Origin of the sequence: Roseateles albus, assembly GCF_028595345.1 — a bacterium.
In the GTDB taxonomy this organism is placed as follows: domain Bacteria; phylum Pseudomonadota; class Gammaproteobacteria; order Burkholderiales; family Burkholderiaceae_C; genus Paucibacter_A; species Paucibacter_A albus.
The window spans coordinates 689938-737839 of the sequence record NZ_JAQQXT010000001.1 but is presented as its reverse complement, the minus strand read 5'-3'; the positions used below and the strand labels follow the sequence as shown (position 1 = coordinate 737839).

Genomic DNA, 47902 nt, shown 5'->3' with positions numbered 1-47902 from the left:
TCGAGGACATCAACTGGCGAGGCTCGCGCGGACTGGATCGCAGCCTCATCACCCAACTCGCGGGTTGTGACTGGCTGCGCCATGGCCACAACGTGCTGCTCACCGGGGCCACAGGTTGCGGCAAGACCTGGCTCGCGTGTGCATTGGCGCAGCAGGCGGCACGCCAGGGATTCGCGGTACTTTACACACGGGCGCCGAGGCTGCTGGAGGAACTGCGGGTGGCCCACGGCGACGGCTCCTTCAGCCGGCGCCTGGCGCAACTGGCGCGTATCGACTTGCTGGTGATCGATGACTTTGCGATTGCACCGATTACGGCGGCAGACCGTAACGACCTGCTGGAGTTGCTCGACGACCGGGTCGGCAGTCGCTCGACGCTCATCACCAGTCAGCTACCGGTCTCCAACTGGCACCAATGGTTGGATGACCCGACATTGGCCGACGCCATCCTGGACCGGATCGTCCATTCGGCACACAAGATCGCGCTCAAGGGCGAGTCGCTGCGCAAGAAACAGGACCTGGCATGAGCACCAAATCGAACAACGCAAGGCCGTCTGGGCCAGCCCAATTCAGGCTGATCGCGGACACCTGAGCTACCATCAACCCAGGCACTTGCGCGCGCCCAAACTGTCCGCGATCAGTTTGAAACGCTGTCCACCATCACGCTGAAATGACTGTCCGGGATCGCTGAAATCCGCACCTGGGCGTCGCAGGTCATCAAGACTTGGCTGAACAGAGGTTTGATCTGATTGCTCAACGATGCCACGAACTTGGCGATGTGGGCGTGACTGGGCTGGCTGTCGCCGCTGATGGCGATGAACTGGACGTTACGCGCACAGGCGGCTGCGATGCTGCGGCTGGAGATCAGGCCCTGGCTGTAGGCCAGCAAGACGATCTTGAGCATCACGCGGGGGTCGAAGGCGGAGGCGCCTATGGTGTCGTTCTTGAAGCGCGCGTCCAGCGGCGTCAAATCAAGTTCGTGCTCCACCAGGTAGTTCAGTGCAAAGGCAAAGCTGCCCGGCACGATCTGCTCCGACAGCACCACCGGCAACATCAGCGCGTGGCAATCACTGGGTTTGTAGCGCGGCACAAGCAGACTCCTGAATTGAGTCTGCACATTTTAAAAGTTATGCAGCTAAATTTGAATCGGGGGTGACCCGACTGGGGAGTTTTTTTACAGCCTCAACGTTCGAGCTGAGGGGCCGCAGCCGGCTGGCCGCGCGCAGCTGAAAATATACAGGCAGCGTAGCGCGGCCAGCTGGCGGAGGTCCACTCGAGCGATGGGTTAGGCGTCGTGCAGCATCGTGCCATTGTTTGCTGTGTTCTAGCTTCAATCACCGTACTGGTGCCAGACGGGCTTGCCATTCCTAAAATAGATGAGCGCACTTGCAGAACTGTCTTTAGCCACCATCAATCCATCGACTTTTAGCGTTACGCTCTGCCCAAGGTAGTTGCCGTGACCAGTTCCTCTGTCTTCGACGTGCCATACGTCAATCCATGAGAAGTTGTCGCCTCCGTTTCCGAAGTCTTGGCCTGCGCCGACAGTCACTGGTTTTTTGCCTTGAAGCAAGAAGGCAATGCCTTCCTTCTTCGTCTTGGTGTTCAGGATCAACATTGCCAGATCTTGGCGACCATCGCCGTTAAAGTCCCCTCGCCATACGAACGGGTTGAGCCGGGTCGAGATCTGAAGCGATTTCTCTGCCGCAAGCTTCGTCCAAACTTGCTCGGCCCAGAAGGGGAACTGCGCAGGCTCCAGAGTACCCTGTGCAGAAGCCGTATTCAGTGCCAATGCCACAAGCAGAATGATGACTCGTTTCATGACGCCTAACGTCAAAGTTGAGCCGCGAGCGGCGGCTGGGCACGAAAGGCCCAGAATGAAATGGGGGCCTGTAGTGACCAGCCGTTGCGAGACGGCTCGAACGCAGGGTTGGGCATCATTGCACGGGACGCTATCTAGCACCCAATGAGCGAGGGATTGATCCCTGCAACAAGATCTGGGCGCAGCGGTTTGATCGAGGCAACCTCCGCTGTGTAACCTCTGTGATCACATTCGACCCAGGACGTAAATGACTTGATGGTAATTTCAGCCGGAAGCTCGTACCTGGCCATGCTTCCGTTCAGAAGTCCATCGGTCTTGCCTCGGCCGAGCAGGGGAAGAAGCAACGCCCGGGGTTTCTTGTCCAGCGAAATGAAATTGATGGGCCGTGGATAGAACGTTCCAATCGCGGCCGGTAGCTCAAGGCGGGACGATTCATCAGGAAGGAAAAAGGCTTCGCCTTCTGTGTCTCGGTTTTCGGTCATGTCGGGAAGACGATCAAACTCGACCACTAAGGTTCCGGTGAGGCGGACTGTTCCAACAAACCTTGCGAAGTACCCCTCTTCTCCGCCGTCAGAGCGATTAACGAGCTTGAGGGGTGAATTCCCCACCGAGTATTCCGACCGATCTGCTTTAACCGCCGTCGGCAAGACCAACGCAATTGACGAGAGAAGGACGAGCGAGACGCGGATGTTCTTCATGATGCCCAACGTTCGAGCTGAGCGGCCGCAGCCAGCTGGCCGCGCGGAGCTGAAAATATACAGGCAGCGTAGCGCGGCCAGCTGGCGGAGGTCCACTCGAGCGAAGTGTTAGGCATCGCCTTTGGCCGACCACATGAGTGCAACTTCCGCAGAGACGCCAGAGCAGGCGAAGGCCACCTTGGACGGTGTAGGCGAGAGGGCAAGGATTGGCTCCTCGTGGGCGGCAAGTGCCTGCGCCAAGATGAGAAAGAACTCTTCCGACTGCTCGACTCCGGGCGATTCGACGCGTGCGATATTGACACGCGAGAAGTCTCCGAGGGAGAGGCTGCGACCTGCATTCGCCTGCCAAAGCTTGGCCATCCCTAGGTCACCGGCGGCCAAGTATTGGTGAAAGTACTTTGCGTTGTAGCTGTTTACGGAGGCCACTGTGCGGTTCGAGTTGTCCTCGGTGTCGGCGCACACGGCTAGGGCTTCTGACTCATGGTCGAAATACAGGGCGAAGGTAAACAGCGGGAAAGCGCTGGTTCTCAGCTCGGAGATGGCTGCGTTTATCACCTGTGAGGCCAAAGTGGCAGGATGCATGCTTGCGATGCCTAACGTTCGAGCTGAGGGGCCGCAGCCAGCTGGCCGCGCGGAGCTGAAAATATACAGGCAGCATAGCGCGGCCAGCTGGCGGAGGTCCACTCGAGCGACAGGTTAGGCCGCATTGGGTTTCGGCGCGACGGGCCGCGATGTAGACATCAAACCCTGCGCGTCCATCTCAGAGCATTCGGTCCAAGTTCGAGGGCCAGTCGGAACCACGATCGCACTATCGAAAGGGATGTTTTTCCGGATAGGCGTACCTAGTATCTCGCTCATCGTGGTCGTTACGGTGGTCGGCACGGAAACGTAGAAAAATCTCCTCTGTCCGGCCTGCAGCTCCAATGGAAAGATTCTTCCGGTGTCGCTCGCACCCATGGTTTTTGTAGCTACCTCATGAACCCCAGGCGACAAGGTAACTACTGTGTAGGTTGCTTCGGGAAGTACAGCCATCGACTTTGAGTTGATGCGGACATCAACAGTAGCCGGATCATTCGGAATGCGAAGCAAATATACGATTGCGTGATCTGGAAGCGGATCCTGCAAAGCAACGGGTGGCGGAAACTCCAGCGGCTTGGTCGCGCATCCTGTTCCGCAAAGCAGCGCAAACAAAAGTGATAGAAACACAGCGGTGATCTTCATTTTGCGGCCTAACGTCGAAGTTGAGTCGCGAGCGACGGCTGGGCGCGGAAGGCCCAAAATGCAATGGGGGCCTGTAGAGGCCAGCCGTTGCGAGTCGGCTCGAACGACCGGTTATGCATCAAGAGCACTCACCTGGCAGAGCGGGAATTGCAAGCACGTCATCTGCCGTTAGACCGGATCGGAATGCAATGCAATCACCTGGCTTGAGCATGTAGTTCAACTCGCGAACCCACTCTTCTCCCGTCTTCAGCTGCACTTTGGTCCTAAAAATGGCGTCGGCAGTTCGAACAGAGTTGATCGCCGCAGCAATTGCAATGCCTGGTCCAACACCCATTCCTCCGGCAATTCCAGCTTGCTGCTCCTTAGACAGTCCGCGGTGTTCGTTGGTGAAATCGACACGTTCAACCGAGACAACTCTTCCCACCGGCAAACGCCCGCGTTCCTCTGGTCGTTGACCCCACGATTCGACTATTTCAGTGGCGACCGGCGTAGTCGAACAGCCGGCAACCCCTGCGGCGATGGCTATGAATAGTGAAACTCTGAACATAGGTTTTGATGCATAACGTCGAAGTTGAGCCGCGAGCAGCGGCTGGGCGCGGAAGGCCCAGAATGAAATGGGGGCCTGAAGAGACCAGCCGTTGCGAGTCGGCTCGAACGCAGGGTTGGGCGTCATTTCTTGTGCGGTGCTTATCGCAATACTGAATGAGTTGCGGTACTAAACGCGTACGCAAGAACGAGTAGCGAGGGACTTACCAGAAGCAATCCGATAGGAAGCGTCAATTTCCCATGCTTCAAACGAACAAAGCCTAAGGCGACGATAGGCAGCAGAATAAACCAGTACCAGCTATATCGCATGGACGCGCTGAGCAACTGGCCTGCCCCAAGTGAACCCGGGTGCTGCGACATTACCTTTTCGAATCTGCTCCATTGTTCGGGGGAGACTGGAATTCCGGGCTTCTCGTTCAAGATTTCCTTCGCTTGTGGTGGCAATGCGTTGAAATCTATGCGGTGCCCATGCTGTGGCCCAGAAAAAAGCTCTGCCAAAACAATAGCAACCGCGAGTACGGCAATCCCTGTGAAGAAAGCAGCTTTGAGCGAGAAGTACTTCTGCATGAAAGGCCAATGTCTATGACGCCCAACGTTGAAGCTGAGGGGCCGGAGCCAGCTGGCCGCGCGGAGCTGAAAATATACAGGCAGCGCAGCGCGGCCAGCTGGCGGAGGTCCACTCGAGCGACCAGTTAGAGCGCATTGTTACTCGCATACGGCAGGCGCTCCTGAACCGAAGAATGCCAGCAACAGATTTCCGATGACCGGCGAGAAGATGAGTAAAACCGAGAATCCAGTGCCGGCAAAAAACAGAATTCGCCGCAGCAAATGCGGGTTCTTGGGATCAATCAGCTTCTCTGAAAGCGGCCCTAGAAAATAGAAAACATTGGCGATACAGAGCCCGATTGTGAAGCCGATCGCGCCGCCAACTATTGTGAATGCGGTGACTTCCAAGCAAGGTAAACGTTCACCGAGAAGTCCGACGACGGCGAGAAGGCAAACAAAGGAAATGGCAGCCGCGCCAACAAGGAATGCATTGAAATTCAGCCGCTGGCTCGACCACCATTCGAAGGGCGACGCGACGGACTCTGGAATGACCGTATTCATGCGCTCTAACGTTCGAGCTGAGGGGCCGCAGCCAGCTGGCCGCGCGGAGCTGAAAATATACAGGCAGCGTAGCGCGGCCTGCTGGCGGAGGTCCACTCGAGCGACCGGTTAGCCAGCATTTTCAGCCTCCCGTTGAGCCAACATTCTGGGCATACCATAGCCCCAGGTCGGCATAGAAAGAGCTTCCGCTTCCGGTGGTGCGTGCTCGAGTTGAAGTTCAGCCTCGCCAAGAATTGAACCACCCGATTCTGTGATTGCCTTGAGATGTGCGAACGCGAAGCTGATCACTGGTTGGCCTTGCAGATTAGCCGCCTTAGGGGGGTGGATGCCGACCCAGCGAACTACACCGGCAATGAAAATCCGTGAGCTTTGTTTGCCTTCCTTGAGGTGAGTACCAATGACACATCCTGCGCCGAAGCGACCATCAGAGAGGGGTATCGACCAAAACTGACCACGCGCCAAGGAGCGAGTGGACTTTGGAACGAACGGGAACTCCAGATCCACCATATGCTGGCTAACGTTCGAGCTGAGGGGCCGCAGCCAGCTGGCCGCGCGGAGCTGAAAATATACAGGCAGCGCAGCGCGGCCAGCTGGCGGAGGTCCACTCGAGCGACCGGTTATGGCGCATTCGATCTACGCCTCTGTCCGCAGAATTGCTGCTATTCGCCATGAATTTTTAGAGCTCCAAAAACGACAAGCCACAACCAGCAGGGAACTGCAACTAGAAAGAGAACATGAATTCTCTTGGACCCTGGATAGCAAGCAAGTGAGTACGCAGCTAGGGCCAGTGGCACCAGTTGAACCCAGAAGAAGTACGACACATGTTTTGCGAAACGAAAGTCATCTGGAACGAAAAGGACCACAGCCAGGAAAAGCAAGGCAATGGATGGCCCGTACGCTGAGCTCAGGGTGCGTTGCGCCAGCGAAGCGGTCTTGTCTGCATGGGTGAAATACATCCACCCGACTGCGGTACAGGCAACTGGAGCCGCAGCGAAGAACAGCAACCCGGCAAGTACGGATTCGATATTCATGCGCCATAACGTTGAAGCTGAGGGGCCGGAGCCAGCTGGCCGCGCGGAGCTGAAAATAGACAGGCAGCACAGCGCGGCCAGCTGGCGGAGGTCCGCTCGAGTGACCGGTTAGCCATCATTGGTGCCACCTGACGGAAAAATGCTCAGCTGCGGCATTTTGCAGATAGTAGGTGCGGCACCGATCCGAAGGGACGCATAGGGTAGCTGCCGTGAATGGGCCAGGTGAGTTTTTTGCCAACGAGGCACGCACATCCCGCAGCAACGAAATGGGATGCTTTTCCAGTTGCCGCCATTGAGCCTTGGAAGGTGATGCATAGGTGAGTGCAAATGCCGCCACCTCTGAGTGGTCGTCTGACACCAGAACGAACACGCCCCCTACCAGGCCGCTCCCATTCAGGTCCGCAGGAATGCAGCACGCTTGTCCGCCAGGAAGAACTGCATCGGTCGATCCATTCCATCCGTCTGGCGCCACTGGGCCGCTGGCGTGCACAGCCATCGGTACAAGCAGGGCGAACAACACGGCGCGGAGCTTCATGATGGCTAACGTCTGAGCTGAGGGGCCGCAGCCAGCTGGCCGCGCGGAGCTGAAAATATACAGGCAGCATAGCGCGGCCAGCTGGCGGAGGTCCACTCGAGCGACCGGTTAGCCCGCTGCCCACCGCCCCAACTACGGATGAGACTCACGCGCGATACCTTCGACCGAGAATGCCGGCAGCCACGGCACCGATAACGCTGGCGATTGCAAGCAACCCAGCGATGGAAGGCTGCCTACAACGCGGGTTCTCAGCAAGCAAGCTCCACGCACCAACGCACTCTGTGAATGCCATGCTCGAAGACGAGACGATCCAGAGCAGACACCAAATCGAGAACAACACCAGTAGCGTGGAGGACAGGTAGCAAACGTAGCGGATGGCAGTGCGTTTTTGCATTTTGCTGCGGGCTAACGTCCGAGCTGAGGGGCCGCAGCCAGCTGGCCGCGCGCAGCTGAAAATATACAGGCAGCGTAGCGCGGCCAGCTGGCGGAGGTCCACTCGAGCGACCAGTTAGAGCGCATTGTTACTCGCATACGGCAGGCGCTCCAGAACCGAAGAATGCCAGCAACAGATTTCCGATGACCGGCGAGAAGATGAGGAAAACCGAGAATCCAGTGCCGGTAGAAAACAGAATTCGCCGCAGCAAATGCGGGTTCTTGGGGTCAATCAGCCTCTCTGAAAGCGGCCCTAGAAAATAGAAAACATTGGCGATACAGAGCCCGATTGTGAAGCCGATCGCGCCGCCAACTATTGTGAATGCGGTGACTTCCAAGCAAGGTAAACGTTCACCGAAAAGTCCGACGACGGCGAGAAGGCAAACAAAGGAAATGGCAGCCGCGCCAACAAGGAATGCATTGAAATTCAGCCGCTGGCTCGACCACCATTCGAAGGGCGACGCGACGGACTCTGGAATGACCGTATTCATGCGCTCTAACGTGTTGTCGGGAGACAGTTTTGTCGGTTGTCGCCCGCAAACTGTCTCCCTAAATCTGCGGCAAGAAAACGGGCGAAAGCCCCTTGAACATTGACTTGGCTGGTCATAGACTGTATTTTCATACAGCAATAACAGGTCGACAAAAGCAGCTCTTCGATTGAGCGACAAAGCTCAAGTGAAAACCCGCATTTGCTTGCCTTGGAGCCGTCAATGTTGAATTCATTTGCTACCAGCCTCCCTGCGAACGTTCGTGCTGTCGGCGGCGAGCTTTCTTCACCGCAGTATTCGCGGGTGACTATAGCGCCAAGCCAGGGACCTCGGCTGCTGGATCAGTTGCGGGAACGCATTAGGTTTTTGCACTACAGCTTGCGTACCGAAGAAGCCTATGTGTATTGGTGCAAGGCCTTCATCTGCTTTCACGACAAGCGCCACCCCAAGGACTTGGGTGGGGCAGAGGTCGAGGCGTTTCTAAGCTGGTTGGCGAACGAGCGGAAGGTCTCGGCATCGACTCATCGTCAGGCCTTGTCGGCCCTGCTTTTCCTCTACGGCAAGGTGCTGGATTTGAACTTGCCGTGGCTGCAAGCCATAGGCCGGCCACAAGTTCAGCGTCGCCTGCCCGTGGTGCTCAGTCGCGAAGAGCTGGCGGCCTTGTTCCGCCACTTGTCTGGCGAGCATCTTCTGTTCGCGCGGTTGCTGTACGGCACCGGCTTGCGGCTGAGCGAAGGGCTCCAACTGCGTGTCAAGGACATCGACTTTTCGCACCAGGCCATCGTCGTGCGTGAGGGCAAGGGCGGCAAAGACCGGATCGTGATGCTGCCGCAGGCGCTGGTGGCCGGGCTTCGTGCGCAGCTGGCGCGCGCACGTGATATCTGGCTTGCTGACCAAGCTGCTGGCCTTGGCGGCGTGGAGCTGCCCCATGCGCTGGAACGAAAATATCCGCGCGCAGGAGCCTCCTGGGCCTGGTTCTGGCTCTTCCCGCAGGCCACGCACTCGGTGGACCCGCGCAGCGGCGTGGTGAGGCGGCACCATATCTACGACCAGACCTTCCAGCGCGCATTTAAAAAGGCATCGCTGCAGGCAGGCATTATCAAACCAGCCACCCCGCACACGCTGCGCCACTGCTTCGCCACCCATTTGCTGCAAGGCGGCAGCGACATCCGTACCGTGCAAGAGCTGCTGGGCCATGCGGATGTGTCCACCACCATGATTTACACCCATGTCTTGCGCATGGGCGGCTGGGCGGTGCGCAGCCCCTTGGACCAACTCTGAATGAATGATTGAATGATTGAAAGATTGATTGATTGAATGGCTGAATGACGGGAGGGCGGGCAAGCCTTGCCGGCCCTCCCGCTAACTCACTTCCCGCCCGGCATCTTGCTGTCCACGCCCTTGACGTAGAAATTGACGCCGGAGAGGAATTTGTCGTCAGCCTGCTCGCCCTTCTTGAGCAGCTCTTTGCCGTCTTGGCCGACGATGGGGCCTTTCCAGATCGCAAACGTGCCGTCTTTGAGCCCGGCCTTGATCTTGTCGATCTGCGCGCGGGTGTCGGCCGGCACGGCCTCGGCGATGGACACCATATCGATCGCGCCTTCCTTGACGCCCCACCAAGCATGCTTGCCCGGCCCGGCCGTCCAGGTGCCGTCCAAGGCCTCGCGCACGGTGGCGATGTAGTACGGCGCCCAGTTGATCACGGCCGACCCCAGATGAGCCTTGGGACCGTAGGCGGTCATGTCGGAGTCCCAGCCGAAGGCGTACTTGCCGTTCTTCTCGGCCGTTTGCAAGACCGCGCTGGAGTCGGTGTTTTGCATCAGAACATCGGCGCCGCCGTCGATCAAGGTCTGCGCGGCTTCGGTTTCTTGTGGCGGATCGAACCACTTGTTCACCCACACCACTTTCACCACGGTCTTAGGGTTGACGCTTTGCGCGCCGAGCGTGAAGCTGTTGATATTGCGGATCACCTCGGGGATGGGGATGGAGCCCACCACGCCCAGCGTGCCAGTCTTGCTCATCTTGCCGGCGATAACGCCAGCCATGTACGCACCCTCATAGGTGCGCGAGTCATAACTGCGCAGATTGGCGGCTTGCTTGTAGCCGGTGGCATGCTCAAACTTGACGTCGGCACTGTCGGCCGCCACCTTGAGCATGGGCTCCATATAGCCGAAGGTGGTGCCGAAAATCAGCTTATTGCCCTGGCCGACCATATCGCGGAAGACCCGCTCGGCATCGGCCGCCTCGGGCACTTTCTCGACAAAGCTGGTTTGCACCTTGTCGCCAAACTCCTTCTCGACCGCCTTGCGCGCGTTGTCATGCGCAAAGGTCCAGCCGCCGTCGCCGACCGGGCCGACATAGGCAAAGGCGATCTTCAAGGGCTCGGCCTTTGGTGGCGCAGAAGCTGCGGCAGAAGCGGCCGAGGCGGCAGGCTGCCCGGCCGCCACCGATGCGTCATCGGCCTTCTTGCCGCAGCCGGCCAGCAAAGTGGCCGCAGCAGCCGCACCTGCCAGCACACTCAGAGCACCGAATCTCAACAAAGATCTACGCTTGTTCATCGTCGTCATCTCCAAAAAAAAGACCACACCAAGAAGAAAAGAAAATTCAAGACCCAGGAAAGAAAGGCTTGCCCAGCGAGGCCGGCATGTTTGCCCGTATAAAAGCGGCGTTACTCGAAATCAGCACCAGCACCACAATGGTGGACAGATAGGGCAGCATGCTCAGGAACTGACTTGCTACTTGCACGCCCTGCCCCTGCAGATAAAACTGCAGCATGGTGACAAAACCGAACAAGTAAGCACCAAGCAGGATGCGTGCCGGGCGCCAGGTGGCAAAGGTCGTCAGCGCCAGCGCGATCCAGCCCTTGCCGGCGATCATGCCCTCGACCCAGAGTGGCGTGTAGACGGTGGACACATAGGCGCCGGCCAGCCCGCACAAGCTGCCGCCAGCCATCACCGCCGCGAGGCGAATGGCGCGCACCGGATAGCCCAGCGCATGGGCCGACTCCGGCGATTCACCCACCGCCCGCAATACCAAGCCGGCGCGCGAGCGGTACAAAAACCAAGCCAGGGCAGCGGTCAGGACCATAGCGCCGTAAACCAGCGGATGCTGCTTGAACAGCGCCGGGCCGATGAAAGGGATGTCGGCCAAGAACGGCAGCTCGTAGGAGCTGCGCGGCGATAACTTTTCCGAGGTGTAGCGTATGCCCACAAAGGCCGAAAAGCCGGTTCCAAACAGGCTCAGGGCCAGGCCGGCCGCATATTGATTGGTATTGAGCCAAATCACCAGCACGCCAAACAAGCCGGCCAGCAGCGCGCCCGCGCCCATGCCGGCGGCAAAAGCCAGCCAGCTGCTGCCGGTGTGCACGGCGGTGGCAAAGCCGGCGATCGCCGCAACCAGCATCAAGCCCTCGGCGCCGAGGTTGACGATGCCGGCACGTTCGTTGATCAGCAGCCCCAAGGCAGCCAGCGCCAGCAAGGTGCCGGCGTTCAAAGAGGAGGCGATCAACAGCGCAATAGCGTCCATGTGTTGAGCTCCTCAGGCCGCTGCGCGCACCGTGCGGCGCAGGCGGTAATTGATCAAGCTGTCGCAGGCCAGGAGCGAGAACAGCAACAGGCCCTGGAACACGCCGGTGATGGACTTGGGCAGGCCCAGGCGCGTTTGCGCCAGCTCGCCGCCGATGTAAAACATGCTCATCAAGACGGCAGAGAACACGATGCCCACCGGATGCAAGCGGCCGACAAAGGCCACGATGATGGCGGCGAAACCATAGCCGGCCGGCACATAAGGCGTCAGCTGCCCCAGCGGCCCGGCGACCTCCAAGGCTCCGGCCAGGCCGGCCATGGCGCCCGACAGCAGCAGCGCCGTCCACAGCGCGCGGCTTGATGAGAAGCCGGCATAACGCGCAGCCGCAGGGGCTAGCCCGCCGACCTGCAAGGCGAAACCCGCATAGGAGCGAAACAAGAGCACCCAAAAAGCCAGCACCGAGCCCGCCGCAATAGCGGAGCCGATGTTCAGGCGCGAGCCCTCAAAGAGTCGCGGGATTTTTGTGACGGCCAAAAAGCTGATGCTCTGTGGGAAGTTATAGCCCTGCGGGTCTTTCCAGGGGCCGTAAACCAGATAACTCAAGAGCAGATCGGCCACATAGACCAGCATCAGGCTGACCAGAATCTCATTGGCATTGAAGCGCGCGCGCAGCAGCGCCGTGATGCCCGCCCAGGCCATGCCGCCCAGCATGCCGGCCAGCAAAATCCACAGCACGATGATGCGGCCCGTGTTGGCGTCGGCCTGCATCGCGACCCAGCCGCCGGCCAAGGCGCCAATGATGAACTGCCCTTCGGCGCCGATATTCCAGACATTGGCGCGAAAGCACACTGCCAAGCCAAGCGCAATCAGCACCAGCGGCGTCGCCTTCAGACCCAGCTCGCTCCAGGCGCTGACCGAGCGGATCGGCTCCCAGAAAAACATCTGCAGGCCGCGCAGCGGGTCTTTGCCCAGCAGCAGGAACAGGCTCACACCCAAGGCGACCGTGATCAACAGCGCCAGCAAAGGCGAGGCCAATGCCATCAGCTTGGAGGGTTGCGGGCGAGGCTCAAGCCTGAGCATTGCCCGCTCCAAGGTTCCAGAGCCCGCTCATCCACTCGCCAATCATCGCGCGGCTGGCCTGCGCCACCGGCACGGCCGGCGACATGCGGCCCTGCGCCATCACGACCAGGCGGTCACTGATTTCAAACAATTCGTCCAACTCTTCGCTGAGCACCAAAACGGCGCAACCTGCATCGCGCAGTTTGAGTAGCTCCGCCCGAATCTGCGCGGCAGCACCGACATCAACGCCCCAGGTGGGCTGCGCAATGATCAAGACCTTAGGCGCGGCATCGATCTCGCGGCCGACGATGAACTTCTGCAAATTGCCGCCCGACAGGCTGCGCGCCGCCGCACCCGCACCGCCGGCGCGGACCGAAAAGCGTGCAATCAAATGCTCGGCCAAACGCTGAACCCGCGCGGTACGCAGCCAGCCCCAGGCTGTCACGCTGCCTCGGTCGGTGCGGGTCAGCAAGGTGTTTTGCGCCAATGACATCCCTGGCACAGCGCCGCGCCCCAGCCGCTCCTCCGGCACGAAATGCAGGCCCAGATGGCGCCGTTTGCGCGGGCTGCTGCGGGCAATATCCTGACCGAACATCTGCACGCTGCCGGGCTGGCCGCGCGGATCTTCGCCGGACAGCGCGGCCAGCAACTCCTGCTGGCCATTGCCGGACACCCCGGCCACGCCGACGATCTCGCCGGCATGCAAGTTCAAGTCAATATCCACCAAGGTGGTGCCAAAAGGCTGGGCCTTGGCAAGACTCAAGCGACGCAGGCCCAGCGCCAAGGCGCCCGCCTTGGTCGGCAGGCGCCGCAGCGGCGGCGGCTCGGCGCCAATCATCAGGCGCGACAGCTCGCTATTGCTTTGCGTGCGCGGGTCGACCTCGCCCGTGACGCGGCCGGCGCGCAGCACCGTGCAATGCTCACACAGCGCCCGGATCTCATCGAGCTTGTGGCTGATGTACAAAATACTGCAGCCCTGTGCGGCGAGTTGGCGCAAGGTGACAAAGAGCTTGTCCACAGCGCGCGGCGTCAGCACCGAGGTCGGCTCGTCGAGGATCAGCAACTTCGGCTCGGTCAGCAAGGCGCGCACGATCTCGACCCGCTGGCGCTCACCGACCGACAAGCTGTGCACCGGGCGCTGCGGGTCTACTTCCAGGCCATAACTCTGCGCCACGGCGGCGATGCGCGCGCTCAACTCGGCCAGGCTTGGGCCTTTATCGAGGCCCAGCCAGATGTTCTCGGCCGCGCTCAGCGTGTCAAACAGCGAGAAATGCTGATACACCATGCTGATGCCCAAAGCCCGGGCCTGCGCCGGGCTTTTGAGCGCAATCGGCTGGCCATTCCAGAGCACCTGGCCGGCGTCGGGCTGCACCGCGCCGTAAATGATCTTCATCAGCGTCGACTTGCCGGCGCCGTTCTCCCCCAAGACCGCATGGATCTGCCCCGGCGCCACCGACAAGCACACCCCGTCGTTCGCTTTGACGGCGGGGTATTGCTTGCTGATGCCGGTGAGTTGCAGTCGGGCGATGCTCATGGACAGGCCGAAGTTTGATGCTCAGATCATAGGGGGCTGTTGCCGAGATGCTGTCGGGGTTAAGCAGTAGAAAGCTCTCGGCCGCTCAGCAATCGATGATGACCAGCGTGCCACGACTGCCCGGCGCAACCGCATGCGCCTGACCCGCAGGCACCAGATAGACCGAGCCGGCCGGCACAGCGACCACCTGGTCGGCAAAGGCTAGATTCATCTGACCGTCCAGCACCAGCAGCGCCTCGTCGAAGTCATGGATTTCGTCCGGGTAAGCGCTGCCGTCCATGCGCAAGACCTTGAAGTTAGCGCCACCAACACGGCCAAGAATCTGCGAACGCCAAGGCTGCGGCAAGTCCGCCGCCGCAGCGGCAAGATCAATCATCGACATTTCAACTTCCCTTACTACCCGTTTGTGCTGGCGTGTGCCAAGCTATCTTGGCTGAATACATTGACCCATTTTTCGTCCTCTTGGCGGCGCCACAAGGACGAGACATACATCACCTTGGCTTGAGCGTCAGCGACTCGCTGGAACACTGCCCGGTAGGACAGCATCACCAGGCCGGGCGCCAGATCCATGATGCGCGCTTCGCTGAGCGCATAGCTTGGGGCAAAGCCGGGGGCCTGCTCGAAGGTGCTGAGGTTTTTGGCCAAGCTGGCAAAGCCACTCGGATAGACGCCCAGGAACTCCGGCGCCAACAGCGCCAAGTAGGCCTGCTTGTCGCCGAGGGTCAAGGCTTGCCAGACGCGGGTCTCGAGAGCAACAAAGAAGGCGATCTTGTCTGCGGTCATGCGGTTGAGCTCCGAGAATATTTAGGCACGCCGGCCACATAAGCGCTGTGCAGATTGCGCTCATCCGACAAGCCCATCCACGCGAACACCCGCTCATGCAGGCCGCGCGCCACTTCGGCGCGGGCCGTCGCCACCGGGCCGACGGCCCAGTCCCAGACGCAAACATCGGCCAGCGTGCCGGCTCCGAAGTGGCCGATCTCATCCACCAGCCCCAGTGCCTCGGCCGCTCCGCGCGTGGCGGCATGCAGACCCGCCCAGGCGCTCATACGCTGACCCGCCAGCGCCTGCACCTTGTAGCCGTCGAGCAAATTACGCTGCATGGACAGGCTGCTACCGCCGCCCACATCGCTGGCCACACTGACCGCGACGCCGGCTTGGGCCGCAGCCGCCCAGTCAAACAAACCGCTGCCCAGAAACAGATTCGACGAGGGGCTGAAGGCGATCTGCGCGCCGCTGGCTTTGAGCACGGCGCGGTCGGCATCGTCCAGCCAGACGCCGTGCGCCAGTACAGCGCGCGGGTGCAAGAGGCCTTCGCGGGCGTAGACGTCCAGATAGCTGCGCGCATCGGGGAACAACTCGCTCACCCAGGCTACTTCGGCGCGGTTCTCGGCCACATGGGTCTGCATATAGAGCGACGCATCGGCGCGGCACAGCGCACCGGCCATCGCCAATTGGGCGGGCGTGCTGGTCGGTGCAAAGCGCGGCGTGACGGCATAAGCCAGGCGGCCCACACCATGCCAGCGCGAGATCAGATCGACGCAGTCGCGCTCCGCACTGGCCACATCGGCATCCAAGAGCGCGGCCGGGGCGTTGCGGTCCATCAAGACCTTGCCGGTGATCAGACGCATGCCGCGTTGCGCTGCCGCCTCGAACAGCGCCTCGGCCGAAACCTTGTGCACGGTGGCGAAGACCACCGCCGCCGTCGTACCGTGAGCCAGCAGCGCGTCCAAAAAGCGCTCGGCACCGGCGCGCGCGACAGCCGGGTCGGCATAGCGGCATTCGGCCGGGAAGGTGTAGGTGTTGAGCCAGTCCAGCAACTCGGCACCGTAGGAGGCGATCACGTCGAGCTGGGGCGCATGCACATGGGTGTCGATGAAGCCGGGCAGGATCAGGCGACCGCTGTGGTCGATCTGCCGCCAGCTCGCATCGGGCGCCTCGGCCTGCGTGCCCTGGATGCGGCCGCGCTCGTCGACCAGAAGCCAATGGTCAGGCTGAAAGCGCAGCGCGCTGCCAGGGTCGATCTCGCCCCAAGCCGGTGCGGCCGTGAAGTCGAGCAGATCGCCGCGCAGGGCAAATTTTTCAGGGGGAGTGGCGAGTGGCAATGCAAGGTTCCAGGCGAAGGTCTGAGCGGGATCGTATATCGTCGGGCCATTGCCTCAGATGCACATTCACCACATGAGCCTGCCCGCGCGCCCGATTCGCTTTTTCCACCGAGGACAGATCCAGTCCGTGCAAGGCTTGCCGGTCACGACCACCGTGCTGCAATACCTGCGCGAACACGCTTGCCTGGGCAGCAAGGAAGGCTGCGCCGAGGGCGACTGCGGTGCTTGCACGGTGCTGGTGGGCGAGATGCGGCAGGGCCGGCTAGAGCTGCGCAACGTCAACGCCTGCACCCAATTTTTGCCCACACTGGACGGCCAGGCGCTGCTGACGGTGGAAGACCTGGGCTCGCCCTCCACCTCGCTGAACCCGGTGCAGCAAGCCTTGGTCGACTGCCATGGCTCGCAATGTGGCTTTTGCACCCCCGGCTTTGCGATGACGCTGCAAGCCTGCTATGAAAAACACAGCGAGGCCGGCAGCCGCCCAACGCGCCAGCAACTGGCCGACGATCTGGCCGGCAATTTGTGCCGCTGCACCGGCTATCGGCCGATTCTGGATGCGGGAGAAAAGATGTTTGAGCTGCCGGGCCAGCGCCTCGATCTGAAGTCGGCCGAGGCCGCCCTGCAGCTGCTACAGGTCAACGCCGAGGCTCTGCACTATGAAGCGCCCCACCCCGCCTTCGGGCAGCGCATCGACAGTTTTGATGCGCCGCGCAGCGTGGCCGCGCTGGCCGCCTTGGTCGAAAGCAAGCCGGCGGCCCGCCTGCTGGCCGGCTCCACCGACATCGGCCTGTGGGTCAACAAGCAGTTCCGCGATCTGGGCGACCTGATCTACCTCGGCGCGGTAGATGAGTTACGCCAGATTCGCGCGCAGCCCTTTCAAGGCCAAGCCGGGCTGTGGATAGGCGCCGGCGCTTCGCTGGAAGACGCCTGGGCCGCCTTGACTTCCGCCGCGCCCAACTTGCGCGAGCTATGGCTGCGCTTTGCATCGCCGCCGGTGCGCCACGCCGGCACGCTGGGCGGCAATATCGCCAACGGCTCGCCGATAGGCGACGGCGCGCCGGCCTTGATCGCACTCGGCGCCGACTTGCTGCTGCGCCGTGGCTCACAGCAGCGGCGCCTCAAGCTAGAAGACTTTTACCTCGGCTATATGCAAAAAGATTTGCAGCCCGGTGAGTTCATCGAGGCCATGCACCTGCCGCTGCCCAGCGCCGACTGGCGACTGCGGGCCTACAAGATCGCCAAGCGCTATGACAGCGATATCTCGGCCGTCTGCGCGGTGCTGGCCATCCGGCTGGACGGTGACTTGATCACGGAGGCGCGGCTGGTGTTCGGCGGCATGGCGGCCGTGGTCAAACGGGCGGCGCAGGCCGAGGCTGCATTGCTGGGGCGCCCCTGGACAGAAGCGAGCATGCAGGCCGCCCAAAGCACCCTGACGCAAGACTTCACGCCCATGAGCGATGCCCGCGCCAGCAGCGCTTACCGGATGCAGGTCGCGCAAAACCTCTTGCGCCGCTGCTGGCTGGAAACACGAAGCGAGGCGCCCTTGACAGCCGCCGAGCTGAGCGTCTGGCAGGCTGTGAGCTTCAACAAGGCCACCGGGAGCGCTGCATGAGCACCCATGATCAAGTGGGTGTCAGCCGCCCCCACGAATCGGCGGCGCTGCATGTGTCGGGCGAGGCGATCTACACCGACGACATCGCCGAGCTGGCGGGCACGCTGCACGCGGCACTCGGCTTGTCGCCGGTCGCGCATGGCAGGCTCTTGTCGATTGACTTGGATCTGCTGCGCGCCCAGCCCGGCGTGGTCGCGGTGCTGACGGCCGCCGACATTCCCGGCAGCAATAACTGCGGCCCGCTGCTGCATGACGACCCCATCCTCGCCGCGGACGTACTCAGTTACCTGGGCCAGCCGGTGTTTGCCGTCATCGCCAGCAGCCGCGAGCTGGCGCGCCGCGCCGCCGCGCTGGCCAAGGCGGCGATTCGCTATGAGGCGCTGCCCGCCGTGCTGAGCGCGAAGGCCGCGCATGAGTTGGGCCAGTATGTGTTGCCGCCCATGCACCTGAGCCGGGGCGATGCGGCCACGGCGCTGGCCACGGCGCCGCAGCGGCTCAGCGGCTCCTGGTCGGTCGGCGGCCAGGAGCAGTTCTATCTGGAAGGCCAGATCAGCTATGCCTTGCCGCAGGAGCAGCAAGCGATGCTGTTGTGCTGCTCGACCCAGCATCCCAGCGAGATGCAGCAATTGGTCGCCCATGCCTTGGGCTATGCGGCGCATCAGGTGCAGGTGCAATGCCGGCGCATGGGCGGGGGGTTTGGCGGCAAGGAGTCGCAGTCGGCGCTGTTCGCCTGCGTGGCGGCCATTGCTGCAGCGAAGCTGCGCCGGCCGGTCAAGCTGCGCCTGGACCGGGATGACGACTTCATGATCACCGGGCGCCGCCATGGTTTTGATTACCGCTGGGATGTGGGGTTTGACGAGACCGGCATGATCTTCGGTGCCGAGGTCGACTTGATCTCCAACTGCGGCCATTCGGCCGATCTGTCGGCGCCGGTGATGGCGCGCGCGCTCTGCCATTTCGACAACGCTTACTTCCTGCCGCATGTCGCCCTGCACGGCTTTTGCGCCCGCACCAACACGCAGAGCAACACCGCATTTCGCGGTTTTGGCGGGCCGCAGGGCGCGCTGGCCATCGAGATGATTCTGGATTCGGTCGCCCGCCGCTTGGGGCTGGACCCGCTGCTGGTGCGCCAACGCAACCTGTACAGCGACGCAGATGGGCGCAACATCACGCCCTACGGTCAGCAGGTCGAGGACAACATCCTCGCCGCACTGATCAACCGGCTGGTCGACAGCAGCGACTACCAAAACCGCCGCGAGGCCATCGCCGTTTACAACAGGCACAGCCCGGTGCTGAAGAAAGGCCTGGCGCTGACGCCGCTGAAGTTCGGCATCAGCTTCAACGTCGTGCATCTGAACCAGGCCGGCGCCTTGGTGCATGTCTATACCGATGGCTCGGTCTTGGTCAACCATGGCGGCACCGAGATGGGCCAAGGCCTGAACACCAAGGTCGCGCAGGTGGTGGCGCATGAGTTGGGGCTGCCACTGTGCAGCGTACGCTGCAGCGCCACCGATACGCAAAAGATCGCCAACACCTCGGCCACGGCCGCTTCCACCGGCAGCGATCTGAATGGCAAGGCGGCGCAGGATGCGGCGCGCAAGATCAAGCAAAGACTGGGCTTGTTGGCGGCGCAGCTGTTCGGCTGCACGCCGGAAGAAGTGCTGTTCGGCGGTGGGCGGGTCAGCGCGGGCGAACAGTCCCTGAGTTTCGCGGAGCTGGTGCACAAAGCCTATATGCAGCGCGTCCAGCTTTGGGCCGATGGTTTTTACACCACGCCGGGTCTGCATTGGGATCGCAGCAAGCTGCAGGGCAAGCCTTTCTACTATTTTGCTTTCGGCGCGGCGGTGGCCGAGGTTCTGGTCGACACGCTGACGGGCGAGAGCCGCGTCACCCGCGCCGATGTGTTGCACGATGTCGGCAAGTCCTTGAACCCGGCCTTGGACATAGGCCAAATCGAGGGCGCTTTTGTGCAGGGCATGGGTTGGCTGACGACCGAAGAACTGCGCTGGCACCCGCAAACCGGCGCCCTGCTGACCCACGCGCCCAGCACCTACAAGATCCCGACCGCCAACGACAGCCCGCCCGATTTTCGCGTCAGCCTTTTCGATCAAGCCAATGCGGCCGACAGCATTCACCGATCCAAAGCAGTCGGCGAGCCGCCGCTGCTTTTGCCCTTCTCGGTACTGCTGGCGATCAAGGATGCTGTCGCCTCGGCCGGACCGGTCGGCTGCGACCCGCACTTGATGGCGCCGGCTACGGCCGAGGCGGTGTTGTCGGCCTTGCAGGCTGTGCGGACTGTTGGGACTGTGTAGAGAGTTGCGCCAATTGGCTCAGAATCACATGCGCCGCCGTGATGCGCGCCGGGATCTCCACGTTCTTGTTCGCCAGCATCACGATGCCAATTTTCAGCTCGGGCACAAACAAGACATAGCTGCCGAATCCCCCAGTTGAGCCGGTCTTGTTGAACAAGGTCGACCCGGCCTTTAGGGTCTGCATTTCCAATGACGAGAGGCGTTTGGCTGGATTTGATTCGAAAATCATGTCCTCGGAGTTGCCAGCCAGCAAACGATCCAGCGTGATGGGGAAAGGGTACTGCTCCCAGCCCAGCCCTTGCACCATCTCACCGACCTTGAAGTGGCCCAGTTGCGTGCCGGCTATCGCACGCTGCATGGTCACGCTCAAATGCTGCGGATCGATTTGGGCTTGCACATAACGAATCATGTCGGCGGCTGTCGACTTGACGCCATACGCTTGTTCGGCAAGAACGCCTGGGCTCACGCGGATCTCGGCATTGGCCTTGCTATGGCCCCAGGCATATCGTTCCATCTGCGCGTCCGGCACCTGGATGTAACTGTCATGCACGCCTAGCTGCGGGAACAGCTGGGTTTGCATCGCCTCGACAAAACTGCTTTTCAAGGCCAAGGCGGTGACATGACCCAACACGCCAATACTTGGATTGGAGTATTCGCGCCTTGTGCCCGGCGCAGCGCTCGGCCGCCATTGCTGGAAATACGCGATCATGCCCTCGGGCTCGACTTCATCCGGAAACTGCAGCGGCAGGCCACCGGCGGTGTAGGTCGCCAGATGGATCAAGGCGGCGCGGTCGATCGCCCGACCCTTGAGCGCTGGCATATAGCGGCCGGGATGGTCGTTCAATGACAGCTTGCCCTGCACTTGTGCATATGAAGCGAGCGTGGCGGTGAAGGTCTTGCTGATGGAGCCCAGCTCGAACAAGGTGTGCTCGTTGACGGGCTTGTGGGCCGCCCGGGACGCCAGGCCGTAGTTGTAGAAGCTGGCTTCGCCATTGAGCGTGATCGCGACCGCCATACCGGGCACGTCATGCTGAGCCATCAAGGGAAGAATTGCCGCATCGACGATGGCTACAAGCTTTGCGGGGGGCTCGGCGGCCTTGGTACCGGCAGGCAGCAGGCATGAACAGACCAGCGCGAAGGTCAACAACTTTTGCACGAGAGTCATCAGGCGAACAAGCTTGCGAGCCGCTCCACCGCAGCGACCGACAGCGCCCGGTCGATACGGGTGTCCTCATTGCCGAAGTCATGTTCGCCTTGCGCCTGCACCAGCACGCCGTCGCGGCGCGGCAGCATGAACAAGTTGTGACCTCGGTAGATCAGCGCGTAATCCACCTCGATTTGCGGCACCAGGCGGGCGGTCTGGCCGCGCACTGGGATGATGGAGGTGTCCCCCAACAAGGCACGCGCGCCATAGCCGGTGCAGTTGACGACGGTGCGTTCACGCAAGTTGCCAAACTGGCGCGGATGCTCAAACTCCTGCTGCACGATCTCGCCGCCGGCGCGCAAAAAGTCATCCATCAAGAGTCGCTGATAGCTGGAGATATTGAAGCTCATCTGCGTGAAGCGCTTGGCATGGGCGACGCGAAACGGGTGCGAGCCGGGCTTCAAGAGCACAGACCTGGGCCGGAGATCGTCCAGCTGCGCCATCAGATCGGGGTAGTCGGGCTCGTCGGACTCGTCGTCCTCGCCGCCATGCGCGGAATCGGGCAAGGGCTGATCGAAGGGAATGTCCGACAAGAAATAGCCGTCACGCCACTCGACCGGCTGATCGGCCAGGCCGAGCAGGCTTTGATAGGTCTTGAAGGAGCTGCGCGCCATCTGCTCCCAGGCTTGAGTCCAGGCCGGCGTCGCGTGCTCGCTGCTGCAGATGCGCGAGTCCGGTGACCACATGCCGGTGGCCTTGGATGAGGCCACTTCGGGCGGGCGCTCCTTGCAGTAGATGCGCACCTTCATCCCGTTCATTTGCGCGACGCGGGCGGTCGTGAGGCCAATGGCGCCGCAACCAATCACCGCAATCTGCTTAGGCCCGCTGGCGCGGATCAGCGGCAGGGCCAGCTGGGCCGAGCCCCAGGACAGCGACCAGCCGGCGCCGCCATGGCCGTAATGGTGAACGATGGTCTTGCCGTAGCGCTGCTCGGATTCAATGCGCGGCCCTTGGGCGCGAAAAGGCCGGCGGCAGACATTGATGTCAATGATGCGATCGGCCTTGGCGCGCACCGCTGCGAGCTGGCGCGGCGGAGCAAAGTTGCCAAGTTCGTCGGCCATGGCTTGGCTGGCAGCTAAAGAGGCGAGCGTGGCTGCGCCCGCGCGCAGAAAGTTGCGACGTTGCATAGCGAGAGTTTCCTAGTGAGTTTTTTGACCGGAGCGGCTCCGGCACGGGTGCGCTAACTGCTGTGCAGCATGGCAATATTGGCGCGAATACGGCCGGCGTCCCGCATGCGTTCGGCCGAGTCATCGGCGTCCAGCAGCACGACGGTGAATTGTTGGCCGCCACTCTTGAAGCGCATGGTCAGGCAACTGCCGGCCACGCTGGTGTAGCCGGTCTTGGACAGCTGGATGTCCCAGCCCTCCTCGCCCACCAGCGGGTTGGTGTTGCGCACCGCGCGCGCACGGCCATCGACGCCCACGCGCGCGCTTTGCTCGCTGCTGATGCGTGCAATCTCAGGGTAATGCGAGGCGGCGGCGGCAATCTTGGCGACCTCGGTGGCGCTGGAGACATTGCCGGGCAAGATGCCGGCCGGATCAACAAAGCGGGTCTGCGTGAGGCCCAGGCTTTGCGCCTTGGCCTGCATGGCCCGCACAAAGGCCGGCGTGCCGCCCGCATAGTTGCGCGCCAGCGCGGCGGCGGCGCGGTTGTCCGAGGGCATCAGCGTCAGCTTGAGCGCGCTGAGCCGGCTGATGTTCGCGCCTATCGGCAGATGCGCGGCGCTGGGCCTGCTCGGGTTCAAGTCGCCGGCTTCAATTCGCAATGGCTCATCGAGGTCTGGCCTGGCGTCCAGCGCCACCATCGCCGTCATCAGCTTGGTGATGGAGGCAATCGGCACCGCCGTGTCGGCGTCCTTGCTCATCAGAACCGCGCCGCTGCTCTCGTCCAGCAGCAGCATATGGCGGGCGTTGACTGGCAGTTGCAGCAACTGGGGCATGCTGGGCAGGCGGGCACTCTGGTTCGGCGCGGCAAGCCCGGCAACTTCGCTTGCCTGGCCGCCGGCACCCAAGCGCGGCTGCGTCTGCATCCAGAGGCTGGCGGCGGCCACCAGCAAAGCGGGCAAGGCCATTTTCCAACCGGCACTTTGGGCCTGAGGCGCCAACAAGCGTTCCAAGCGTTGCAGCAATTTGCCGCCGTTGGCGGCTATGGCCAGCGGCGGTGTCAAAGCAGCTTGTTGCAGCGACAAGGCCTGCAGGGCCTTGGCCAAACGACGCGGATCATCGAGCGCCTGGGCGGCCAACTCGTCGGCCACTTCTTCGCGCGCATCGCGCATCTGGCCAGACAAGCACCACACCACCGGGTGAAAGAAGAGCAGCGACTCGACCAGGCTTTGCAGCAAATTGGCGAGATAGTCCCAGCGCCGCACATGGGCCAACTCATGCGCGAGCAAGGCCTCCAGCAAGGCGGGCGGCATGCCGCTGAGCAAGGCGGTGGGCATCAGCACCAAGGGGCGCAGCAGCCCCAAGGTGACGGGGCTGCTCAGCTCGGGCAAGAGCCCCAGCGTGACCTTGCGGCCCAGGTTCAGGCGCTTCGCCAAAGCGTCCATGCGCTGCTGCCAGGCCTGCGGGGCCGGGCCGGCGCGGCGGCGCAGCGTGCCCAGCCAGGCCAAGCCGGCACCCAGACGCAGCGCCATCAACATAACGCCCAAACCCCAGGCCGTGACCAGGGCCGGCAGCTGCGCGGCCACAGCCTGCAGCCACGCGGGCAGCGCTGTCAGCTGCGACGGCAGCCTGCTGCCCGCATCGCCGCTCAGCATCCACACGAGATGAGCCAGCGGAAGACACAGGCAAATCAACAGCGACCAAGCACAGACCGCATAGCGCCAACGCGGGCCGGCCTGACGCAAGAAGCCGAGCGCGGCCCAAGCCAGCGCGCCGACGACCAGGCCTTGCCAGACAAAATTCAACAAGGCCCAACCGATGGCCGGCACCCAGGACTGCAGCAAGGTCGAACTCATTTGCCCTCGCCCTGGCTATCCAGCAGCTTCTGAATATCGGCCCGCTCCTGCGCGCTGACATGGCCCTTCAAAGCAGCCAGCACCAGCGCCTTGCCCGAGCCGGCAAAGGCCTTGGCGATCAGGTCCTTGAGCAAATGGGTCTGCAGCTTGTCTTGCTTTTGGGCCGGCGCATAAAGCTGTGGCCGCCTGCTTTCATCCCTGTTCAGCAGTCCCTTGGCATGCATCAGCTGCAGTTGCCGCAAGACGGTGGCGTAAGTGGCCTCCGGGCGATCGCTCAGCAAAGCTTCGTGCACTTGCTTGGCGTCGGCGGGGCCGATGCGCCAGAGCACACGCAATAGATCGAGCTCGGCGGCGGTGGGATGGGGAATGCTGGATTGCGGCATTCATTCAGTATAAATGTTCTAGAACAAATATTCTGAAAAATTTCAAGCCAAAGCCGTCGGAAGAAACAGTTGGGGCCCGAGCCCGCCCATGCGATCATCACGCCATGCACGCCTTTTCCCGCGCCATGGTCGAGCTGTACAGCTTGGCCGAACAAGCCAGCTATCAGGAGTTCCCTGAGGCGGCGCTGCGCTTGCTGCGGCGCTCGGTCGGCTTTGACGGCGCGGTCTTGGGGCTGGGGGAATCCGGGCCTGCGCCGCAAGGGCCTTTGCAAATCACCCAAGCCCATGTGCACCAGCGCGATGAAAAGATTCTGCAAGCCTATGGCGCGGTCGCTGCCGAAGACCCGGTCACCGGCCAGTTCTTGCGAGGCCTGAGCCAGCCCCTGGCGGTCGACTGCCAAGCCCAGTACAGTGGCCGCCAGCAGGTAACAGGCGCAATGGCTGACTTCAGCAAGGCCTTTCACCTGCGCCATTTGCTGCTGTTCGGAGACCGGCCCGTCGCTGGCCTGCCAGGACGTTGGCTGGTGCTCTACCGCAGCAGCGACAGCGGCTTTGGGGCCGAAGACGCCGACTACCTACACGCCACCTGGGCCCATTTGTCGCGCGCCATCGTCATTCACCGCAATGCCCTGCTCGACCGACAAGACAGCGCGCGGGCGCAGCGCGCTTCGGCCCTGGTCAACGCGCAGGGCGGCATAGAGACCGCCGACCCGCAGTTCTTGACGCTCTTGCGCCTGCAATGGGCCGAAATGGGCAGCCGTCAGTTGCCGCTTCCCTTGCTGGATGCACTCAAACGCGGCGTCAGCTTTCGAGGCCAGCAAGTCGAGGTCAGCGCCAGGCGCCAAGAGCATCTGTGGGTCTGCTCGGCCAAGCCGGTCGACACACTGGCGGCACTGACACCGGGTGAAAGCGCCGTGGCGCGGCGCTATGCCGCCGGCCTGAGCAGCAAGGAGATCGCCCGCGAACTGGGTGTCGCGCCCAACACGGTACGCACCCAAATCACCCGCGCCTACGCCAAGCTGCAAGTGCATGACAAGGCGGCGCTGGCTCAGCGCCTGATGGAGCAATGAGGGGCTGAGCTGTCACGCATTTGCGTGATTGAGTGGCGCGGTCGCTGCGTCTATCGTGATTGCGGAGTCGAGGGCATTCAGACCCTCGTTCAACAATAACGGAGACAAGCATGTTCAAACACCGGCAATTGCCCATCGCGGCCTTGATCGCACTCGCCTTTCCTTTGCTGCTGACGGCCTGCGGCAGCGGGGACGACAACCCGCCGCCCCTGCCGGTAGACCCGGCCGCGCCCTTCAAGCTCAAGCCTGAGTTCCTGAGTGCCGAGCCGCTTCGCACCGACTACGACGGCAGCAGCAACGGCCTGCTGACCGGCAAGGCGGCCTCGCTGACCGAGCTGCTGAGCTACAAACTGCCTGCCAGCCCCAGCCCGGCGGATTTGCGCACCTTGGCCATACAAACCAGCTACACCGGCCTGCTCGACGTGACGGCGGCGGGCGGCTTCGGCAGCTATTACGGCCGCATCTCGGCGGCAGGCAACAAGGGCAGCGAGTATGTGGCGGTGTCCGACGACGGCAGCGGCAAGCAAAACGTCACCATGGTGGTGACGGTGCCGAGCAATTTCGACCCGGCTAAGGCCTGCGTGGTGGCGGTGCCGTCGAGTGGCTCACGGCCGGTCTATGGCGAGCTGGGCACCATCGGCGAGTGGGCGCTCAACAAAGGCTGCGCGGTGGCGCTAACGGACAAAGGCGGCGGTGTCGGCATCCATGACTTGGACCGCGACAACAGCTTTGCTTTCGACGGCGCGGTGGCCACGGCCGGCACGCGCAAAGACCTGACATTCAATGCCAATTTACTTGGCGACGATTTGACCAAGTTCCGCGCCGCCAATCCGAACCGCCTGGCCCTCAAGCATGCGCATGGCAAGCAAAACCCCGAGAAAGACTGGGGCAAATACACCTTGCAATCGATCAAGGTGGCGCTCTATGTGCTGAACAAGCAGTTCCCGGCCGCCAGCCTTTCGCCCCTCAACACCTTGGTGATCGCCTCCAGCATCTCCAATGGCGGCGCAGCCGTGCTGCGCGCCGCCGAACAAGACAGCGAGGGCCTGATTCGCGGCGTGGTGGCCGGCGAGCCCCAGCTCAATCTCCCCGAGAACGCGGGCCTCACCGTCAAGCGGGGCGGCGTCAGCGTGCCGACCTCGGCCAAGCCGCTGTTTGACTACATCACCAGGGCCGGCCTCTACCAGGCCTGCGCGACCCAGTCGGCCGCGCTGGCGCCGAGCAGCGCTTTCGTGATCGCACCCTTCGCGGCCAACCGCTGCGCTTCGCTGGCGGCGCAAGGGCTGGTCAGCGGCAGCAGCCTGGCCGAACAGTCGGCCGACGCCTTGGCCAAGCTGCACGCCTATGGCTGGGAGGCCGAATCCGACCTGCTGCATGACAGCCACTACGGCTTCGAGTTCACCGAGTTGGTGGCACACACCTATGCCAATGCCTTCGCCCGCGCCTCGGTGACGGAAAGCGTCTGCGGCTATAGCGTGGCCGGCATTGACGCCGCTTACCAAACGCCAGTGGCTCCCGCGGCCGAGGCCTTCAAGACCGGCTGGGCGACCGGCGGCGGCTTGGGCTTTCTGGGCGGCGCTTTCAACATCATTGCAGACGGCTCGGTCGGCGGGCCGGCCTTGTTCTTGCTGGCTGCCTCGCCCAGCAGCGGCAAGCCTGATTTTTATCTCGACGGCGCCACCTGCTTGCGCCGCCTGGCGACAGGCGCGGCGGTGGGTAGCAGCCCCTACAGCGCGGCCGAACAGGCCTTGGCGGCGCGCGTCAAAACGGGGCTGAGCGAGGTGCGCGTCAGCGGCGATCTGCGCGGCAAGCCGGTCGTGATCGTGCATGGCCGCTCGGATGCGCTGATCCCGGTCAACCACAACTCGCGCCCTTATGCCGCGCTGAACAAACGCGCCGACGCCAGCAGTGGCTTGCGCTACTACGAGGTGACCGACGCCAACCACTTCGACGCCCTGGTCGGCATGTACCCCAAGACCTTGGTGCCGCTGCATGTCTACACGCTGCGTGCGCTGGACCTGATGTGGGCCAAGCTGACGACCGGTGCGGCCCTGCCCGATTCGCAGCTGGTGCGCGCCAAGGCCCGCGCCTCGGCCAGCGTGCCGCTGAGTGACGCTCATGTGCCGGCGATCGCCGCCACACCGGCCGCAGCTGACAGCATCGTCATCACGGCCGGGGCGATCGACGTGGCGAACTGAACCGAGCAAGAAGCACACGTCACACCACTGTCACCTCCAGACCCTAGGCTGCGCGCAGTCGTTCGGATAGGCGCCCGACACCTTGGGCGCCCTGCATTCACCTAGAGTCCTGGAGGGACCTCATGTTCACTTTGATCAGCCAAAACATCGGCCGGCATGCGCTCGCATGCGCGGCTTCCACCGCTTTGCTGGGCGCGCTGGCCCTGTCTTCTACGGCGGCGGTCGCCGCTGATGCGGACCCTGTCATCCTGAGCTTCGCCACCGTCGGTGATTCGCGTCAGGACCCGCTCACCGCTGACCCCACGCTTGGCCCCTTGTCCGGCCAAGACAAGACCTGGCTGCAAAGCAGCAAGGCCTTTTCGCGCATTCTGCGCAGCATCCAGGCCCAAAAGTCGAACCTGCTGTTCTTCAATGGCGACATGATCCACGGCTACGGCTGGGCCGGTTTCGGCTACACCTCCAACCTGGGCGGCACGGCCATCAGCGCGCCAGTGGCACCGAGCAATGTCAGCGACATCCTCAACAGCGACCTGGTCAAGTTCTACACCCAGTATGCGTTTTGGCGCGGCATGGTGGCGCCTGTGATGGAAACCGGCACCTATGTCGTGCCTGTGCCTGGTAACCACGAAACTCAGTGCAAGGCCTGCGGCAAGAAGGCCAAGGTCGAGAACGAAAATGCCTGGCGCGCCAATATGGGCGACCTGATCATCGACAGCGCCCGTTTCAAGGCCGTCGTCGGCCAGGACGCCAGCCATGTGAACGTTGGCAATAACGGCGCATTCGATGGCCTCAGCACCGACCAGAGCCAGCTGTCCTACAGCTTCGATGTAGGCGACTCGCACTTCGCCGTCGTCAACACCGACCCGGTCGGCGCCGACGCCAAGGCCCCGGCCGCCTGGTTGGCCAGTGACTTCGCCACCGCCAAGACGCGCGGCGCCAAGCATTTCTTTGCTTTCGGCCACAAGCCAGCCTACACCTACAACTACTCGGCTACCAACACCGCCACACCGGCCGGCGGCCTGGACGTCAACGTCGCTGCCCGTGACGCCTTCTGGAAGGTGATCGAAGACAACCGCGCGACCTACTTCTGCGGCCACGAGCACATCTTCAATATGCAGCAACCCAAGGGCGCGGCCTGGCAGGTGCTGGTCGGCGCGGGCGGCTCGCCCTTTGACTCGAAGAACGGTGAAGCTTCGGCCCACCCGGCCACCGACCGCACTTACTCCTGGGCCAATGTCCTGATTCGCAAGAGCGGCAAGGTCGAGATCACCGCCTATGGCTTCAATGACGCCTTCGGCCCCACCCAGGTGCTCAAGCAAGTCACGCTGGCGCAATGAGGCTGAAGCAGAACGCACATATGAAGCTCACCAAGACAATCACCCTCGCCGCCGTGCTCGCACTGTTCGGCACAGCCCATGCGGCCAGCCTGATCGACACCGGCAGCCCCGATGGCAGCAAGCCCGGCTATGCACTGGACACCAGCAACTTCCTGGCTGTGCAGTTCAATGCCGGCGCCGCTTGGCATATTGACGGCCTGTCCGCCTATCTGAGCGGCGGCAAGGCCGGCGAGCATTTCACCGTGGCCTTGTACGCCGATAGCAGTGCTCACCTGCCGGGCGACTTGATCGCGGCCAGCACGGTCGAGTTCTCGGCCGATGGCTGGAACAAAAGCTCAGCGCTGAACTGGAGCTTGCCGACAGCCGGCAGCTACTGGTTGGCGCTGGAAGGTGCCACCACAGAAGTCATCCCCGGCCTGCCCGAGCCGGACGGCAGTTTTGTCGCCAACGCCGGCGGCCTGGCCATGCCCGGCCTAACAGCGTTTTCTGACGGTGGTTTTGCCGGCTACCAAGCCAGCCCCGGCATTCAGTTCGGCCTTCAGCTCACCGGCGCCGTGCCGGAACCAAGCAGCTACTTGCTGCTGTTGGCGGGCCTGGGCTTGGTGGGCGCCACACGCACCAAGACCAATCGCCGCTCGGACAAGCAAGCCTGAAGCGACCCACGATAGAGCCAAAGCCAAGGGGGGCAGGTCTTGCCACCCTTGGCTTTTTTTATCGTGCCATCTCAAGTGGGCGCACGGCCAACTTGGGCCAGCAGCGCAGCCGCTGAAGGCCAGGCGAAGCGCCATTCAGCGGCCCTGCCGCCGCCTCTGACCTCGACCATTCTTCGCTCGCCGCGCTGGCCACCCAGCGAGGCATAGAACTGCTGCGCCGCCAGGTTGACTTCGTAGACCCAAAGGTGGGCGCCCTCGGCTGGCACAGCTTGGCTGCAACGCTGGGCCACGGCCGCCAGCAAGGCGCGGCCAATGCCTTGGCCTTTGTGCCGAGGCAGGACATGCAAGTTGTCCAGCAAGGTCCCCCAGCTTTGATCGGCATTGGGAAAGGCGAAGGCAAATCCGACCGCCTCTTCACCCCGCATGGCAAGAAAGCCGAATGAATCCTTCGCGCCGGGGCCGAGTCTTTGGGCCCAGAACGCAGCGCGGTTCGCGCACAGGTCGGCGTCCAGGAAGGCATCGCTGATGATGCCCCGATACGCTGATCGCCAGCTGGCCGCATGCAGGGACGCCATCGCTTGGACGTCGCAGGGTGCGACTTCACGAATGACAAGCTTCATAGGCTGCGCTCCCACAGCAGGCGCAGATTGGCGCCGGTTTGCAAGCGCTCCTCCAGCCTATGGTCCAGGCCTTCGGCCAGCACGCGGCGCTGAGTGGTCTGGTCGGGATGCAGCAGATTGCTCAGACTCAAACGCCACTGAGACTGTTTCTCGGGCTTCCAGGCCGCGTAGAAGTCCAGCGCCGCATTGCTCGATTTGTCAGCCCAGCGGTCGACGGCCAGGCGCTTGAGCCCGCCGGTCGTGATGTTCAGATTGCCGCCCCAGCTGAACGAGCCCGCGATGCCGGCGAGGGGCAGCGTCACGGGGCGGTGGTCGAAACCCAGGTTCAGGCTCAGCGGTGTCTGCTGAGCCAGGCGGTTATCCGGACCGGGCACCGCCTTCACACGGGATTGGTTGAGGCCCAAGTTGGCACGCAAGTCCAAAGCCGGCGCGGCCGGGCTCGCGCTGCCGAGCAGTTCCTGCACGCTCAACTTGGCTTCCAGCTCCACACCCTGCACCCAGGCCTGCCCCTGATTGGCGCGGCGCTCGACCCAATGGCCGTTCTGATAGATCAACTCACTGACGATCACCTGCTCGATGCGTTTGAGGTAGCCGCTCAGGCTCAGCAGACTCGACTTGCTCAAGGGGTGGGTCCAGCCGGCATCCAAGCCCCAGGCCAGCTCAGGCAGCAGGTCCGGGTTGCCTTGCAGATCCGGCGTGGTGGGGCTGTTGTTATTGGCGACAAAGCGACGCGGGGTCAGCTCGCGCGGCGTGGGTGCCTTGTAGCTGCGTGCCAGGCCCATGCGCAGCTGATCCTTGCTTGCTGGCACTCGCCACAGCACTTGCAGCACCGGGCTCAATACGCTGGAGCGCTTGTTGACCGTCTCGAACACATTGCCCGAGCTGATGGTTTGCAGCGCCTCCCAGCGCAGGCCCAGCGTGGCCTGCCAGGCCTTGCTGATGTCGATCTCGTCTTGCACAAAAAAGGCCAAGCGGCGAATGCGGGCGTCATAGATTTCGTCCAGGTTTTCCACCGGCAGGCCGCCGGGCAAGGGGTTCTCGTGCTGCAGCCTGTCTTCGCTGCGGCGGTTCTCCTCGGCATCCCAGCCGGTGCTCAGGCTGTGCTGGTCCGCCAGCGCGCGGCGGTGGCGCCCGGCCAGGCTCCAGCCTTGATCAACAGCCAGCGAGTCGACCTGTGCGTCGCGAATCCAGCGGCCGCTGAAGTCATAACCCTCATACTGAGCGTTGGAGTCGCGCTGCAAGCGGGTGTAGCCCAGCTTCAACTCCCATTTGCTGCCGTCCACCTCGCTCAAACTCCAGTTCAGCCGGCTGCGCAATTGCAGCGCACGGATGTCCAGTGCCAGATCGTTGTGCGCCTGCTCGGGCGGCAGGCCGACCGAGCTGTAACGATCATCGATGGCGCCCCCTTTGGAGCGCGACAGACGCAGCAGATGATCGGTGCTGAGGGTCTGCTGCGGAGACAGCGTCCAGGTCGCACGAGGGCTGAGCGTGAGCCTGTTGCTGCGGTCATATTCGCGCTTGTCGGTGCGGTAGGCCTGCACGACCAAGCCTTGAGCGTCGAGCGCCTGCTGGTCCAGCAGCATCGGCCAAAGCTGCCGCTCATGCGCCAAGCCCAGCCCCAAGCCCCATGAGAAACCGCCATCACGGTCGCCCAGTTGCATGTCAGCGCTCACGGTCGGCTGCTCCAACTGCGAGCCCAGACCCAGTTTCAGATCCCGCTGCGCCTGCCGCGCCGTGCCACGGGTGACGATATTGATGCTGCCGGCAATGGCTTGACTGCTTTGCTCGACGCTGGCGCTGCGCGAGACCTCGATGCGCTCGATCGCCTCGGGTGAGATCGATTCAAGCGAGAAGCCCGGCGGCACTGGCTCGCCATTGAGCAAGATCTGCGTATAGCCGCCGCCCAGGCCCGACATGCGAATTTCCGGCCCGCGCGAGCCCTGGCTGACGACGCTGATGCCGGGCACGCGCCGCAAAGCGTCGCTCAGGCGCGTGTCGCCCTGGCGCAGCAGTTCGTCCCGGTTCACCACCAGCAAGGCGCCCACCGACTCGCGCCGCGCACTCAGCGCATTGGCCGCACCATCGCCCTGCACTTCGACCCGCTGCAGCGTGGCAGCCGGTGCGAGCACCGCAGGCTGAGCCGGCGTGGCCACGACAGCGGCCTCACTTTGCGCCTCGGCCAAGGCTGGCCACAGCAGGCCCGACACGCCCAATACGCCGAATACGCCAAATACGCCCGATATGCCCATTACGCCAATCACGGCCAACACGCCCAACACCCCATTTTTCATCCGCCCAAGGATTGAATTCACCACGACATCACTTTTCAAAATATCTCAGCACCCAGGGTGCAGGAGCGCGATTAGACTGTGGCTCGCCAGACAAATCAATCTTGATCAAGTTAATCAAGCTATGCGCAAAACCAAGTCCGTCGCCCGCGCGCTGCCGCCTTCATTGACGCAATCGCTGGGCCACCTGCCCCTGAGCGGCACTTACACCTTGTTGGATTCCAGCGCGGCGGCCTCCCGTCTGGGCATCAGCAAGGCCACGCTCTACGCCTACGTCAGCCGCGGCCTGCTCAGCGCCACGACGGACGCAAGCGACCCGCGCGTACGACGCTATTCAAGCTTTGAAATCGAACGGCTGTTGCGGCGCAAAGAAGGCGGGCGCCAGCGTGAGCAACATTCGATGGCCGCGCTCAGCGAAGGCTTGCCTGTGCTGGACACGGCCCTGTCCTGTGCGCGCGACGGCCAGCCGATCTACCGCGGCCAGTCGGCTTTGGATTTGGCCGAGCAGGCCAGCGCCGAAGACATTGCACGTTTGCTGTGGCAGTTCGATGCCGCGATTGACCCCTTCGCCGGGCCTGCACCGACACTTGGCGCGCCTTGGCACAGCCTGTGCGCCACCTTGCCGGCCGGCCACAACACCCGCACCCTGGCCTTGTTCGCCACAGCCTTGGGGGACTTGCATGGTCCGTCCTGGCTGCCCGACGGACCGGCTCTTGCGCAAGCCTGCGCCGCCCATCTGCGCGCACTGATCGCCAGCTTTTTGGCCAGCCCGCCTTCAGACCAGCCTCTGCACTGCCAATTTCGCGAGGCTTGGCAGTTGCCGGCTGCGGCCGACCCGCTCTTGCGACGCGCGCTTGTCTTGGTGGCCGATCACGAAATGAATATGGTCAGCTTCACCGCCCGCTGCCTGGCCTCGGTGAACGCCAGCCTGGGCGCTGCGCTGCTCGCGGCGATGTGCAATATAACGGCCAACTTCAACGGCGGCTCCTGCGAACAGGTGGAGGCCTTGTGGGACGAATTGGCGGCCGCGGCCGATCTGGACGCTGCACTGATGCGCCGGCTCGACCGCGGCGCAGGTCTGCCGGGCTTCAACCATATGTCCTATCCAGCGGGCGACCCGCGCGCGCGCATGCTGCTGGCCGAATGCAGCCATATGCCCGGAGCCGACTCAGCTGGATTGGCGCAAAGCATAGCCCCGGCCGTGGAGCGCCTGACCGGCTGGAAGCCCTCGATCGACTTCGCGCTGGTGAGCTTGCGACGCGCACTGGGCGCGCCGGCCAACGCCGCGCTAAGCCTGCAGATGGCCGGGCGCGGCATCGGTGTGCTGGCCCATATCCTGGAGCAGCGCCGCAGCGGCCAGCGCCTCTGGGTGGCGGCGCGCTACACCGGACCTTGAAGATTGGCGGCCTGAGCAGCCGCTTGAGCCGCCGCTTGAACCGCCCTCAGTGGAGCAGTTGCTCCACGTCGCTGGCCACATCGCCTGCGGCCGTGATCTTGGCTTCCAAAAAGGCCAGATCCAGGTGCAGATGTTCGACCAGGTCGGGCACGGCCACCAGCAGCGCCTGCGCCGGGTTGTCGTGATGTTCAGCCGCGTCGGCCAGCACTTCGGCCAGATGCAAGACCGCAGCCATCAGCGAGAAGGGTCGAATCTCCATCGGCGTATTGGCATCCTTGAAGGCCTCGACCATGGTCGCCGGGAAGCGCCAGTGCGAAGCCAAAGAGGCCGTCACATCGGCATGGGTGCAGCCAAAACGGTGCTCTTCCAGCGAGAAGCGGCTGCCCGGCTCGGCCGCATGGGCCTCAACGTCGGCGACCATCTCAGGCTCTTCCATTGCCATCATCAGCTGGCCCGTGCGCAGCATCAGGCCGGCCAGATAGCTGGTGTCGGCGTCGACGCGCAGGATTTGGCTAAGGATGCGGGCATAGGCGGCCGTGGTGATGCTGTGGCGCCAGAACAAGGCGCGGTCCAAGCCCTTGATGACCGGGAAGGCGCCCGAAATACAGGCCGCCAAAGACAGATTGCGCAAGGTATCCAGGCCGAGCGCGCCGGCGGCGTCGTTCAGGCTGGAGATTTGGTGCGAGGGGCTGTAGCGGGCCGAATTGGCCAAGCGCAAAACCTTGGCCGACAAGGTGGAGTCCTTGCCGATCAGATCGGCAATGGCGCCGAGGCTGATGTTCTCATCGTCAAAACTGCGAATCAAACGACTGGCCACCTCGGGCATGGTGGGCAAGGCGTTGTTGTTCTTGAAAAACTTTTCGGCTGCAGCGCTCACATTGGTCTCCTCAAGCTGATGGCCCAAGGCTTGAGCAACCTGAGCAGCATCGGAGCCACCACAGCGGGGCCCCGTTACCCGCAGTCTAAGCGGCGGCCGAGCTTTTTTGCTGAGATTGAAGAGCTGAAAAGCGCTGAAATTTACCGCCAAAAGGCGCGGCCCTCAGCCATGAGCGAGGTTTTGCAAGGCGGCCAGGTTCAAGAGCTTGATCGAATAGCCCTTCACCTCGATCAGGCCGGCCGTCATCAGCTGGCGCAGCAGGCGCGACAAGGTCTCGGGTGTGATGGCCAACTGCGCCGCCAACTCGCGCTTGCGCTCCTTCAGCGCCACATCGGCGCCCTGCACCGGGCTGCGCTGCAGCAGCCAGGTGACCAAGCGCTTTTGCGCATCCTTGGACATCAAGTCATGGGTGGCGCCGGTGAGGCTCTGCACGGTCTGGGCCAGGCCCAGCATCAGGCGCTCGCGCATGTCCGGAAAGCGGTCCAGCAGCACGCGCATGCCGTCCAAGGGAAGCTCAAGCAAGGTCGAGGGCTGCAAGGCGCGCGCATCTTGCACATGACCCGAGCCCAGCCAAGCGCTGCTCAAGTCCAGCCAAGCCGGCCCATGGACACATCGCTCCAGCTGAAACGGCTGGTCTTCAACGGCCGAGCCAAGACCGACCGCCCCGTCCAGCACCGCGACCAAGCACCTGGCTGCTTGCCCACGCGAGAACACCGCAGCACCGGTCTGCAGCTGGCGGGTTTGGGACAAAGGCGCCAAGGCATGCAACTCGGCATCGCTGAGCCGAGGTGGGCCGAGCAACTTGTCAAGCAAAGCGGCACTGCTGCCGGTACTGCGCGGCAAGCGGCGAGCGGACTGGGAAATGATGGCAGTATCCACGGTGGGCCTGACGGAAAAGTCGCTGAATGGATCGCAATGTGTCGCAAGCCCCTATTTCTGTCTTTGCGAAAAGTCAAAACGGCACCTGACAAACCCATCTGCGGGGGCCGCGGCTTGCGCCAGCGCAAATCACAGGATCAGCAGCGCCCTGAAATCATTCACATTGGTGAAGGTCGGGCCGGTGTTGACCAAGTCCCCCAGCGCGTCGAAGAAGCCGGCGGCGTTGTGGACATCCAGCTCGGCCTGAGGCTGCAGACCGAGCGCGCTTGCGCGGGCCAGGCTGCTCGGCGTGAGCAGGGCGCCCGCGTTGGGACCGACGCCGTCAATGCCGTCGGTATCGGCCACTAGCGCGTAAACACCGGGCTCGGCGTCCAAGGCGATCGCCGCCCCAAGCAAGAACTCGCTGGCGCGGCCGCCCTGGCCGGGAGCGCTCATGCCGCCTCGCAAAGTCACTGTCGTTTCGCCGCCGGACAGCAGCACGCAAGGCTTGGCAAAAGGCTCGCCATGCCGCGCCACGGCGCGTGCGATCGCCGCATGCACGCGGCCCACCTCGCGCGACTCGCCTTCTATGGCGTCGCTGAGGATGTAGGCCGCAAGACCCAGCGCCCGGGCAGCCTCGGCTGCGGCCTGCAAACTCTGCTGCGGCGTGGCGATCAGACGCATCTGCTGGCCCGCGAAGCAAGTCGCGCCCGGCTTGGGCGTCTCGAAGGCGCCGCTGCTCAAGCCTTGCTGCGCCGCCTTCGGCAAGGCTATGCCATAGCGCTGGCAAATCGCCAGTGCCTGCGCACAGGTCGTCGCATCCGCCAGCGTCGGGCCAGAGGCAATAACGGCCGGGTCGTCGCCGGGCACATCGCTGATCAACAGGGTCAGCATTTGCGCCGGCGCACAGGCCGCGCCCAAGCGCCCGCCCTTGATGGCCGACAAATGCTTGCGCACGCAGTTCATCTCGCTGATGCTGGCGCCGCTTTTGAGCAGCGCGCGGTTGATGGCCTGCTTGTCGGCCAAGCTCAGGCCGGGGGCAGGCAGACTCAACAAGGCCGAGCCGCCGCCCGAGATCAAGCAAATGACCAGATCGTCGGGGGTCAGACCTTGTGCCATGGCCAAGATGCGCGCGGCCGCTGCGGCACCAGCAGCATCGGGCACCGGGTGAGCGGCCTCGACCAACTCGATTCGGCGCGGCCTGTAGTCCGGCGGGCAATGCCCATAGGGCGTGATAACGAGGCCGTTCAGCGGCGCGTCAATTGGCCAGGCTGCTTCCAGCGCCTGCGCCATCGCGCCGCCTGCTTTGCCGGCGCCCAGCACCAGCGTGCGACCAGATGGCGGCGCCGGCAGATGAGCGGCCAAGATCTGGGCCGGCATGGCGCGCGCCACAGCGACATCAAAGAGGTGTCGCAACAATTCACCTGGATGATTCAAGCGGTCTTGGGCAGCGTTCATCCGGCTCATTATCTCGGGACTAATCTCCTTGCCGTGCGCCCGATCATGCGCGCCGACGCAAGCGCAAGGCCAGCAGCCCCAACCCGGCAAACATCAGCGCATAGGACTCGGGCTCCGGCACCCCCACCACGGTACGGGTGAAGTAACTGAGACCCTGACATTCGGCCAAGGAATTCCCCGGGCAAGTTGAAGCGGGGAAGGCCACCGAATAGAGACTATGCCCGTCGGCATCCAAGCCATAGATATTCAACCAGACCACCGATCGGTAAAAGTAGTAATCGCCGGCGGGCACAGCCCCTGCACTGGGCGAGAAGGTCCCAAACAAAAAGTCATGATGCGCGCCGGGCGCCAAGACATAGGGGTCGGAGAAGGGGTTGGCGGCAAAGGAAAAGTTATAGGGTGGCCCATCCGTGCAATTGAGGGAGAAGCTGCCGCTACAACCGAAACCTATGTTCAAGTCAAAGCCGGTATAACTGGTGAAGGCGCTTTGGAAATTCCCCCCTTGCCCGTCGTTCCAAGTGCCCATGGTCGGAATTTCGGCGGCATTCAGCCCCGCCAGCGGCAAATTACTGTCGAGGGTGAAGCTCTCGCTGGCGTCGTTGTTACTGAAACGAAGCTTTACATCAATGCTGTCATTCGGGCCGACCACACCGGTGGGCTCGGTGAACACCAAGGACAAGGATGACCACGCCACCTGCGCCGAGGCCGGCGCCGCCAGCGCAAAACCCAGGCCAGCCAACAAGGCGGCACGCACCGGAAGTCCAAAAGAGCGCAATGTCTGCTTCATGATTTCTCCAAGATGTTGGGGCAAGTTGCTGAGCTCAGCACGGTCAACACTACGCTTCAATCCATTTTTCGCCATCCCCTAAGACGCAGTTTTCCGGCCTGCGCTGCAACATTTCACTGTCTTGTTTGCGCCCGCTCAAAAAGCTCAAGGCTGGCTACCGGAAATAGAAGAAAAAGGAACCCGCATTGATCAAACGCAATACGCCCGCAGCACCCGCTCAGCAAGCTTAGCCAGCACGTCAAGCGAAGGTGGCAGCCCCTTCGCGCGGTTCGACTGCGCTGCGCTCAACAGGGGAAACCTCATGGCCAAACCAGCCCACCCGAAGTCGACTCACCGATCTGCATCCGGCACCGCCTTAAGCACCAGAGAGCCCAAGGCCTTGGCGAGTCGAGACGCCGGGAGCGGCGCATCCCCGAGTTCCGGCGTCGGCGCCTTGGTCGCCAGCCAACTGGCCGATATGACGCCCAGCTTCGGCAATATCCTGGCCTCGATCGGCCTGGGCGTGGCGCGCTCGCAAGCGGCCTTGGACGAAGGCGTGATCGAGACCGTCAAACAATTGGCCGACACCAAGATCACCGTCGTCACCGAAGTGATCGAGCAACTCGACGACGACGGCCTGCCCGATGTGGCCACCACGCAACTCATCACGAACGAGCTGTCGGTGCTGAACTTCGTCGCCCCGACCGTGCATGAATGGCAGCATGTCTCGCTGTCCATGGACATGAGTGTGGGCGCGATGGACGAAGAGACCGGCGCCTCCTTCAGCCTAACGCAGAACCACAGTGGCAACACGCGTGGCGCCTTGACCGGTTTGGTCGGCGTGGGCGCTATGTCCACCAACAGCAGCGTTCTATCCATGCAGCTGAATGCCGAGCGGGAGGCGCAATGGTCGAACGGCACCGTGCAACTGGATGCCGTGCTCGCACCTCGGCGCACCGGCAAGTTCCCGGTGCCGGCACAAGTCACGATAGGCCCGCAACTGTTCATCAGCCAAGGCGCGGTGACCGAGACCAAGACCGCAGGCGTGCTGACCGAGCGCAGCGTCGAGCTGATGATCAGCGTGCGCAAGGCCAGCGGCGCGGTCAATCCCGACAAAGAGTTGAGCCTGGATGCCGGGGGGCTGTTGCCCAGCTTCTCGAGCGACGACCCCTTCACCGGCTCGACCACCAATGCCGATGGGCAATGCAGCGTCAGCCTGCGTCGCCCCATCACGCCTGGCTTTGCGCAGCCGGCCCGGCGCAGCATCACGCTGCGTCTGGGGGAGATCACCAAGCGTTTTGACTTGGTGATCTAAGCATCAAACTGAGCAGGAGAAAATCATGGGCAACACCCTCTCGTCTCCCTTCCAGGCTGGCAACGGAGCCAAGGTCGGCAGTCAACTGCTGATCGACACCGCTTCGCCGAAAGGCCTGGCCAGCAATCTGCAAAGCGCCGGCATGAGCTTCGGGCGACTGGTGGCCAGCACCGGCCAAGCGGTGGCCGACACGCAGATGCGCCTGAACACCACCGGTGCGGAGATGGCCTCGGCCTTGGCCACCACGCAGGTCGAAGTGATTGCGGCGCAGGAAAGCATCTATGACGATGACGGTCATCTGCACGAGGCCCGCACCTTCACGCGCAAGCTGCCCTTGGTCAACTTCATAGACCCGGTGTTCTATGAATGGACGGCGGTGCGCCTGCAGGGCGAGTTCTACGCCAGCGGCTTCAGCGGCAGCGCGAGTGCGACGGCGACCACGCAGACCCAAACCAAACAACCCGGCAGCGGCGCATTTGGCTTCATTTTCGGCGCCAACAAGGTCGACACCCAGACCAACACCAGCACGGTCAACGCCGGCGTGACGACGACGCAAGAGCGCTCCTTTGGCCATGTGCGCGCCAGCGCGCTGCTGCAACCCAAGCGTGATATCGGTGTGCCGCCGCCGCGCCAAGTGGTGCGCGGCCCCAGCCTGAATGTGGTGGCGGGCGAAATCAAGGACGTGATGGACGGCGCCGTCTTGCAGGCCCGCACCATGGCGGTACTGATCGAGCTGCGCCGCGCCGACGGCAGCGCGATCGCCGGCAAGGCGATCGCCATCGACACCGACGGTGCGCCCTGGAGCTATACCGATGACACGGCGGTGCTCACCGATGCACAAGGGCGTTTGGGGCTGACGCTGCGGCGCGACTTTCTGGCCGCTGCAGGCGGCGCCGCGCCCGACACCGCACCCAAGGATGTGATCCTGAGCGCCCGACTGGGCCTGGTCTCGAACAGCAGCAGCCTGAGTTTCTAAGCATCCTCATGCGCCGCCTACCTGTACGCCGCGCCAGCCTGCCCGCGCAACAAGCCCCGCTGGCCAGTCTGCTGTGCGAAGCGGTGGCCGGCGTGCTGCGCGCGCAGGCCGAGCTGGACCGCGACGCGTTGAGTCGCGTCACACAGTTTGTGCAAACACCGCAAGGCGGCCTGAGCTTGCCGCCGCTCTGGTATTCGTTGACACAGGTCGATTTAAGCTTCGAGATGGCGGCCACGGTAAGCAAGGGCAATTCTCAGCCAAGCGCCAATGTCGATACCGTACGGCTTGATTGCCGCTTGCTCAATCCCGCCATGGTCAGCTTGTTCGGCCACAGCGCGTCCAGCGGCTTGAAAGTGGCTTTGCGCTTGGCGCCGCAGGCCGCCGAGGGTTTGCGGCCACTTGATACACCAAGCAGCTGAGCCACAACCATGCCCTTGCCGCCCCTCTCTGAGCCGAACAATATCAAACGTGTCGGCAGCGAACGCTTGGTCCGCATTGATGGCGTCAGCGGCATCTTCACGCCGCTCGGCAGCGCGGCCGAGCAGCCCATGGGCGCGGATGAACGCGCCAATCTGCAAGCCGTCATCGACGCGCTGAAGCAAGAACTGAGCAGCGTGCAAAGCGAAAAGCAAGAGGCCGAACAGCAACTCGGCCTGTTGCGCGATCGGCCCTCGGCGCCGGACGACTTCGCCAACGCTGTGCAGCAGTCATTGGACGAGCTGCAAGGCCGCATGGCGACCATGCACAACCCGATGTCCAACTTCGCGGTGCGCGAGTTCAAGCTGGAGGCCAGCGTGTTTGTACAGGTCTCGGCGCTGGGCAATATCGAGTACCGCTTTGTGCAGCCCGGAGACAAGATTGAGCCGGCCGCGCTGTCCAAGCTGAGCTTGGATGTGGTGCCGGTGCCCAAGAGCAATCTGGCCGGCGTGTGGTCCACGGAGTTGTTTCAGCCCGAACTGGCGCTGGGTGGCCTGCCCGGTCTCACTGATGATCAGCTCAAGCGCTTGGAAGGCGCGGGCCTGTTCTCGGTCGGCGAGTTCTTGCAGGTCGGCACGCGAGCACGCGCCCAAGTCACGCTGCAGGCCTTACTCGGCACCGAACGCCAACAGCTGCAGCGATGGGCCCAGCAGGCCGCACTGATGTGCTTGCGGGGTGTGAACGGTGCGGCCGCGATGGTGCTGATCGAAGCCGGCTTCGGCAACTTCGAGTTGCTGGCCGCTCACGCGCCGGAGACAGTGGCGCGCGGCTATGCGCGGGTGCGTGCCATGCACAAGGACTGGGCCGCGCCCGTGGCAGGCATCGCTTGGGCCCGGCAGTGGGTGCGTGCGGCAAGGCAGTACTTGGGCCTGCCCGAAGAGACAGCAGCCGATAGCGGCTGAAGCCGAGCCCTTCACTGCGCCTAGGCGCCGGCCTCGCAGCAGTACCCCAGCAAGGCCCGCTCTGCGGCTGCGATGCCGCTCACTGCTCGGAGCGATCGCCGGCGCTCGGCCAATCAGTGGGCCTCGGTATCTCGCAGCGATGATGGACGCTTCGCAGCCCTTGAACTAGGCAGCCGCGTACAAAAAAACCGGCCACTTGAGCCGGTTCTGTCGTGCGGTCAATGGCAGTCGATCACTGCTGCTTGCTGCGGCGGCGAGCAACCAAGCCCATCAGGCCAAGGCCGGCGAGGAGCATGGCATAAGTCTCGGGCTCCGGCACCGCGGCGGCCACATCGCCGGAGCGTACAGCCAGCGCGTTCAACTCATAGTTCTTGTCGGCGCGGGACTGGGAGCCGTCGCCGGTAAAGAAGCCCAACGCGTGGTATGGATACGGCGCGAACTCCGTACTGGACCAGTAGTCCCAATATTGCACGCGATCAAATTGCGCCGCCAACGAGGTAAAACTCCCACCTGCAGCGTCCCAAATGGCCTTGAATTGGTTACCGCTGCCGGCTGCTAGGTCGAAATCGCCGGTCGGCAAGAACCAACCCTTGAAGTTGGTCTGCGAAGCACCCGCAGTTTCAGCCAGGGCCTGGGCCGAGCCTGCGGCAGCCGTGGCGCTCCAGTTCCCTCTGCCAATGTTCCAGTCGTTCAGGATCGTCAGGTCAAGCGTGGCGTTGTAGAACATCGCGCACTTGTTTGGGCCCTTCGCGGTGCATGTGAGGTCCTTCGCTCCATTCTTAGCGCGCCCTTCGAACGGGGATGTTGCTTGCGCCGCACCCACCAAGCTCATAGCGCCCAACAGCGCGGCCGTCTTCAATGTCTTCATCTTCAAGCTCTGCATTGTTCTTCCCTCTGTCTGAATGTATGTGTGGAGACCCGATATTTGCCACTCAACAGGTCCGCCAAGTGCTGGGTCGGGCGCAGTATATTTGCGCGACATGAGCGCAAACCATCCCTGAATTCGGGGGGGTTTGGGGCATTTTCCTGCGTTTCTTTGCTCGCCTGGCCACTGGACCATTCAGCCGGCGAGGCGGCCACGTCAGCCCTTGGCGGCAGCTGCAGCCGAGCCCTTCACTGCGCCTTGGCGCCCGCCTCGAACCAGCGCCCCAGCAAGGCCCGCTCGGCCTCGGTGATGGCGGTTGCGTTGTTCAGCGGCATCAGCTTTTGCACCACCGCCTGTTGATAGAGCAACTGGGCGTTCTGAGCGATCAAAGCGGGCGTGTGCAGTTGCACCCCCTTCTGCGCCAAGTCGGCGTTGTGGCACAGGACGCAGCGCTGCGTGATGACGGCCTGCACCTCGGCAAAGCTCGGCGCGGCCTGCGCAACCGTGGGCGGCGCCCGCGTGGGCGCCATCCACATGACCAGCCCGGCCAGCAGCGCCAGCGCGCCAGCCAGCAAACCCCAGGCATTGACACCCTTGTGGCGCTTGACGAAATAGGTCCGCACCAGCACGCCCACCGCCATCAACAGGGTCAACACCAGCCAGTTCTGAGCGTGGCTGTAGAGCATGCCGTAATGGTTGCTGAGCATCGCAATCAAGACCGGCAGCGTGAAGTAGGTGTTGTGTACGCTGCGCTGCTTGCCGCGCTGGCCGTAGACCGGGTCGACCGGGCGGCCGGCGCGCATCTCGGCAATCACCCGCTTCTGGCCGGGGATGATCCAGACCAACACGTTGGCGCTCATCATCGTCGCCATCATGGCGCCGATGATCAGGAAGGCGGCACGGCCGGTAAACAGCTGGCAGGCAGCCCAAGTTGCCAGGGCTATGAAAACGGCTATCAGGCCCAAGACCCGACCATCATGGCCTATGCTGCCATCGGGCTTATGCCCGAGCCGGCGGCAAATTTGGTCATAGACCAGCCACCCCGCGAGCAAGAAACCCAGCGCCGCCACGACAGCCGCCGGCGCGCTCCAGACTTGCACGCGCGGGTCGATCAGATAGGTGTTGGCGTTGAACAGGTACAGCGTCACAAACAGCGCAAAGCCGCTGATCCAGGTCCAGTAGCTCTCCCAGTAGAACCAGTGCAGGTGCTGAGGCAGATTGGGCGGCGCCACCATGTATTTCTGCGGGTTGTAAAAGCCCCCGCCGTGGACGGCCCAGAGTTCCCCGTCAACGCCTTTGGCGCGCAGCTCCGGTGCTTGCGGCTGGACGAGGTGGTTGTCCAGCCAGACAAAGTAGAAAGAAGCGCCGATCCAGGCGATGCCGACAATCAGGTGCAACCAACGCAGCAACAGCGCGGCCCAATCCAGCAGATAGGCGAGATCCATGCGAGTCTCATTCAATGAGTCAGATGCATCTCACCACAGGCGGGCGCTGTGAGCTGCAGACAAGTCGCGTCAATCAAGGCCGCTGCGACAGATTTTCTAAGAACTTGTCCGTAAATAACCAGGGTCGGCTGACGGTCGATTTGAACCCATAGCTGCGTTGCAGATCCTCTGACCCGGCTATTTACGGACAAGTTCTTAGTGCGGCAAAGTGTAGCGAGCTTTCCGAGTCATCCGGGCTTGCGCGCTTTCTTCGCGGACGGGCCGGGCGGCTTTGGTTTGGTCGGCCTATCCGTGCGCGCCGCATGGCTGGGCAGAATGCTTTGCGCCAGGGCGATCAGCTGGCTCGCGCTGCGGCTCAAGGCGGCGTCATCATGTTGGGCCATGGCCAGCGCATCGACGAAACGGGACAGGCGCTCAAGCCGGTCCACCATCGCCTCCAACTGCAGCGGCCGCACCGTCACGCAGCCCAGCGCCTGGGCATAGCTGGCGGCTAACTGATCAAACCAGCGCCGCCCCTCCTCCGCGGCTTGGCCCAGCTTGCCGTCTATCATGCGTTCGACCAGCAAGGCTTCGGGCTGGATCAGCAGGTCCCAGGGGCTGGGTTGGATGGCAAAGTTGCGAGCGGCCGTGCGGCGGCATTGCTGCGCCAGCTCGATCGCCGCGTCCTTCTCCGCCGGGCTGTGCCAGTCGGTCAAGGCATCCAGTGCCAAGCGGTAGAGCGCATGGCAGGGGCTGAAATGGTCTGAGCCGGGCTGGCCTTCACCGGCCCGGTAGGCCTCGACGCCTTGCTGCAAGCAGTTCGCCATGGCCTTGGCGGCGGCGTCGGCAGCGGCCGTATCCAGCTTGCCACTGAGCAAACGGCGGGCCTGCAAATTGGCCTTGCGCTGCCAGGCCGCGCCACGCAGGGCGGTGCGCTCGCTATGCATCGATGAACCGGCGGCGGCGTCGTTTGAGTCGTCGTCATCGCCATCCGCCACCAAGGCGTCGAGCCCGTCGAGGCGGCGCAGCGCCAGATCGATCAAGGCTTCGCCGGCTCGCAATTGCTGCAAGGCCACCGCGTCGCCGCTCAAGGCCTTTGGCAATGACTCGACCGCACGCGCTTCACCAAGCCTCGACTCCACATCGACCAATTTTTCCAGGTCAGAAATCGGCACGCCGCCACTGCGGTCCACCGCCTGCGCCGCGCTCAGAAAGGCCGCGCGCGCACGCTCCCATTGCCCAAGATCAAACCAGGTTTTGCCCAAGGCATATTGCAGCTGCGGATTCTGCTGCCAGCCGGGCGGGCAGCGCCGCGCCAGCGACTCAGCGACATGTTCGACCTCGGCCTGCAACTCGCGCGAGCCCAGGCTGTCGCCCCGGCGCGCCAGGTCGGAGCGCAGGCTGGCCAACTCATCAAGCATTTCATCCGGCGAGACATAACGCCCTGCCGTGCCGGCGCCGCCCAGCTTCTCGGCCGCAGGTTCGGCCAGCCAGACCGGGTCGCCGTAGGCCTGGAAAGCGCCCCAGGTGATGTCCAGGGGGTGGGCACGCCAGGTCTCCCTGCGGGCGGCGAATACCGCATCGCCAAAGGGCTGGCGGCGCAGCAAGAGTTGCTCGTAAAAGACCTGGCCGAACAGGCGCGCCGATTCGTCATTGACGGCCCAGCCGGCCACGACCACGCAGCGCACACCGATGGCGATCATTTCACGCGCCACACTGGCCGCCAGCTTGTTGCTGCCGGGGCCTTGGCTCTCATTGTTCACCTGGCCCAAATGGCAGCAATTCAGAAACACCAGCTCGGGCACGGTCTCCATCGCCATGATCTCGGCCGCGGTGATCAGCAAACCGTCAGACAGCAGCACACCGCTGCGGCTGCGCCCATCGACATGGGGCAGATCGAAGACGCCATGGGCGGACACATGCAGGATGCGCCAAGGCTTGGCATAGAGCTTGGCCAGCACGTCGCTGGCCTTGTTGTAGTCACCAATGACGCCCTCGACCTCGTAGCCCATGCTGCCCAGCAAGCTCAGGCAGGCTTCGCCCTCGGCCTGTGCCCCGGGCAAATCGGGCGGCGCCTGAGTTGGCTGCCCATTGAGCAGCGGGAAGCCCTTGGCGAAGCCGGCCACCGAGGGGTTGGCAATCACCAGCGCGCGGCGCACCACGCCCTGATGCACGCTGGCGCGGAAGACCTGCGCGGCCAGCTGACGCACGACCGCCGTGCGCAAGGCCAGCGGCTGCTTCTCTTCCGACGGCCGGTCCGGGTCATCGGCCAGCATCAGCTCCCAGGGCAGATTGGCGGTGTAGCCATCCACGACCAGCACCACCCGGTCGAGCTGGCGCGCAGCGTCCTTGAAGTCATGCGGCACCATCAGCTGGAACAACATGCGACCGAAATCTTCGTTCCAGATGGGGTTGGCGATCTGCTGCGCCACCATCTGCTCGATCAAGCCGGGCTGACGCTGCAAGGCCACCGACTCGGCGCGCGCTCTTTGGCCAACGAAAACAAAGCGCAGCTTGTCGGCCAGCGGGGCGGCACCACCACTGTGCGCCGCCGCGTTCTGGGCTTCGCTGCGCTCGGCGTCGGTGATGATCAAGCGCGGCCAATAGCTGGAATTGCCATCGTCGTACAGGCGTTGCCGAAAGCCCTCGCCTTGCTGCAACTCACCCTGACACAGCAGGGCCGTGCCTTGCTTCTCGGCCTGGGCAGCCAGCTGCGCGCTCAAGCTTCGCAGCGCGTAGGTGGCGCCGATGGCGGTGTCGAGATAGAGCTCGATGATGTCGAGCCGGCCGATGCGGATGTTCAGCCGGGTGGTGGCGTAGAAGCGGGTGTTGGCCTCCATCACGCCGCGCACCAAGGCCTCCACCGAAGCCGCCACGGTCAGATTGGCCGAGGAGTTATAGCCCAGCAACAAGCTGGCCAAGGGCACCTCGCGATCCGCCTTGCCCAGCACATCAATGATCTGCAACAGATAGCGCAAAGCGCCGGTTCGCACCGCTTCGGTCAGGTCGGCCGGGCTCAGGGCGCGGTCATATGAGCCGAGGCCGGTGACAACAGCGCCGCTCAAGACACCCAGTTGGCGCTCGAAATCGCCGCGCACCCGCAGCACCACAGCGGCCGTGCCGCGCGCGCCGGCATACAGCCCCAGGCTGTGGCGTTCGCTCAACTCCTTGTTCAACAACTCACGGTCGATCAAGGCCTCGGCGCCGGAAATCGGGTCGCGCTCGTAATGCCCGACCAAGATGGGGTCGGATACAAAACGCAGATCCATCGCCTTGACCGCCACCTCCAGCCGCCTTTGCGTGCGGGGCGGCACGCGGTTGCGGGACGAGCCCCCCATCAGGCCGCGCAGCAAGGCGTCCGGGTCCTCGGCGCTGGGCGGTCCGGCGTCATAACTGACCGGCTGCGCATGCTCGATCGCCCGGGTGCTCGGGGCTTGACTGCTCAGAGCCGAGGTCGAGCCCGAGTTCAGCAACTCCGTCATGGCCGTGAAGTAGGCGCTGGTCGAGAGCAGGTCGCCATGTGCGGCCGGCAAATGATAGAAGCGCCCAATGCCGCCGATACGCCCGGAGTCCCAGGTCACCGTGCCGTCGCCGCGTGTGGTGCCGACCATCTTCAAGCGCGCGTTCGAGCCTGTGCCTTCTTCACGCAAACCACAGGGCGTGTTGGGTGCCTGGCCAAAGATATAGATGCTCTTGGCCTCGTAGGCAGCCGGCAGGGCCGGCGCATTGGGCCCGTCCTGCGCCCACAACCAGTTGGCCGAAGTCAACACCTCTTGCTTGGGCGTGCCCGCATGTTGGTCCCCAAACCAAAAGTCACGCACCTTGCTCTTCAGGCTCAGCCAGGTGTCGGCTTCT

Annotated in this window: 44 protein-coding genes (1 of these 44 cut by a window edge); 13 read left to right on the top strand and 31 right to left on the bottom strand. The window is 63.2% G+C overall.

The features are described 5' to 3' along the window. Nucleotides 1–524, top strand: a 524-nt coding sequence (gene istB, locus PRZ03_RS03055) for an IS21-like element helper ATPase IstB (protein ID WP_273598966.1), incomplete at its 5' end; no start/stop codon positions are given. A 110-nt stretch (nucleotides 525–634) separates the two neighbouring features. Here the strand turns inward: istB and PRZ03_RS03050 are convergent. The 11 genes from PRZ03_RS03050 to PRZ03_RS03000 all read right to left on the bottom strand — a co-directional run bounded on the left by PRZ03_RS03050 (nucleotide 635) and on the right by PRZ03_RS03000 (nucleotide 7877). Then, nucleotides 635–1087, bottom strand: a complete 453-nt coding sequence (locus tag PRZ03_RS03050) for a transposase (RefSeq protein WP_273598965.1) — start codon at nucleotides 1085–1087, stop codon at nucleotides 635–637. Between the two features lie 240 nt (nucleotides 1088–1327). Beyond that, complete coding sequence (locus tag PRZ03_RS03045; protein WP_273598964.1) at nucleotides 1328–1816, bottom strand: hypothetical protein; 489 nt, start codon at nucleotides 1814–1816, stop codon at nucleotides 1328–1330. Nucleotides 1817–1950: 134 nt separating this feature from the next. Continuing rightward, the gene (locus PRZ03_RS03040; protein WP_273598963.1) at nucleotides 1951–2514 is read right to left on the bottom strand and encodes a hypothetical protein; all 564 of its coding nucleotides are present in this window, start codon (nucleotides 2512–2514) and stop codon (nucleotides 1951–1953) included. Nucleotides 2515–2622: 108 nt separating this feature from the next. Then, nucleotides 2623–3096 (bottom strand): hypothetical protein, encoded by a 474-nt coding sequence (locus PRZ03_RS03035; protein ID WP_273598962.1) that lies wholly within the window; start codon nucleotides 3094–3096, stop codon nucleotides 2623–2625. Between the two features lie 114 nt (nucleotides 3097–3210). Next, nucleotides 3211–3735 carry a hypothetical protein gene (locus PRZ03_RS03030; RefSeq protein WP_273598961.1) on the bottom strand — a complete coding sequence of 175 codons (525 nt, stop codon included), beginning with the start codon at nucleotides 3733–3735 and terminating at the stop codon, nucleotides 3211–3213. A 118-nt stretch (nucleotides 3736–3853) separates the two neighbouring features. Beyond that, nucleotides 3854–4408, bottom strand: coding sequence for a hypothetical protein (locus tag PRZ03_RS03025; RefSeq protein WP_273598960.1), 555 nt, complete (start codon nucleotides 4406–4408; stop codon nucleotides 3854–3856). A gap of 14 nt (nucleotides 4409–4422) precedes the next feature. Continuing rightward, nucleotides 4423–4848 (bottom strand): hypothetical protein, encoded by a 426-nt coding sequence (locus tag PRZ03_RS03020; RefSeq protein ID WP_273598959.1) that lies wholly within the window; start codon nucleotides 4846–4848, stop codon nucleotides 4423–4425. Nucleotides 4849–4986: 138 nt separating this feature from the next. Continuing rightward, nucleotides 4987–5388: a hypothetical protein gene (locus PRZ03_RS03015; protein WP_273598958.1), complete on the bottom strand. Its 402-nt coding sequence runs from the start codon at nucleotides 5386–5388 to the stop codon at nucleotides 4987–4989. A gap of 108 nt (nucleotides 5389–5496) precedes the next feature. Beyond that, entirely contained in the window at nucleotides 5497–5895 is a 399-nt protein-coding gene (locus tag PRZ03_RS03010; RefSeq protein ID WP_273598957.1) for a hypothetical protein, read from the bottom strand. 152 nt (nucleotides 5896–6047) lie between these two features. Continuing rightward, nucleotides 6048–6419, bottom strand: a complete 372-nt coding sequence (locus PRZ03_RS03005) for a hypothetical protein (RefSeq protein WP_273598956.1) — start codon at nucleotides 6417–6419, stop codon at nucleotides 6048–6050. 1056 nt (nucleotides 6420–7475) lie between these two features. Continuing rightward, a complete protein-coding gene (locus PRZ03_RS03000; RefSeq protein ID WP_273598955.1) occupies nucleotides 7476–7877 on the bottom strand; it encodes a hypothetical protein in 402 nt (133 codons plus the stop codon). A 219-nt stretch (nucleotides 7878–8096) separates the two neighbouring features. On the opposite strand from PRZ03_RS03000, the gene PRZ03_RS02995 reads away from it, so the two are divergent. Then, nucleotides 8097–9155, top strand: a complete 1059-nt coding sequence (locus PRZ03_RS02995) for an integron integrase (protein ID WP_409993912.1) — start codon at nucleotides 8097–8099, stop codon at nucleotides 9153–9155. Between the two features lie 86 nt (nucleotides 9156–9241). On the opposite strand, the gene PRZ03_RS02990 is transcribed toward PRZ03_RS02995, so the two are convergent. From PRZ03_RS02990 to guaD, 7 genes are all read right to left on the bottom strand, one after another. Next, the gene (locus PRZ03_RS02990; protein ID WP_273598953.1) at nucleotides 9242–10441 is read right to left on the bottom strand and encodes a BMP family ABC transporter substrate-binding protein; all 1200 of its coding nucleotides are present in this window, start codon (nucleotides 10439–10441) and stop codon (nucleotides 9242–9244) included. Nucleotides 10442–10478: 37 nt separating this feature from the next. Next, nucleotides 10479–11399 carry an ABC transporter permease gene (locus PRZ03_RS02985; protein ID WP_273598952.1) on the bottom strand — a complete coding sequence of 307 codons (921 nt, stop codon included), beginning with the start codon at nucleotides 11397–11399 and terminating at the stop codon, nucleotides 10479–10481. Nucleotides 11400–11411: 12 nt separating this feature from the next. Next, on the bottom strand, nucleotides 11412–12479 hold the full coding sequence (locus tag PRZ03_RS02980; RefSeq protein ID WP_273598951.1) for an ABC transporter permease: 1068 nt from the start codon (nucleotides 12477–12479) through the stop codon (nucleotides 11412–11414). Next, nucleotides 12466–13992 (bottom strand): ABC transporter ATP-binding protein, encoded by a 1527-nt coding sequence (locus PRZ03_RS02975; protein ID WP_273598950.1) that lies wholly within the window; start codon nucleotides 13990–13992, stop codon nucleotides 12466–12468. Before PRZ03_RS02975 ends, PRZ03_RS02980 begins: the two co-directional genes overlap by 14 nt. Before the next feature lie 85 nt (nucleotides 13993–14077). Beyond that, nucleotides 14078–14374: a cupin domain-containing protein gene (locus PRZ03_RS02970; protein ID WP_273598949.1), complete on the bottom strand. Its 297-nt coding sequence runs from the start codon at nucleotides 14372–14374 to the stop codon at nucleotides 14078–14080. Between the two features lie 14 nt (nucleotides 14375–14388). Next, nucleotides 14389–14775, bottom strand: coding sequence for a nuclear transport factor 2 family protein (locus PRZ03_RS02965; protein WP_273598948.1), 387 nt, complete (start codon nucleotides 14773–14775; stop codon nucleotides 14389–14391). Continuing rightward, nucleotides 14772–16097 carry a guanine deaminase gene (guaD, locus tag PRZ03_RS02960; protein WP_273598947.1) on the bottom strand — a complete coding sequence of 442 codons (1326 nt, stop codon included), beginning with the start codon at nucleotides 16095–16097 and terminating at the stop codon, nucleotides 14772–14774. Before guaD ends, PRZ03_RS02965 begins: the two co-directional genes overlap by 4 nt. A gap of 73 nt (nucleotides 16098–16170) precedes the next feature. Here guaD and xdhA point away from each other — a divergent pair, with 73 nt between their 5' ends. Beyond that, nucleotides 16171–17709 (top strand): xanthine dehydrogenase small subunit, encoded by a 1539-nt coding sequence (gene xdhA, locus PRZ03_RS02955; protein ID WP_273598946.1) that lies wholly within the window; start codon nucleotides 16171–16173, stop codon nucleotides 17707–17709. After that, nucleotides 17706–20021, top strand: coding sequence for a xanthine dehydrogenase molybdopterin binding subunit (xdhB, locus tag PRZ03_RS02950; protein WP_273598945.1), 2316 nt, complete (start codon nucleotides 17706–17708; stop codon nucleotides 20019–20021). Before xdhA ends, xdhB begins: the two co-directional genes overlap by 4 nt. On the opposite strand, the gene ampC is transcribed toward xdhB, so the two are convergent. The 4 genes from ampC to PRZ03_RS02930 are packed head-to-tail and all read right to left on the bottom strand — an operon-like array spanning nucleotide 19963 to nucleotide 24567. After that, complete coding sequence (ampC, locus tag PRZ03_RS02945; protein ID WP_273598944.1) at nucleotides 19963–21186, bottom strand: class C beta-lactamase; 1224 nt, start codon at nucleotides 21184–21186, stop codon at nucleotides 19963–19965. The two genes, xdhB and ampC, sit on opposite strands and share 59 nt — an antisense overlap. Further along, the gene (locus tag PRZ03_RS02940; protein WP_273598943.1) at nucleotides 21186–22352 is read right to left on the bottom strand and encodes an FAD-dependent oxidoreductase; all 1167 of its coding nucleotides are present in this window, start codon (nucleotides 22350–22352) and stop codon (nucleotides 21186–21188) included. The genes ampC and PRZ03_RS02940 overlap by 1 nt, the downstream gene beginning before the upstream one ends. Before the next feature lie 53 nt (nucleotides 22353–22405). After that, the gene (locus PRZ03_RS02935; RefSeq protein ID WP_273598942.1) at nucleotides 22406–24184 is read right to left on the bottom strand and encodes a M56 family metallopeptidase; all 1779 of its coding nucleotides are present in this window, start codon (nucleotides 24182–24184) and stop codon (nucleotides 22406–22408) included. Next, nucleotides 24181–24567, bottom strand: coding sequence for a BlaI/MecI/CopY family transcriptional regulator (locus tag PRZ03_RS02930; protein WP_263534267.1), 387 nt, complete (start codon nucleotides 24565–24567; stop codon nucleotides 24181–24183). Before PRZ03_RS02930 ends, PRZ03_RS02935 begins: the two co-directional genes overlap by 4 nt. A 104-nt stretch (nucleotides 24568–24671) precedes the next feature. Between PRZ03_RS02930 and PRZ03_RS02925 the strand changes: the two genes are divergently transcribed. The 4 genes from PRZ03_RS02925 (at nucleotide 24672) to PRZ03_RS02910 (ending at nucleotide 29825) form a co-directional block, all read left to right on the top strand. Continuing rightward, nucleotides 24672–25637, top strand: coding sequence for a helix-turn-helix transcriptional regulator (locus tag PRZ03_RS02925; RefSeq protein ID WP_273598941.1), 966 nt, complete (start codon nucleotides 24672–24674; stop codon nucleotides 25635–25637). Between the two features lie 110 nt (nucleotides 25638–25747). After that, complete coding sequence (locus tag PRZ03_RS02920; protein WP_273598940.1) at nucleotides 25748–27835, top strand: 3-hydroxybutyrate oligomer hydrolase family protein; 2088 nt, start codon at nucleotides 25748–25750, stop codon at nucleotides 27833–27835. A 122-nt stretch (nucleotides 27836–27957) separates the two neighbouring features. Further along, nucleotides 27958–29172, top strand: coding sequence for a metallophosphoesterase family protein (locus PRZ03_RS02915; protein WP_273598939.1), 1215 nt, complete (start codon nucleotides 27958–27960; stop codon nucleotides 29170–29172). Between the two features lie 20 nt (nucleotides 29173–29192). Next, nucleotides 29193–29825, top strand: coding sequence for a PEP-CTERM sorting domain-containing protein (locus PRZ03_RS02910; protein ID WP_273598938.1), 633 nt, complete (start codon nucleotides 29193–29195; stop codon nucleotides 29823–29825). A 71-nt stretch (nucleotides 29826–29896) separates the two neighbouring features. Here PRZ03_RS02910 and PRZ03_RS02905 read toward each other — a convergent pair whose 3' ends face one another. Together PRZ03_RS02905 and PRZ03_RS02900 are read right to left on the bottom strand one after the other, a co-directional pair. Then, nucleotides 29897–30445 (bottom strand): GNAT family N-acetyltransferase, encoded by a 549-nt coding sequence (locus PRZ03_RS02905; RefSeq protein WP_273598936.1) that lies wholly within the window; start codon nucleotides 30443–30445, stop codon nucleotides 29897–29899. Beyond that, nucleotides 30442–32757 (bottom strand): TonB-dependent receptor plug domain-containing protein, encoded by a 2316-nt coding sequence (locus PRZ03_RS02900; protein WP_273598935.1) that lies wholly within the window; start codon nucleotides 32755–32757, stop codon nucleotides 30442–30444. Before PRZ03_RS02900 ends, PRZ03_RS02905 begins: the two co-directional genes overlap by 4 nt. 100 nt (nucleotides 32758–32857) lie before the next feature. Between PRZ03_RS02900 and PRZ03_RS02895 the strand changes: the two genes are divergently transcribed. Continuing rightward, nucleotides 32858–34129: a citrate synthase gene (locus PRZ03_RS02895; protein ID WP_273598934.1), complete on the top strand. Its 1272-nt coding sequence runs from the start codon at nucleotides 32858–32860 to the stop codon at nucleotides 34127–34129. 46 nt (nucleotides 34130–34175) lie between these two features. On the opposite strand, the gene PRZ03_RS02890 is transcribed toward PRZ03_RS02895, so the two are convergent. From PRZ03_RS02890 to PRZ03_RS02875, 4 genes are all read right to left on the bottom strand, one after another. Next, entirely contained in the window at nucleotides 34176–35006 is an 831-nt protein-coding gene (locus tag PRZ03_RS02890; protein ID WP_263534259.1) for an HDOD domain-containing protein, read from the bottom strand. A 162-nt stretch (nucleotides 35007–35168) separates the two neighbouring features. Further along, nucleotides 35169–35885, bottom strand: coding sequence for a Crp/Fnr family transcriptional regulator (locus tag PRZ03_RS23910; RefSeq protein ID WP_263534258.1), 717 nt, complete (start codon nucleotides 35883–35885; stop codon nucleotides 35169–35171). Between the two features lie 129 nt (nucleotides 35886–36014). Then, nucleotides 36015–37322 (bottom strand): glycerate kinase type-2 family protein, encoded by a 1308-nt coding sequence (locus PRZ03_RS02880; protein ID WP_273598933.1) that lies wholly within the window; start codon nucleotides 37320–37322, stop codon nucleotides 36015–36017. A gap of 43 nt (nucleotides 37323–37365) precedes the next feature. Then, a complete protein-coding gene (locus PRZ03_RS02875; RefSeq protein ID WP_273598932.1) occupies nucleotides 37366–38109 on the bottom strand; it encodes a PEP-CTERM sorting domain-containing protein in 744 nt (247 codons plus the stop codon). Between the two features lie 301 nt (nucleotides 38110–38410). Between PRZ03_RS02875 and PRZ03_RS02870 the strand changes: the two genes are divergently transcribed. From PRZ03_RS02870 to PRZ03_RS02855, 4 genes are read left to right on the top strand one after another with little or no spacing between them, the layout of a single operon-like run. Continuing rightward, nucleotides 38411–39403 carry a hypothetical protein gene (locus PRZ03_RS02870; RefSeq protein ID WP_273598931.1) on the top strand — a complete coding sequence of 331 codons (993 nt, stop codon included), beginning with the start codon at nucleotides 38411–38413 and terminating at the stop codon, nucleotides 39401–39403. A gap of 25 nt (nucleotides 39404–39428) precedes the next feature. After that, nucleotides 39429–40379: a hypothetical protein gene (locus PRZ03_RS02865; protein WP_273598930.1), complete on the top strand. Its 951-nt coding sequence runs from the start codon at nucleotides 39429–39431 to the stop codon at nucleotides 40377–40379. Nucleotides 40380–40387: 8 nt separating this feature from the next. After that, the gene (locus tag PRZ03_RS02860) at nucleotides 40388–40798 is read left to right on the top strand and encodes a hypothetical protein (protein ID WP_273598929.1); all 411 of its coding nucleotides are present in this window, start codon (nucleotides 40388–40390) and stop codon (nucleotides 40796–40798) included. A gap of 9 nt (nucleotides 40799–40807) precedes the next feature. Next, on the top strand, nucleotides 40808–41758 hold the full coding sequence (locus PRZ03_RS02855) for a DUF4332 domain-containing protein (RefSeq protein WP_273598928.1): 951 nt from the start codon (nucleotides 40808–40810) through the stop codon (nucleotides 41756–41758). Nucleotides 41759–41990: 232 nt separating this feature from the next. On the opposite strand, the gene PRZ03_RS02850 is transcribed toward PRZ03_RS02855, so the two are convergent. From PRZ03_RS02850 to PRZ03_RS02840, 3 genes are all read right to left on the bottom strand, one after another. Further along, nucleotides 41991–42617 (bottom strand): PEP-CTERM sorting domain-containing protein, encoded by a 627-nt coding sequence (locus PRZ03_RS02850; RefSeq protein ID WP_273598927.1) that lies wholly within the window; start codon nucleotides 42615–42617, stop codon nucleotides 41991–41993. Between the two features lie 254 nt (nucleotides 42618–42871). Continuing rightward, nucleotides 42872–44068 (bottom strand): urate hydroxylase PuuD, encoded by a 1197-nt coding sequence (locus tag PRZ03_RS02845; protein ID WP_273598926.1) that lies wholly within the window; start codon nucleotides 44066–44068, stop codon nucleotides 42872–42874. Between the two features lie 227 nt (nucleotides 44069–44295). Continuing rightward, on the bottom strand, nucleotides 44296–47902 hold the 3' portion of the coding sequence (locus tag PRZ03_RS02840; protein ID WP_273598925.1) for a DUF7379 domain-containing protein. The gene runs 2312 nt beyond the window's last position; only the last 3607 of its 5919 coding nucleotides appear in the window; the start codon falls outside the window, past its right edge — the gene reads right to left on this strand; its stop codon occupies nucleotides 44296–44298.

Bases quoted from the DNA above. Each gene is read 5' to 3' on its own strand.
- PRZ03_RS02895 (WP_273598934.1), top strand. From the start codon at position 32,858: ATGCGCAAAACCAAGTCCGTCGCCCGCGCGCTGCCGCCTTCATTGACG.
- PRZ03_RS02980 (WP_273598951.1), bottom strand. From the start codon at position 12,479: ATGCTCAGGCTTGAGCCTCGCCCGCAACCCTCCAAGCTGATGGCATTG.
- PRZ03_RS03025 (WP_273598960.1), bottom strand. From the start codon at position 4,408: ATGACGCCCAACCCTGCGTTCGAGCCGACTCGCAACGGCTGGTCTCTT.
- PRZ03_RS02910 (WP_273598938.1), top strand. From the start codon at position 29,193: ATGAAGCTCACCAAGACAATCACCCTCGCCGCCGTGCTCGCACTGTTC.
- PRZ03_RS02905 (WP_273598936.1), bottom strand. From the start codon at position 30,445: ATGAAGCTTGTCATTCGTGAAGTCGCACCCTGCGACGTCCAAGCGATG.
- PRZ03_RS02860 (WP_273598929.1), top strand. From the start codon at position 40,388: ATGCGCCGCCTACCTGTACGCCGCGCCAGCCTGCCCGCGCAACAAGCC.
- xdhB (WP_273598945.1), top strand. From the start codon at position 17,706: ATGAGCACCCATGATCAAGTGGGTGTCAGCCGCCCCCACGAATCGGCG.
- PRZ03_RS03020 (WP_273598959.1), bottom strand. From the start codon at position 4,848: ATGCAGAAGTACTTCTCGCTCAAAGCTGCTTTCTTCACAGGGATTGCC.
- PRZ03_RS02855 (WP_273598928.1), top strand. From the start codon at position 40,808: ATGCCCTTGCCGCCCCTCTCTGAGCCGAACAATATCAAACGTGTCGGC.
- PRZ03_RS02990 (WP_273598953.1), bottom strand. From the start codon at position 10,441: ATGACGACGATGAACAAGCGTAGATCTTTGTTGAGATTCGGTGCTCTG.
- PRZ03_RS02915 (WP_273598939.1), top strand. From the start codon at position 27,958: ATGTTCACTTTGATCAGCCAAAACATCGGCCGGCATGCGCTCGCATGC.
- PRZ03_RS02870 (WP_273598931.1), top strand. From the start codon at position 38,411: ATGGCCAAACCAGCCCACCCGAAGTCGACTCACCGATCTGCATCCGGC.
- PRZ03_RS03005 (WP_273598956.1), bottom strand. From the start codon at position 6,419: ATGAATATCGAATCCGTACTTGCCGGGTTGCTGTTCTTCGCTGCGGCT.
- PRZ03_RS02875 (WP_273598932.1), bottom strand. From the start codon at position 38,109: ATGAAGCAGACATTGCGCTCTTTTGGACTTCCGGTGCGTGCCGCCTTG.
- PRZ03_RS02920 (WP_273598940.1), top strand. From the start codon at position 25,748: ATGTTCAAACACCGGCAATTGCCCATCGCGGCCTTGATCGCACTCGCC.
- PRZ03_RS02845 (WP_273598926.1), bottom strand. From the start codon at position 44,068: ATGGATCTCGCCTATCTGCTGGATTGGGCCGCGCTGTTGCTGCGTTGG.
- PRZ03_RS02975 (WP_273598950.1), bottom strand. From the start codon at position 13,992: ATGAGCATCGCCCGACTGCAACTCACCGGCATCAGCAAGCAATACCCC.
- PRZ03_RS03030 (WP_273598961.1), bottom strand. From the start codon at position 3,735: ATGAAGATCACCGCTGTGTTTCTATCACTTTTGTTTGCGCTGCTTTGC.
- PRZ03_RS02935 (WP_273598942.1), bottom strand. From the start codon at position 24,184: ATGAGTTCGACCTTGCTGCAGTCCTGGGTGCCGGCCATCGGTTGGGCC.
- PRZ03_RS03015 (WP_273598958.1), bottom strand. From the start codon at position 5,388: ATGAATACGGTCATTCCAGAGTCCGTCGCGTCGCCCTTCGAATGGTGG.
- ampC (WP_273598944.1), bottom strand. From the start codon at position 21,186: ATGACTCTCGTGCAAAAGTTGTTGACCTTCGCGCTGGTCTGTTCATGC.
- PRZ03_RS02940 (WP_273598943.1), bottom strand. From the start codon at position 22,352: ATGCAACGTCGCAACTTTCTGCGCGCGGGCGCAGCCACGCTCGCCTCT.
- PRZ03_RS03000 (WP_273598955.1), bottom strand. From the start codon at position 7,877: ATGAATACGGTCATTCCAGAGTCCGTCGCGTCGCCCTTCGAATGGTGG.
- PRZ03_RS03010 (WP_273598957.1), bottom strand. From the start codon at position 5,895: ATGGTGGATCTGGAGTTCCCGTTCGTTCCAAAGTCCACTCGCTCCTTG.
- PRZ03_RS02925 (WP_273598941.1), top strand. From the start codon at position 24,672: ATGCACGCCTTTTCCCGCGCCATGGTCGAGCTGTACAGCTTGGCCGAA.
- PRZ03_RS03045 (WP_273598964.1), bottom strand. From the start codon at position 1,816: ATGAAACGAGTCATCATTCTGCTTGTGGCATTGGCACTGAATACGGCT.
- PRZ03_RS02970 (WP_273598949.1), bottom strand. From the start codon at position 14,374: ATGTCGATGATTGATCTTGCCGCTGCGGCGGCGGACTTGCCGCAGCCT.
- PRZ03_RS02865 (WP_273598930.1), top strand. From the start codon at position 39,429: ATGGGCAACACCCTCTCGTCTCCCTTCCAGGCTGGCAACGGAGCCAAG.
- PRZ03_RS02995 (WP_409993912.1), top strand. From the start codon at position 8,097: ATGTTGAATTCATTTGCTACCAGCCTCCCTGCGAACGTTCGTGCTGTC.
- PRZ03_RS02985 (WP_273598952.1), bottom strand. From the start codon at position 11,399: ATGGACGCTATTGCGCTGTTGATCGCCTCCTCTTTGAACGCCGGCACC.
- xdhA (WP_273598946.1), top strand. From the start codon at position 16,171: ATGAGCCTGCCCGCGCGCCCGATTCGCTTTTTCCACCGAGGACAGATC.
- PRZ03_RS02880 (WP_273598933.1), bottom strand. From the start codon at position 37,322: ATGAACGCTGCCCAAGACCGCTTGAATCATCCAGGTGAATTGTTGCGA.
- PRZ03_RS02930 (WP_263534267.1), bottom strand. From the start codon at position 24,567: ATGCCGCAATCCAGCATTCCCCATCCCACCGCCGCCGAGCTCGATCTA.
- PRZ03_RS02965 (WP_273598948.1), bottom strand. From the start codon at position 14,775: ATGACCGCAGACAAGATCGCCTTCTTTGTTGCTCTCGAGACCCGCGTC.
- PRZ03_RS03040 (WP_273598963.1), bottom strand. From the start codon at position 2,514: ATGAAGAACATCCGCGTCTCGCTCGTCCTTCTCTCGTCAATTGCGTTG.
- PRZ03_RS03035 (WP_273598962.1), bottom strand. From the start codon at position 3,096: ATGCATCCTGCCACTTTGGCCTCACAGGTGATAAACGCAGCCATCTCC.